This is a genomic window from Gordonia sihwensis NBRC 108236 (assembly GCF_000333035.1).
GTDB lineage: Bacteria > Actinomycetota > Actinomycetes > Mycobacteriales > Mycobacteriaceae > Gordonia > Gordonia sihwensis.
In genome coordinates this window covers 57672-113125 of record NZ_BANU01000019.1, presented here as the reverse complement: position 1 = coordinate 113125, position 55454 = coordinate 57672, and the positions used below count along the sequence as shown (strand labels likewise).

Below are 55454 nucleotides of genomic sequence, written 5' to 3'. Positions count from 1 at the left end.
CACCGAGGGTGCGAGCGACGTCGACTTCGAGCTGACGGCGGTGGCCCTCGTCGGCGCAGGCGAGGCCGTCGCCGACCGGATCGCCGAAGGCGACATCGACCTCGAAACGGCCACCGACCTGCTGCTCGGCATCACTTGGCGCGGTCTGCGCGGTGTCGGAGTGTCGGAGGACGCCGTCGGCGACGAGACATAGTCGGATCCCTCACGCCGGCCGGGCCCGGTTTGAGTGAGCCTTCCAGGCCAGTTGAGCGAACTCTTCCCAAGCTTGTTGAGCGAGTTCTTCCTGAGGCCTGTTGCGTGGGTTCTTCCTTAGGCCAGTTGAGCGGGTTCTTCCTTAGGCCAGTTGAGCGAGCGCAGCGAGTCGAAACAGACATGCACACGTTTCGACTCGCTGCGCTCGCTCAACAAGCCTGGGGGAGGACTCGGCGAGCCTGCGGGAGGACTCGGCGAGTTGCCCTTGCGGCGTGTCGTGCGGGTTCTACCTTCGGCCAGTTGAGTGGGTTCTTCATTAGGCCAGTTGAGCGAGCGGAGCGAGTCGAAACAGACGCGCACATGTTTCGACTCGCTGCGCTCGCTCAACAAGCCTGGGAGAGGACTCAGCGAGCCTGGGAGAGGACTCAACAAGCCTGGGAGAGGACTCAGCGAGCCTGGGGAGGACTCGGTGAGTTGCCCTTGCGGCGTGTCGTGCGGGTTCTACCTTCGGCCAGTTGCGTGGGTTCTTCCTTAGGCCAGTTGAGCGAGCGGAGCGAGTCGAAACAGACATGCACACGTTTCGACTCGCTGCGCTCGCTCAACAAGCCTTGAGGAGGACTCAACGAGCCTGAGGGAGACTCACCGAGTCCGGGCAAGCGGTCAGACGCGCGGGCGCGTCGTGGCGGTCAGATGCGGATAGCCCTTGCGGCGGTTCAGGATCGACAGGTCGTATCCGTCGGCCACCCGGTCGGTGTACATGTTCACCTTCGCGGGCAACAGGATCGGCTTCCCGAAGCGGACCGAGTACACGACCGATTCGGGGAGCTGAGCCTCGACGTTCGCGAGCACGGCGGCCGCACTCCACATGCCGTGGGCGATGGCGCGGCTGAAGCCGAAGGCCTTCGCCGTCAGGTCGGCCATGTGGATCGGATTCCGGTCGCCCGAGGCGTTCGCGTACTGGCGGATCAGACCGAGGTCGACGCTGACCACGCGATCGGGCGGCGGCGGTGCGACGTCCTTGGGCGCCGGGCCTCGTTCGGCGTCCGACAGGCTCGTGCGCTGCTGCTTGAGGAACGTGCCGGTCTGGACGGCGACCAGTTCGCGGCCGACGCGGAACTCCGATACCACGTCCACCAGCATGCCCTTGCGGTGCTCCCGGAGGTTCTCGGCGTGAGTCGAGACGGTCAGCGGCTCGTCGACGCCGATGGCCCGGATCCGCTCGATCCGGTTCTCCAGATGCACCGCGCCGACCGCGCCGAACGGGAAGTCCGGCGAGACCATCACGGTCATCGCGAGGGGGAACTGCAGAACGAACAGGTACGTCAACGGCACCTGCGCACCGAACTGCAGACCCGTGGTGCGGCAGTACTCCTTGAGCTGCGCCTCGTCGACGCGCAGGTTCTCGATCCGGTAGACGGTGTCGGGCAGTGACGCGTCCGCGCTGACGCGGGCCGGCTTGCCGATCACCGGGAGCATGGCGCTCACGGCTTTCGGGTAGATCTGGCCCGCGCCCGGCAGGGACGTCAGAGTGACGGTCTTGGTCATGGCAGGGTCCCGTCAGGCGCCGAGGAGGCTCTGACCGCACACGCGGACGACGTTGCCGGTGACCGCGTTGGACGCCGGGTTGGCGAAGTACGCCACGGTCTCGGCGACGTCGACGGTCTGTCCGCCCTGCTGCAGCGAATTCATGCGACGGCCCACCTCGCGCGTGGCGAGCGGGATGGCGGCGGTCATCGCGGTCTCGATGAAGCCCGGGGCGACGGCGTTGATGGTGATGCCCTTCTCAGCCAGGATCGGGGCGTAGGTGTCGACGAGGCCGATCACGCCGGCCTTCGACGCGCCGTAGTTGGTCTGGCCGCGGTTGCCCGCGATGCCCGCGATGGAGGAGACGTCGACCACGGCGCCGCCCGACCGGAGGGCCTTGCGCTCGACCAACTCGTTCACCAGCGTCTGCGGTGCGATCAGGTTCACGCTGATGACCGAGTTCCAGCGGCCGGCGTCCATGTTCGCGAGCAGCTTGTCGCGCGTGATGCCCGCATTGTTGACGATGATGTCCAGGCCGCCGTGACGCTCGAGAACGTGCTCGGCGACCTTGGCTCCCGCGTCCTCGGCGGTCACGTCGAGCGGCAGCGCGGTGCCGCCCACCTTGTTCGCCGTCTCGCTGAGGGCCTCGCCCGCGGCCGGGACGTCGGCGGCGATGACATGGGCGCCGTCGCGCGCCAGCACCTCGGCGATCGTGGCGCCGATGCCGCGTGCGGCACCGGTGACCAGGGCCACCTTGCCGGCGAGGGGCTTGTCCCAGCTCTCCACCGAAGCGGCGTCGGCGGCGCCGACCCGGATCACCTGGGCGTCGACGTAGGTCGACTTGGCCGACAGCAGGAAGCGGAGGGTCGACTCGAGACCGGACAGGCCGGTCTTGGCCTCGGGCGAGACGTAGACCAGCTGGGCGGTGGCGCCGTTGCGGAGCTCCTTGCCGAGCGAGCGGGTGAAGCCCTCGAGCGCGCGCTGCGCGACGTGCTCGTCGGGCTCAGCGGTCAGCTCGGGTGTGGTGCCCAGCACCACGAAGCGCGCCGAGTTGCCCACCGAACGCATGATCGGCGTGAAGAACTCGAAGAGCTGCTCGAGATCGGCGGGCTTGGAGATGCCGGTGGCGTCGAAGACCGCGGCGCCGAGCTTGTCGGCGCTGCGTCCGCCGGCGTTGTTCTCGACCAGCGTGTAGTCGTCGCCCGCGCTGAGGATCTCCCGCACCGGCTCCACCAGACGTCCGGCGCCGCCGAGCAGGACCGGACCGGCGAGAGCGGGCTGAGACGGCGAGTACCGACGCAGTGCCGGCGGCTGCGGAAGACCGACGCGCGAAGCGATGAAAGCGCCCGGGCCGCTGTTGACGATGGACGAATACAGGTCGGTGTTGCCTGCCACGACTATCTCCTTCGATGTCTGTGAAACGAATCCGTGTCCCGTGTCGGGTACCGGTCCTGCCGGAGACCCTAAGCGGATGCCGCAGACGAGCAGTAGCCCGCTCGTCTGTGACATGTACCGCAGGTTCAGGAGTCGACAATTAACTTACTCGGGAGTAAGAATACTCTCAAGGTCGATCTGTCGACATCCGAGACTCTCCAGGAGAAGTTGTGGCCTCGTACACGCCCCGCCAGCCGGAAACCCGTCAGCAGCGCCCGGTCGCCATCCTCGGCGGCAATCGCATTCCCTTCGCGCGTCAAGACCGCGCGTACGCGACCGCGAGCAATCAGGACATGTTCACCGCCGCACTCCAGGGGCTGGTCAGCCGTTTCAGCCTGCAGGGCGAGCAACTCGGCATGGTCGCCGGCGGCGCGGTGCTCAAGCATTCGCGTGACTTCAACCTCATCCGCGAGTCGGTGCTCGGTTCGTCGTTGTCGCCCTACACCCCGGCGGTGGACGTCCAGCAGGCGTGCGGCACCGGTCTCCAGGCCATTCAGATCGTGGCCGACGGCATCGCCGCAGGCCGCTACGACGTCGCGATCGGCGGCGGCGTCGACACCACCTCCGACGCCCCGATCGGCGTCTCCGAGGACATGCGCAGGCAGATGCTCGAGGTGAACCGGGCCAAGAGCACCGTGGACCGGATCAAGGCCGCACTCGGTCTGGCGACCAAGCTGGGCATCGAGATCCCGCGCAACGGCGAGCCGCGCACCGGCCTGTCGATGGGCGAGCACGCCGCCATCACCGCCAAGGAGTTCGGCATCAGCCGCGCCGAGCAGGACGAGCTGGCCGCCGCCAGCCACCAGAAGATGGGCGCCGCCTACGACCGCGGCTTCTTCGACGACCTCATCACCCCGTTCATGGGCCTCACCCGCGACGAGAACCTCCGTCCGAACTCGTCGGTGGAGAAGCTGGCCACCCTCAAGCCGGTCTTCGGCGTGAGCCTGGGCGACGCCACCATGACCGCGGGCAACTCCACCCCGCTCACCGACGGCGCGTCGGCCGTCCTGCTCGCCACCGACGAGTGGGCCGCCGAGAAGAACCTCCCGGTGCTGGCCTACCTGCGCGACACCGAGACCGCCGCGGTGGACTACGTGAACGGCCCCGACGGGCTGCTCATGGCACCGACTTACGCGGTCCCCCGCCTGCTGCAGCGCAACGGCCTCACCCTGGCCGACTTCGACTTCTTCGAGATCCACGAGGCTTTCGCCTCCGTGGTCCTGGCGACCCTGCAGGCGTGGGAGTCGGAGGAGTACTGCACCGAGCGTCTCGGCCTGGACGGGGCGCTGGGCTCGATCGACCGCAGCAAGCTCAACGTCAACGGCTCCTCGCTGGCCGCCGGGCACCCGTTCGCCGCCACCGGCGGCCGGATCATCGCGCAGGCCGCCAAGCAGATCAAGGAGAACGGCGGCGGTCGTGCGCTGGTGTCGATCTGCGCCGCGGGCGGCCAGGGCGTCACGGCCATCGTCGAAGGCTGATCCCCGCATCGGATCGCAGGCCCCGGTCGGCCGCCGCACGGCGCTGACCGGGGCCTTCGCGATCATCGATGAGAACTCCGAAGTTTTTCCCGCAGATGTGTAACGCCCCCGCACCCGCCACCTATAAACCGGATAGCTCCGGCTGAACCGCCAGACCCCCGACCCGGCGGTTCAGCCGGAGCTCTTGTTCCCGGCTAGGATTCGACAGTTGTGACCTCTTCCGACGATCGCTCCGATCACCGCCGGTGGGTCGCCCGCGCGCTCATCGGCGCGCTGCTGCTCGTCGGCGCGATCTTCGGGATCGACGCGATCCTCACCCACGGCCACACGGCCCGCGGCGCACACATCGCCGAGTTCGATCTGGGCGACCTCACCGAAGATCAGGCGCGCGCGAAGCTCACCGGACTGACGGTGGCCGCACACAGCCCGGTCTCGGTGCGTACTGATTCCGGCTCGGCGCAGATCGATCCGGCCGCGCTCGGTGCCGACTTCGACGTCGAAGCAACGCTCGCGCGCCTCATGGACCAGCCGCGCAATCCCTGGGATCGATTCCTCGGCATGATCGGCCTCTCTCGCGATGTGGCCCCGGTCGTCTCGCTCGACGACGCCGACTTCAACGCGGCGCTCGACGAGCATCGGGAGTCGCTCGAGAAGGCGGCCGTCGAGGGCGGTGTCCATTTCGACGGTCTGCAACCGGTCGGCGACTTCCCGTCCAAGGGACTGCGTATCAAGCGCGAGGCCGCGAAGCAGGCCATCGCCGACAACTGGCTCAGCGGTCACCCGATCGACCTCGAGATGGAGCCCTTCTCGCCGACCGTCTCGGCTGAGACGGTTCAGGCCACCCTCGACGGGCCGGCCCAGAACGTGACGGCGTCGGCGGTCCCGCTCGCCGGACGCGGAGCGCGAGTGATCGTCTCACCGCGGGAGGCGGGCGCGCTCGTGTCGTTCGTGCCCGACGGCCGCGGCGGTCTGACCCCGCACGTGGATCCCAAGAAGGCGCTGGAAGTCCTCGGCGACCGCGCGGCCAAGACCGAGTCGACCCCGGTCGATGCGAGTTTCCGGCTGACCGGCGGCGCGCCCGTCGTGGTGCCGTCGTCCGACGGCGCCGCGGTCGACTGGACCCGGACAGCCGCCGAGATCGAGAAGCTGGCTGTCTCCGCCGACTCCCGGTCGGGCCGGGTGGCCTACAAGATCACCCGACCCAAGGTCGACACGAAGCGGGCGAAGAAGCTGGGGGTGAAGGAAGTTGTGTCCGAGTTCACCACCGGCGGGTTCAGCGGACCGTCGGGGGAGAACATCCGGCTCGTCGCCGAAGAGGTGGACGGCGCGCTGGTGCTGCCCGGCCAGACCTTCTCGCTCAACGGTTACACCGGACCGCGCGGGACGGCCCAGGGCTACGTCGAGTCGGGGATCATCGATCACGGCCGTCCGTCCGAGGCGGTCGGCGGCGGCATCTCGCAGTTCGCCACGACGCTGTACAACGCCTCGTACTTCGCCGGGCTGGAGGACGTCGCCCACACCGAGCACAGCTACTACATCTCGCGCTATCCCGAGGCGCGCGAGGCCACGGTGTTCGAGGGCGCCATCGATCTGCAGTTCAAGAACAACACGCCGTACGGGATCGTCATCGACACGTCGTGGACGCCGTCGAGCATCACCGTCCGGATGTGGAGCACCAAGACGGTCGAGGTCCAATCGGTGACGGGCGACCGCACCGATCCGACCTCACCGACGACCGTGGAGGTCCCGGCGGGGCAGAGCTGTGTGCCCAGCAGCGGTCAGCCCGGCTTCACCGCGTCCAACACCAGGATCATCCGCAGTCTCAAGACCGGCCAGGAGACCTACCGGCACACCCGGACCGTCAAATACGACCCGGAACCGGTGGTCCGCTGCCGCTGATCGGGCCCTGCGGAAGCCGCGGACTGAAACGTGTTTCAGCCCCGGCGCTGTGCTGCCGGTCACCGGCAGATATGCTCCCCGACATGGATATCAATGGAGCAAGTGCAATCGTGACCGGAGGTGCCTCGGGCATCGGCGCCGCGACGGCTCGCCGGCTCGCCGCGCGGGGCGCCAAGGTCGTCATCGCCGACCTGAAGGCCGAGGACGGCGAGGCCCTGGCCAAGGAGATCGACGGCGTCTTCGTCGCTGTCGACGTCACCGACACCGCACAGATCGAGGCGGCGGTCAACAAGGCTGTCGAGCTCGGACCGCTGAAGGCCGTGGTCAACTCGGCCGGTATCGGCTGGGCCCAGCGCACCATCGGCCGCGACGGCGAGTTCGCCTCGGCGCACAACCTGGACCTCTACAAGAAGGTCATCGCGATCAACCTGATCGGTACCTTCGACACGGTCCGCCTCGCCGCCACCGCGATGAGCCGCAACGAGCCGAATGCGAACGGAGAGCGCGGCGCCATCGTCAACCTCGCATCCGTCGCGGCCTTCGACGGCCAGATCGGCCAGGCCGCGTACTCGTCGTCGAAGGGCGGCGTGGTCGGCATGACGCTGCCGGTCGCCCGCGACCTGTCGGCGGCGGGCATCCGCGTGAACTGCATCGCCCCCGGCCTGATCGACACCCCCATCTACGGCTCGGGTCCGGAGTCGGAGGCGTTCAAGGCCAAGCTCGGCGAGAGCGTGCTGTTCCCGAAGCGTCTGGGCGTGCCCGACGAGCTCGCGTCGATGGTCGAGGAGCTCATCACGAACTCGTACATGAACGCCGAGGTGGTCCGCGTGGACGGCGGCATCCGGATGCCACCGAAGTAGAGTCTCCGCACCGGATCGACGCCTGCGACGGCCCCGCACGAATGCGGGGCCGTCGCTCGTCTTTCAGCGGTGCTCGGCCGGCGGTCGCAGCCGCAGTGCGCGGGCGGTCTCGGCCGTCGCGCGGCGCACGTCGTCGTGGGTCCACTCCTCGACGCGCAGATCGGGCACTGCCGCGTGCAGGTCCTCTGCCCACCGCTGCGACCATTCGGCGGGGAAGGCGCGTCGGAGCAGATCGATCATGATCGGCACGGCCGTCGATGCACCCGGCGATGCGCCGAGCAGTCCGGAGACCTGCCGGTCGGCGCTCACGATCAACTCGGTGCCCTGCTGCAGCACTCCGGCGACTCCCGGGCCGGGCGTGACGAGCTGCGCGCGCTGGCCGGCGTGCACCAGGGTCCAGTCCGCGTCGCGGGCCTCGGGGAGGTACCGCTGGAGTTGCGCGAACCGTTTCGCGCGCCCCGCGAGCAGTTCGGAGACGAGGTACCGGACGAGATCCAGGTTCGTCGCCGCGGCCGACATCACGGTCCACAGATTCCGCGGATGCAGTGTGGCGAAGAAGTCCCACAGGTGCCCGCCCTTGAGCAGCCGGGTGCTGAACGTTGCGTACGGGCCGAACATCAGATGGTCGCGGCCGCGAACAGTCCGGCGATCCAGATGCGGCACAGACATCGGCGGGGCGCCGATCGGGGCCTGCCCGTAGACCTTGCCGTCGTGCCGTGCGACCACCTCCGGCGCGTCGCACCGGAGGAAGGCCGCTCCGACCGGCAGCACCCCGTAGCGGCTCACCTCGTCGAGCTTCGCTTTCTGCAGCTGCCGCAGGGCCTGTCCGCCCGCGCCGACGAAGACATGCCGAGCGCGGATGCGGAAGCGGCCCGCCCGACCGCGGCCGGTGACGGTGGACCGGCCGTGAGCGTCGCGGGCGATCCGGCGCACCCGATGGCCGAACAGGACCTCGGCACCGGAGGTCTCGAGCAGACCCGTCGACAGCGCCCCGAAGTCGACGTCCGTCCCGTCCGGATGCCGCGTGGCGGCGATCGGTCCGGGCGCGCGACCGTCGGTCACCAGTGGGGCCCATGCGCCGACGGTGGCGGGATCGTCGGTGAATTCGAGGCGGTCGAAGAGCGGCGACCGGCGCAGTGTGGCGTGACGGCGCCGCAGGTAGTCGGTGTCCCCGTCGAAGACGACGCTCAGGTGCCCGGTGGTGTGGATGAACGACGCGGGGTCGAGCCCGCCGGCCGCTGCCAGATGTGCCCACCATTCGCGGGTCAGGAGGAACTGCGCCGCGATCGACTCGGCCTTCGCGGAGTCCTCCGGGTCGGGCATGTAGTTGAGTTCGCAGAAGCCTGAGTGGCCGGTGCCCGCGTTGTTCCACGGATCGCTGCTCTCGGTTGCGGCGCGATCGGCGGCTTCCAGCACCACCACCGACCACTCGGGTTCCAGGTGACCGAGCATCGAGGCCAGGGTGGCGGACATGATGCCCGCGCCCACCAGGACGACGTCGGCGTCGGGAAGGTCGACGGCTGCGGTACGGATTCTCATCGGGCTCTCCTTCGCGTCGAGGTGACGTATTCGATGCTCGTCCGCCGCTAATGATCCGTCTAATGTGATTCGGCTGGAATATGATCCGATTGTGCATGAATGGACCGGGGAGCTGTCCCCTCGGCTGCGCGCGCTGACCGCACTCGAATCCCACGGCGGTTCGATGACCGCCGCGGCGGCTGCGCTCGGCGTCTCGCAGAGTTCGATGAGCAGGCGCCTGCACGCGCTCGAAGCGCAGATGGGCGTTCCGTTGTTGATCAAAGACGGACGCAAGGTGCGGTTGACTCCGGCCGCGCTGTCGTTGGTCGCCGACATCCGCGCACCGCTCGCCGCGCTCGAACACGCTGTGGAGCGCGCGGTCGACGCAGGAGACGGGAGCACCGGATCGGTTCGTTTCGGCTTTCCGCTGACGATGGGTTCCGGCGAGGTGCCCGAACTGCTGGCGGCCTTCCACCACCGCAATCCGGGGATCCGCCTGGAGCTCAAACAGGCTCACGGCGCACAGTTGGTGGCCGATCTGCAGTCCGGGGAGCTCGATCTCGCGATCACCATTCCGCTCGCGCACGAGGTGGAGCACGCGATGGTCGGCTCACAGGAGATCGTCGTGGCGGTACCCGAGAATCACTGGAGTGCGCGGCGTTCCTCGGTGGCGCTCGCGGAGCTGTCGGGCGAAGACTTCATCGCGAACCCGGAGACGTATCATCTGCGGCGCGCGACGCAGGAGTGGTGCGCCGCGGCGGGATACACGCCGAGGGTCGCGATCGAGATCACCGAGTTCGCGACCGCCCGCGAGTTCGTCGAACGAGGTCTGGGCATCGCGTTGCTGCCGCGGGCCGGGCGCCCGATCGCCGGCGTGGCCGAGGTCCCGGTGGCGCCGGAGACGCTGCGCCGCGACATCGGGCTGGCCTGGGCCTCGACGATCCGTACGCCGGCTGTGGAGAGATTGAGCCGATTCCTCCGGGAGAACCTGCCGGTGCGACCGCCCGCGTGAGCATTCCCCGATACGCTTCGACCATGCGGAATCTGGTGCTGTCGGTGATCGGGGACGACCGTCCGGGGCTGGTGTCGGCGCTCGCCGATGCGGTCGCCGCGCAGGGCGGCAATTGGGAGCGCAGTCAGCTGGCACAACTCGCGGGCAAGTTCGCGGGCATCGTCGTCGTGGCGGTTCCCGACGAGCGCGCCGACGCACTGATCGCCGCGGTCACCGGACTGGACGGGCTGCTGGAGGTGGCGGTCCACTCGGCGGACGGCGCCGAACCGAGCACCGCCGATTGGCCGGCGCTCACGATCGGACTGCTCGGGAACGATCGTCCCGGCATCGTTCACGAACTCTCGGCGGCGCTGAGCGCCGGCGGGGTCTCGATCGAGAAGATGACGACCGGCACCCGGGAGGCCCCGATGGCCGGTGGGATGCTGTTCGAGGCGGAGTTGGAGGTCCGGCTGCCGCCGAATGTCGACCCCGCGCGCATCCGTGCCGATCTGGAGCGGATCGCGGAGGAACTGCTCGTCGATCTCGGCATCGAGGGCTGACGGTTCCTTCCGCCCTAGGCACCGGCCGCGGGCACCCGATCCGGCCGACCGCCCCGGAGGCCGAGCACCGCTGCCGTGAAGCACGCCAGGGCCACGGCACCGGCGAACCACGGGAACACCTCGGCGGTTCCGTACGACGACGACAGTGCCCCGGCGATGACGGTCGGAACGCCCATCGCCAAGTAGCCGAGCAGGTAGTACGCGCTCATCACCCGGCCGCGCGCATCCGGGGGCGTGACGTCGTTCAGATGCCGCAGAGACCCTCCGAAGGCCAGACCGAAGGCCGCGCCGAGCACGATGGAATCGACGATCACGAATGCCGTCGACCCGGTGTGCAGCGCCCAGATCGCCGACAGCAGTGCGACGATCATCCCCAGGTCGCCGGTGATGGCGGCGGTGCGGGGATCGAGCCGGCCGCCCACCCACTGGGACGCCGCGGAGGCCGCGGCCATCACGGCCACGACGACTCCGACGAAGATCACCGACGTGTGGCCGGTGGCGTGCTGGGTCAGCGCGGGGTAGAGGCTCAGGAAGACGCCGAGGACCGACCACGCCGTCATGATGCCGATTCCGGAGAACCAGAAGTCGGAGGTGATCTCCTTCGGGATCGACGGACGCTGCAGGCGGATGCGGCCGCCGGTGCGTTCGGTGTGCGGTTCCACGAGTGCGATCACGGCGACGAGCATCACCACGACCACGGCGCCGACGATCGCGAAGGGCACCCGCAGCGGGTTCGACGCCCACTGCGCCGCGGCGGCGGCACCGAAGACGGTGATCGTGATCCCCACGTTGAGGGCGATACCGCTGGCCATGCCGTTGCGGGCGCCGTCGTGCGGTCGGACGTCGAGCAGTGCCGCGCCCGCCACCACGGTGATGGCACCGATCGCGCCTCCGTGCAGGAAGCGGGCGATCATCAGCTCCCACGCATTGGTAGCGATGAGGAACAGGCCGAGTCCGGCGAGGATGGAGATCAGTGCGGCGATGAGCACGGGTTTGCGGCCCACGGCGTCGGAGACCGGGCCCACGGTCAGCGCCGATCCGAGCGCGCCGATCGCGTACACCGCGAAGACGATGGTGATCGTCAGCGGGCTCATATGCCATTCCGACTGGTAGATCGGATAGAGCGGCGACGGCAGTCCGGAGCAGCCCAGTGCCAGCGCGAGAAGCGCGAGCAGGAGCAGGTACGACCACGCCTGCGGATGCGTGGTCCGCTCCACCGGTCGGTGGGTGACGGTGCTGCTGGTCATGGCGTCCTCGAGTATGTTTGATAGAGATCGAACAGTGACGACAGTACCGCAACTGTTCGACGACCATCAAACTGTTTTCGAGGAGGTGGACCCGTGACGGGGACGACTGCGCGGTTGGACGTCGCCGACCTGCACGCGGTGCTGAGCGCGTTGGCCGATCCGGTCCGTCTGGAGATGGTGCGGCGGTTGAGCCGCGCGGGCGCGCCCGTCTCGTGCGCCGGGTTGTACGACACCGTCACGAAGGCCACCGCGAGCCATCACTTCAAGATCTTGCGCGAGGCGGGCGTGATCGAGCGCCGACCCGCCGGCCAGGGAGCCGAGTACGTGCTGCGCGACGCCGAGATGGAAGCCGCCTACCCGGGACTGCTGACCGCGGTGATCGCGGCTGCGAACGCGCGGTAGCGGATCGTCGCTACGCGGTGAGCACCACCTTCAGCGCCTTGGTCTCCGCGGCGCGTTCGAAGACGTCATAGGCGTCCATCATGTCGTGCAGTGCGAACCGGTGGCTGATGAACACGTCCGGGTCGATCTTCCGCTGCGCCACCATCTTGAGCAGGGTGCCGAGGGTGTCGGTGTTCACCAGTCCCATCGTCATCGTCACGTTGGTGATCCAGAGATCCTGCAGCGGCAGGTCGACGCCGGTGCCGTGCACTCCGACGTTCGCGACGTGTCCCGCTGGGCGCACGATGTCCAGGCACATGTTCCAGGTCTGCGGCACTCCGACCGCTTCGATGGCGACGTCGACGCCGAGGCCGTCGGTCATCGCGAGGATCTGCTCGCGCCAGTCGTCGTCGGACGACACGACGCCGTCCGTGGCGCCGAACCTGCGGGCCTGCTCGACGCGGCCTGCATCCACATCGACGGCGATGACGCGGCTCGGGCCGTAGAGTCCCGCCGTGGCGATCGCGGCCAGGCCGACGGGGCCGGCACCGATGACCGCGACCACGTCCCCGGGCTTGACCGCGCCGTAGCGGACGCCGATCTCGTGACCGGTCGGAAGGATGTCCGAGAGGACGACGCCCTGTTCCGGACGCATGGTGTCGGGCAGCCGGTACACGGAGGTCTCCGCGTAGGGCACACGGACGTACTCGGCCTGCGTCCCGTCGATGAGGTGGCCGAAGATCCAGCCGATCCCCGAGGTGCCCTCGTCGCCGAGGCAGTGCGAGAACACGCCCTGCTTGCAATAGGCGCACTTACCGCACGCGCTGATGCAGGAGATGATCACCTGATCGCCGACAGACAGCGTGGTCACCGCCGCGCCGACCTCGGTGATCGTCCCGACGCCCTCGTGGCCGAGGATGCGTCCCGGCGTGACAGCGGGGACGTCGCCCTTCAGAATGTGCAGGTCGGTGCCGCAGATCGTCGTCGCGTCGATCTTCACGATGACATCGGTGGGCGCCTGGATCCGGGGTTCGGGCACGTCGTCCCACGACTTGTTCCCGGGCCCGTGATAGACGAGTGCTTTCATTGCCTCGCGCTCCAATCGGACGAAGTTCCGCCGATCCGACCGTAGACCGGATCCGGTGACGAGAGAACCCCGCCGGGAAAACTGGCTGCTCCCGGCGGGGTCCCTGCGCTTGCGCCGGTCGGAGTGGACCGGATCTGAACCGCCCGATCAGAACGCGGCTTCGTCGAGCTCCATCAGGTCGTTGTCGACGTTGTTCTCGACGATCTGGCGAACGGAGGTCAGCAGCGGCAGCATGTTCTTCGCGAAGAACACACCCGAGGCCACCTTGCCCTCGTAGAACGCCTTGTCGTCACCGGAGGCACCGGCGTCGAGCGCGGCCTGCGCGACGACGGCCTGACGCAGCAGCAGCCAGCCGATCAGCAGATCGCCGACGGCCATCAGGAAGCGGACCGACGCGGTGCCGATCAGGTACAGCTGCTTCGGATCCTCCTGCGCGCTCATCAGCCAGCCGGTGAGCTTGGCGGCCATGGCCTGGACGTCCTCGTTGGCGGTCTTGAGCAGTGCGCGCTCGGCCGCAAACTGTTCGCCACCGTTGCCCTGGCCGTTGTCGATGAAGTCCTGGATCTGGCCTGCGACGTGGGCCAGTGCCTGGCCCTTGTCGCGGATGATCTTGCGGAAGAAGAAGTCCTGCGCCTGGATGGCGGTGGTGCCCTCGTACAGCGAGTCGATCTTCGAGTCCCGGATGTACTGCTCGATCGGGTAGTCCTGCAGGAAGCCCGAACCGCCCAGCGTCTGCAGGGACTCGGTCAGCTTCTCGTAGGCACGCTCGGAGCCGACGCCCTTGACGATCGGGAGGAGCAGGTCGTTCACCTTGTGCGCCATCTCGGCGTCCGCGCCGGAGACGATCTTCGCGGCGACGGCGTCCTGGTGCGACGCGGTGTACAGGTACACGGCGCGCAGACCCTCGGCGTAGGCCTTCTGGGTCATCAGCGCGCGGCGCACGTCCGGGTGGTGCGTGATCGTGACGCGCGGAGCGGCCTTGTCGGTCATCTGCGTCAGATCGGCGCCCTGCACGCGCTGCTTGGCGTAATCGAGAGCGTTGAGGTAGCCGGTCGACAGCGTCGAGATGGCCTTGGTGCCGACCATCATGCGGGCGTGCTCGATGACGTCGAACATCTGGGCGATACCCTTGTGGACCTCGCCGACGAGCCAGCCCTTGGCCGGGGTGCCGTGCAGGCCGAAGCTGACCTCACAGGTGGCCGAGGCCTTGATGCCCATCTTGTGCTCGACGTTGGTGACGAAGGCGCCGTTGCGCTCGCCCAGCTCGCCGGTCTCATGGTCGAAGTGGAACTTCGGAACGAAGAACAGCGACAGACCCTTGGTGCCCGGTCCGGCGCCCTCGGGGCGGGCCAGGACCAGGTGGAAGATGTTCTCGGTCATGTCCTGGTCGGCCGAGGTGATGAAGCGCTTGACGCCCTCGATGTGCCAGGTGCCGTCTTCCTGAAGGGTGGCCTTGGTGATGCCCGCGCCGACGTCCGAGCCGGCGTCCGGCTCGGTCAGGACCATGGTGGCGCCCCAACCGCGCTCGGAGCAGATGGCGGCCCACTTCTTCTGCTCGTCGGTGCCGTTGTCGTAGAAGATGTTCGAGAAGCCCGAACCGGCGGCGTACATGAACACCGGCGGGTTGGCGCCCAGGATCATCTCGCCGATCGCCCAGTACAGCGAGCGGGGTGCGGGCAGGCCGCCGAGTTCCTCGTCGACGCCGACCTTGTCCCAGCCGGCCTCGATCAGGGCGTTGTACGACTTCTTGAAGCTGTCGGGAATGGTGACGCTGTGGTCCTCCGGGTTGAAGACCGGGGGATTGCGGTCGGCGTCCGCGAACGAGTCGGCGATGACGCCCTCGGCGAGGTGCTTGACTTCGCGGAGCATGTCGACCGCGGTGTCGTGGTCGAGGTCGCCGAACTCGCCGGAGGCGAGGACCTCGTCGAGCTTGTACATCTCGAAGAGGTTGAAGTGCAGATCGCGCAGGTTGGACTTGTAATGGCCCATGGTTTTCCTTACTCGCTGTTCTAGAAGTTCGTTTCCCGGGGGCGTGGCTCCGGTGGCTGACTCGGTGCCGACTATGTTACTTGCCGGTAACTATTGACAGCGTACCGCTAGCCGTTCAGACGGACAATATGAGTGCGGTGTGGCCCCGCTAACAAATGCAAGCGGACGGCGCCCGGTGCCCGTCAGAGCGATCGCAGATACGCCAGATCGTCGGGAATGCCGTCGGCGGGCGTCTCCAGCACACCGGGTGCACCGGCGGTCTTCATCAACTCGGCGAGCACCTCCGCATCGATCTGGCCGGACTCGAGGTTGGCGTGCCGGTCGCGGCCCGAGTCGAACTCGTCACGCGAGTTGTTCAGATGGATCAGATCGATCCGGCCGGTGATCGACTTGATCCGTTCCACGAGGCCGACGAGGTCTTCACCGCCGGCCCAGGCATGGCAGGTGTCGAGGCAGAACCCGGCCTCGGGGAAGTCTCCGACGGCGTCCCACAGGCGCTCGATCGACTCCAGTGTCCGGGCCATCGCGTGATCGCCGCCCGCGGTGTTCTCGATCAGGATCGGCACCCCGAAGCCGCCCTTGTCCGCCTGTCGTTCGAACAGCTTGCGCCAGTTGGCGAATCCGTCGGCCGCGTCCTCCCCGTCCTTCAGATGGCCCCCGTGCACCACGAGGCCGATCGCGCCGAGGTCGGCGGCCGCCGCGGCCTGCTGCTCCACAGCCTTGCGTGACGGCATCCGCAGGCGGTTGTTCAGGCTCGCCACGTTGATCTGATAGCTCGAGTGCACGACCACGTCGATCGGCGACTCGCGGATCTGCTCGGCGTGCGGATGCGGCTCGGGCTTCTTCCAGCTCTGCGGATCGGTGACGAACATCTGGAAGATGTCGATCCCGAGTTCCTCGGCGGTGGCGACGGGGTTCTCGTCCTGGCGAAGATGGGCTCCGACTCGCATGAACCCAGCCTATCGTCTGGCCGACCGCCTCCGGGGTGGCCGCAAGGAAGACATCCGGTGCACTGACAGCCAATTCCCGGAGAACTTCTATAGAGTTCGCCATGGACGGTGGCACCGTCCTCGACTGGGGCAGGAGGCTCGGGCGTGAGCGTGGACACGGCGTCGCCGGGTACGGCGGGTGGATCCGACCCCGACCCAGACGATCCTCCCGCCGGTGCGGACTCGATCCCGGATCTCCCCCCGGACGACGCGCCCATCGAAGTCGTCGAGGAGAAGGTGCGCGACTTCCGGTTGCTGCGCCGGATCCTGCTGACGATCTGGGCGGTGAGCCTGGCCGTCTACTTCTGGCGGTACGGCATCGCCGCAGACCGGACGAGTCTCATCTTCTTTCTCGCGTTCGGGATGGCGGCCGCCACCATCGGGCGCCGTCGCGTCAGCACCGTGCTGATCGACTGGCTGCCCTTCGTCCTGATCCTGATGCTCTACGACTGGACCCGGAACATCGCGGTGTGGCTCGACATGCCGACGCACTGGCAACTCGCGCCGGACGTCGACCACTGGATCTTCGGGACCAACCCGACCGTCTGGCTTCAGTCGCATCTGAAGGAGTCCTCGCCGCCGTGGTGGGAGGTCATCACCAGCGCGGTCTACATGTCGTACTTCATCGTTCCGTACGCGACCGCCGCGGTGCTGTGGGTGCGCGATCGGGCGCTGTGGCGCCGGTTCGCCGCGTGCTTCATCGCGGTGAGCTTCCTCGGCCTGGTCGGTTACACGCTGGTCCCGGCGGCGCCGCCGTGGGCGGCGGCCCGCTGCACCGTCGCGCAGGTCGCCGACAGTCCGCACGATCCGCCGTGCATGTACCGGGCCGACGTCGAGGTGCCCGGCAACCTGCTCGGTGAGGTGCATCCGGAGAATCCCGGCGCCGAACCGTACGTGGAGCGGATCTCCGACCGCGGCTGGAGTGTGATCGGCTTGGACATGGTGCTGCGAGCGGTCCGGTTCGGTCAGACGAAGTCGAATCTCGTCGCCGCGATCCCGTCCCTGCATGCGGGACTGACGATGCTGCTCGCGCTGTTCATGTGGCCGCGAACGCGCTGGTTCGGCAAGACGATGTTCATGGGGTACGCGCTCACCATGGCGTTCGCGCTGGTCTACAGCGGCGAGCACTACGTCTTCGACATCCTGCTCGGCTGGGGCCTCGCCGGAGCGGTCTTCGCGGCCTATTGGCTCATCGACACCCGGTACATCCTCCCGCGCAATGCGCGCCGGCGGGCGGAGAGAGCAGACGCGGCTAAGCAGGAGCGTCGAGATACGGCTCCGTCTCAATCGTGATCGGCACCCCCGCGGCGATCAGCAGCCGGCACTCGGCCTCGCTGTCGGGGTAGAGGTTGAGCCACTCGTGGCCCGCGCTCCCGTCGGCGTAGACCTTGTCGAGCGCGCGGTGAAGGCGGGCTTCCGTCTCGCGATTGATGATGAAACGACGATCACCGTACCTGAGATACCTGTTCGTCACGACAGCCTCCGGAAATAGCTCGCTGTGACTTAGAACACTACTCGCCCAGGTGTGGTCGCCGCCGGTTCTCCCGGGTCAGCTCAGTTCGGGGGCCCGGTTGGTGTACGGCTTCACGGTCGTGAAATCGATCATCGCGCGGGTGTTGTCGACGGCGGTCACCATTCCCACCCCGAACTGTCCGTGCTCGTCGTACAGGTTGGCGGTGCCGACGGAGACGCCCGCGTGCTCGATGTGCGAGTCGGCCTCCACGCCGACGCGGACGCCCTCCGGCAATCGGGCGACCGCGACGGTCAGATCGCAGTTGATGAACCCGATACCGCCGTCGCCGATGTTCGTGACCAGGCTCGTCGACTCGGCGGCGATCACCGCGCGCTGGAAGGGCGTCAACTCCTCATCGGGGACGGCGTTGAACGGCCTGCTCCAGATCGTGAGCCGCTCGGAGTTCTGGTACTCGCCCATGTCGTTGGACCACGTCCCGCCCTCGGTCCGGAACCACGGCCGGTAGCCGTCACCGGCGTCGGCGGGCGGGGTGAAGGTCCGCTCCCGCGCGGGGCGCTCCCATCGCTCGCCCGGCGGATTCGAACCCGTCTTCAGGAACACGACGTTGCCGCGCGCGACGAGGATCTCGGCGTCGCCGTCGTACTGCCGTACCGACACCTCGATGACCCGGATGCGGTGACCGTCGCGCAGGACGGTCGTGGTGGGCACGGTGGGCAGCCGTCGTGCGCTCTTGAACAACTCGAGGGTGAACCGTGCGGGAGTGAAATCGGCACTGCCGCCCGCGTTCTCGGCGGCGCGGGCGGCGATCGCGCAGACCGACGGTCCGTTCAGCGCGTCCGGGCCCCACAGTCCCACCGCATACCCGGTGGGGTCGTACCGACCGGCGCCGTCGACGGTGAAGAAGGCCTTATCAGTCATAGGTCTGCACGCTACGCTGCGTGCATGACCACTCAAGCATCGCCGTCGGTTCTCCCGAACGACGCGGTCGGCGCCGTGCGGACCTTCGTCATCTTCTCCTCGCTCGTCGGAATCGCGCTGGGCATCGTCGCGCTCGTCTGGCCCGCCGCGACACTGGCCGTGATCGGTGTGCTGTTCGGCATCTCGCTCATCGTCGCCGGGCTCTTCCGGCTCTTCGTCGCCTTCGCGCTGACCCGGGCGACCGCGGGGACCCGGCTGCTCCTCGGCGTGTTCGGCGGAATCGTGCTCGCCGTCGGCGTACTCGCCACCATCAACCCGTCCAAGTCGCTGGTGCTCCTGGGCGTCTTCATCGGCATCGGATGGATCATCGGCGGTCTGCAGGATCTGCTCGGGTCGCGCTTCACGGTCACCATGGCGCCCCGCTGGTTGGTGATGCTCTCGGGTGTGGTGTCGGTGCTCGCGGGTATCGCGATGATCGTGCTGCCCGCCGTCTGGACCCTCTCGACCATCCTGTGGATCCTCGCGGTGCTGCTCATCGTCGTCAGCGTCGTCACGCTGTTGACCGTGCCGGGCAAGGTCAGCGCGCTGGCCGCCAGGATCGAGCGTGAGGAACCGGTGATCTGACCGAGCTCAGCCGGTGAGCGCCAAACCGTCCAGGGTGAGGGTCGGCTCGGCGTCTGCGTGTTCCGCGAGTTGTTCGGCGACGGCGCCCAGCACCGCCAGCAGTTCGTCGGTGTGCGCGATCGGGACACCGTCCACCCGGCCCCGCCACACCATCTCGGCCGGCCGGGCGTCGGGGACGACGGCCGCCGCGCCGATGAGACGGCGCGCGCCCGGCGCGTCCGCATCCCACATGGCGTCGGCGGTGGTCAGATACAGTGCCGTGGCCGGTCGCAGGTCGTGGCGGTGCACCATCGCCCACGCCCAGTGTTTGGCGACGTCGACCGTCACCTCCTGACCGCGACCGAGCGTGCGCACGTACTTGCTGTGCAACTCGCTGCACAGGAGGTCGGCGTCATCCCACATCTCCAGCATCGACATGCAGCGGACGCTGTTGTGGAGTGCCTCGAGATACTTCACCGAATACGGGCCCTCGCGGCGTGAACGGATCTCGCGGAGCACCGAGAAGCCGGCGAGTGCCGTGCTGAACTCGCCGGAGTCGTAGTCGGCGCGGGCCTGGTCGTTCAACTCGTCGAGCATGCTTCAATGCTCCCCCTGTGCGGAAGAATCCGCAGCGTAATGCCGACTTTCCGTGGCGTCGGATGGTGCGCGACCCGCCGGCGTGCGGGATGATTCCGGTGTGGTGGAACAGACACGGGACCTGACCAGGTGGGCACTGCTGAGCATCGTGACGGCAATCGTGGTGATCGCGCTGAAGATGGTCGCGTGGTGGATGACCGGATCGGTGGGTCTGCTCTCCGACGCCGCCGAGTCGGTGGTGAACCTCGTGGCCGCCGTGGTGGCGTTCATCGCCCTGCGCATCGCGGCGAAGCCGGCCGACGACGAGCACAACTTCGGTCACGTCAAGAGCGAGTACTTCTCCGCGGTGGTCGAAGGAGTGATGATCGTGGTGGCCGCGATCGTCATCATCGTGACGGCCGTCGACCGGCTGCTCAATCCGCGTGACCTCGAATCGGTGGGCGTCGGTCTGGCGGTCTCGGTGCTGGCGTCGGTGATCAACGCCGCGGTGGCGTGGCAGCTGATCCGCGCGGGCCGACAGCACCGGTCGCTGACGCTCGAGGCCGACGGCAAGCATCTGATGACCGACGTCTGGACCACCGCGGGCGTGATCGCCGGAGTCGCGGTGGTGGCACTCACCGGCTGGACGATCCTCGATCCGCTCATCGCGATCGCCGTCGCGGTCAACATCGTCTTCGTCGGCTACCGCTTGGTGCGCCAGTCGACGCGCGGGCTGATGGACTCGGCGGTGCCCGATGCCGAACGCGCGGCGATCGACCGGGTCCTCGACCGATTCCGGGGCGACGGCGTCGACTTCCACGACGTACGCACGCGCGAGGCCGGCCATCTGCGATTCGTCCAGCTGCACATGCTGGTGCCGGGCCAATGGACCGTGCAGCGCGGACACGACCTGCTCGAGGAGGTCGAGGCCGCGCTGCACGATGAGGTCGAGGACCTCGTACCCACGATTCACCTGGAACCGATCGAGGATCCGCGCAGCTACGAGCCGTGGCGAAGGTAGCGGAGAACACGTCCACGCGCGGACGCCGAAGCACTAGCCTGGAAGTATGAGCGCTCGTGATTCGTACGAAGGTGGCGAGTACGACCAGGACGACACCGATCAGTTGCAGCCGGCGGACACTCTCGCCGACAGCGAACTGTCGGACGTCCTCGACCGCGGTTACTCGCCGCCCGACTACGCGCCTGCATCCCACGAGCACGACTGTCTCGACGAGAGACTCGCCGAAGAGGTGCCCGACGTCGGCTATGCAGACGAGGACGGCGACCCGGACTTCCCAGAGCGCGACGAGGTCGGCGGCCGGCGGGCGGGGCGATTGATCGCGCCGGACGAGGGCGTCGGTCCGGATGTGGACAACCAGTTGCTCGCGACCGACGCCGGCGTCGACGGCGCGGGCGCTTCGGCCGAAGAGGCGGCCATGCACTACATCGACGAGGAGTGAGTGATTCTCGTCCATCGAGACGAGACATCCGCCCGGAACGGTAGTGGGATTCGATACCGTTCAACCCATGGATCGTGACCGGTTGGTGGAAGTGGGCGTCGCACTGGTGTCGCGCTTCGGGGCCAAAGCCCTCAGCCTGACCTCGGTGGCGCGGCAGGCCGGCGTCGCACGCGCCACGGCCTACCGCATGTTCGGCGGGCGCGATGCGCTCGTCGCCGCGATCATGGCGCGCGAACTCGAGCAGCTCCGGACGCAGCTGCGGGTGTGGGGTGCCGATCAGCCCGACCCCGGCGAGCGGATCCGTGAACGCGTCCGCGGCAGCCTCGCCTACATCCGCGAGCACGAGGCGCTGCAGTACGTCCTCCGGAACGAACCCGAGGAAGTGGTGCGGGCCCTGATCACCACGCACGATTCCGAGCGGCCGTCGCTGATCGAGATGATCGTCGACGCCACGGCGCCCGATGTGCAGGACGACGAGGCAGCGGTGCTGTACCCCGACCCCCGCGCGGGCAGCGAGTTCATGGTCCGCGTGGTGTACTCCTGCATGCTCGTCCCCGACAGCGTGATGTCCGACGACGAGATCGCCGAAATGGTGGTGCGTGCCGTCGTCCGGTGACGGGCCGGAGGCGGCCGGTCCGAGCAATGCGTCCCGACCGACTACGCTCGGATGCATGACTGGCACGGGCGCCCGCAGCATCTACGTCGCGTCGGCGGAAGGCGATACCGGCAAATCCACGATCGCGCTGGGGGTGCTCGCCGTCCTCACGGCGGCGGGCGGACGGGTCGGCGTCTTCCGGCCGATCTCTCGGGCCGCCGCCGGCGAACACGACTACATCCTCGACCTCCTGCACCAGTTCGCGTCGGTCGACATTCCGTACGAGCAGTGCATCGGCGTCACCTACGACGACGTGCACGCCGACCCCGACGCCGCCGTCGCCGAGATCGTCGACCGGTACCACACCGTCGCCGAGCAATGCGACAACGTCCTGGTGATCGGATCCGACTACACCGACGTCGCCTCGCCGTCCGAACTGAGTTTCAACGCGCGGATCGCGGCCAATCTGTCAGCGCCGATCATTCTGGTGGTCAAGGCCTTCGAGCGCCAGCCGCAGGAGGTGAAGGCGGTCGCCGAGATGCTGATGGCCGACATCAAGGCCGCGCACGCCACCACTGTCGGCGTGGTCGCCAACCGTTGCGATCCCGACCGGTTGCTCGAGGTGGCGGCCGCGCTCGGATCGGTGGACGTGCGGACGTGGGCGCTGCCCGACGAGCCGCTCCTGGTGGCGCCGACGATGGCCGAACTCTGCGAAGCGCTCGACGGAGTTCTGTACTCCGGCGAGGCGGACCTGCTCGAACGCGAGGCGCTGGAGGTGATGGTCGGCGGCATGACCGTCGAGCACATCCTCGAGCGGCTCAGCGAGTCGATGGTGGTGATCGCACCGGCGGACCGGTCGGACGTTCTGCTCGCACTGGTGAACGCCAATGCGGCGGAAGGCTTTCCGCGGCTGTCCGGGATCATCATCAACGGCGGTCTGCGACCGCACCCGATGATCGACGCCCTGGTCAAAGGGCTCCGTCCGACGCTGCCGATCATCGCGTGCGATCACGGAACCTATGAGACGGCGCGGATCGCCGCGCATACCCGAGGCGCGATGGTCAGCGGGTCGGTCCGCAAGATCGACGCGGCGATGAGTCTGATGGAACGGTACGTCTCCCCGCAGGACTTGCTCGCCGAACTCGATCTGCACGCACCGGAGGTGGTCACCCCGCAGATGTTCGAGTACCAGCTGCTGGCGCAGGCCAAGTCGGACCGTCAGCGGATCGTCCTGCCCGAAGGCGGCGACGATCGGATCCTGCGGGCCACCGACCGGCTCGTGCGTCGCGGTGTGGCGGAGTTGACGCTGCTCGGCGACCCGGACTCGGTGCGGCGCCGCGCCAACGAGCTCGGCGTCGACCTGTCCGAGGTGGACATCATCGACCCGGCGACCTCGGAGCTCGCCGAGGAGTTCGCGCCGATCTACGCCGAACTGCGCAAGCACAAGGGAATGACGCTGGAACGGGCCTCGGAGGTGGTGCGCGACGAGTCGTACTTCGGCACCATGCTGCTGCACACCGGCCGCGTCGACGGCATGGTGTCCGGTGCCGTGCACACCACCGCCCAGACCATCCGGCCGGCATTCGAGATCATCAAGACGGTGCCCGGGGTGTCGACGGTGTCGAGCGTCTTCTTCATGTGCCTGGCCGATCGGGTCCTGACCTACGGCGACTGCGCGGTGGTTCCCGACCCGACGGCCGAGGAACTGGCCGACATCGCGGTGTCGTCGGCGCAGACGGCCGCGGCCTTCGGGATCGAGCAGCGGGTCGCGATGCTCTCGTACTCGACGGGCGGGTCGGGCTCCGGCAAGGACGTCGACAAGGTCCGCACCGCCACCGAGCTGGTTCGCGAGCGAGCACCGGAACTGCTGGTGGAGGGGCCGATTCAATACGACGCGGCGATCGAACCCTCGGTCGCGGCGGCGAAGATGCCCGATTCGCCGGTCGCCGGGCGCGCGACGGTGCTGATCTTCCCGGACCTCAACACCGGCAACAACACGTACAAGGCGGTGCAGCGCAGCGCCGGTGCGATCGCCATCGGCCCGGTGCTGCAGGGACTCAACAAGCCGATGAACGATCTGTCTCGCGGCGCACTCGTCTCCGACATCGTCAACACCGTCGCCATCACCGCGATTCAGGCGCAGAACATCAAGAAGGCCCTCGCCGCCACGGAGCGGGGACCGCGAACCGAGACCCCGGGCGGGGAAGAGAACGGGAGCGACGCATGAGCCGGACACCGATCGACGGGACGGTGCTCGTGGTCAACGCCGGGTCGTCGTCGCTGAAATACCAGGTCCTCGATCCGGTGACCGAAGAGGTGATCGCCGACGGGCTCGCCGAGCGGATCGGGGAGTCGGCGTCGCGGATCAAGCACTGGTACCGCGGTCACGACGTGGAGGTCGAGGAGACGCTCGCCGACCACGAGGCGGCGATCGCGCGGGTCCTCGCACTCTTCGCCGCCGACGGTGTGGACGTCGCCGACTCGGGGTTGGCGGCGGTCGGCCATCGCGTGGTGCACGGCGGGCGCTCGTTCTTCGAGCCGACTCTGATCGACGACGTGGTGCGCTCGGAGATCGAGCGGATCTGCCCGCTGGCCCCGCTGCACAATCCGGCCAATCTCGTCGGCATCGACGCGGTGTCGGCACTGTTGCCGGACGTGCCGGCTGTTGCGGTCTTCGACACCGCGTTCTTCCACGACCTGCCCGATGCGGCGGCCACCTATGCGCTCGACGCCGCCGTGGCCGAGGAGTACGCGGTGCGGCGTTACGGTTTCCACGGCACCAGCCACGAGTACGTCTCGCGCCGGGCCGCAGAGTTCCTGGGGCGCGACTACGCCGACGTCGACCAGATCGTGCTGCATCTGGGCAACGGCGCCTCCATGTCGGCGGTGGCGGGCGGGCGCCCGGTCGACACCACGATGGGGATGACGCCGCTCGAGGGGCTGGTGATGGGCACCCGTACCGGAGACATCGACGCCGGGATCGTCTTCCAACTCGCGCGGGTGGGCGGGATGTCGGTCGATGAGATCGACACGCTCGTCAACAAGCGATCCGGGCTCAAGGGGCTGTGCGGGGAGAACGACTTCCGCGCGATTCTCGAGCGGGTCGAGGCGGGCGACGCAGCGGCGCGCCTGGCCTACGACGTGTACCTGCACCGACTGCGCCGGTACATCGGCGCGTATCTGATCGAATTGGGCGGCGCCGACGCCATCGTGTTCACCGCCGGAGTCGGGGAGAACGCGGCGGCGGTGCGCGCCGATTCGCTGGCCGGGCTGGAGAAGTTCGGCATCGAGATCGACGCCGAACGCAACGCGGTCCGCAGCAGTGAGTCGCGTGTCATCTCCACCGAATCCTCCGAGGTGACGGTCCTCGTGGTGCCGACCAACGAAGAACTCGCCATCGCCCGCCAGGCCGTCGCTGTCGCCGGCTCTACCTCACAGGCCGGTTGACCGATTTCCCCCGCAGGCTGGTTGAGCGACTCCCACCCCCAGGCTGGTTGACCGACTCTCCCCTCAGGCCTGTTGAGCGAGCGGAGCGAGTCGAAACTCCCGCACCCCGGCAGAGTCACACGACCAGGTCCTCGTACCGGAACTCGGTGACGATCTCCTCTCCCGCCGCATGCGACGCGGCTTCGCGCTGCTGCAGTTCCACACGTCGAATCTTCCCGGAGATGGTCTTCGGGAGTTCGAAGAACTCGACGCGGCGCACTTTCAGATACGGCGCCAGATGGTCCCGGGCGTACTCCATGATCGTCTTCGCGGTCTCGGCGGTGGGCTCCCATCCCTCCGCGAGTGCGACGTAGGCCTTCGGCACCGCGAGACGGGTGTCGTCCGGTTGCGGAACCACCGCGGCCTCCACCACGGCGGGATGCTCGATCAGCACGCTCTCCAACTCGAACGGCGAGACCTTGTAATCGGACGACTTGAAGACGTCGTCGGTGCGGCCGATGTACGTGATGTAGCCGTCCTCGTCGCGGTGCGCCACATCGCCGGTGTGGTAGTAGCCGCCGGCCATCACCTGCTCGTTGCGTTCCGGATCCCCGAGATAACCGGTCATCAGGTTCATCGGGTGCCGGGCGAGGTCCAGACAGATCTCGCCGTCGTCGGAGACCTCACCGGTCAGCGGATCGACGAGCGTGACCGGAACGCCTGGCATCGGACGGCCCATCGAACCCGCCTTCACCGGCTGGCCGGGTGTGTTGCCGACCTGGAGCGTGGTCTCGGTCTGCCCGAAGCCGTCGCGGATCGTGAGACCCCACGACTGTTCGACCTGGCGGATCACGTCGGGGTTCAGCGGTTCGCCCGCGCCGAGCAGTTCGCGCAGCCCCTCCGGCCGTTCTCCCAGATCCGCTTGAATCAGCATGCGCCACACCGTCGGCGGGGCGCAGAAGGTGTTGACGCGGGCCCGTCGCAGCTGCCCCATGAGGGCGGCGGCGTCGAACCGTGAGTAGTTGTAGACGAAGATCGTCGCCTCCGCGATCCACGGCGCGAAGAACAGGCTCCACGCGTGCTTGGCCCAGCCGGGCGAGCTGATGGTCAGGTGGACATCGCCCGGCTTCACGCCGATCCACGCCATCGTCGTGAAATGGCCGACGGCGTAGCTGATCTGCGAGTGCTCCACCAGCTTCGGCCGGCTGGTGGTGCCCGAGGTGAAGTAGATGAGCATCGGGTCGCCCACCAGGGTGGTCGACTCGAACGGTCCGGCCGACTCGGCATCGGCGCTGTGGGCGTACGACGTCCAGCCGGCGACGTCGTCGCCGACCACGATGCGCCGATAGTCGCCCTCGACGGTGTCGAACTTGGCGGTGTCCGCGGCGTTCGCGATCACACAGCTCGCGCCGCCCCGCTTGATCCGGTCGGTGAGATCGGCCGGGCCCAGAGCCGCGGTCGTCGGCATCACGATCGCGCCGAGCTTCATGATCGCGAGCATCAGCTCCCACAGTTCCACCTGATTGCCGAGCATCAGGACGATGCGGTCGCCCTTCGTGATGCCGAGACCCCGCAGCCACGTCGCCACGCGATCGGAGTTCGTGGCCATCTCGTCGAACGTGACTCTGACCTCCGACCCGTCCTCTTCGGTGATCCACAGAGCGAGACGGTCGTTGCCGCGGGCGAAGCTGTCGAACCAGTCGATGGCCCAGTTGAACGTGCCGGTGATCTCCGGCCAGCGGAACTCGCGGACGGCGCGGTCGTAATCGTGGATCAGCTCGATCATCTGGTCGCGGCTGCTGCGGTAGAGCTCAGTGTTCGTGGTCATGGTCACATGATCCACATCACAGTCCGGTGCGGCCACCCTCCGAAGAGGGGTGTGGGTGTGGTGGGCGGGTGCGGTGGGTGGGTGCGGTGCCGGTGGTTTCGACTCGCTGCGCTCGCTCAACCAGCCTGGGGGAGGACGAGCTCAACGAGCCTGCAGGAAGTGCTCAACCAGCGTGGGGGTGGGGGCGGTGGTTTCGACTCGCTTCGCTCGCTCAACCAGCCTGGGAGGAAGTGCTCAGCCAGCCTGGGGGCGCTCAACGAGCCTGGGGAGTTGCGGCGGTCAGAACAGGGTGGCGGGCCGGATCAGGTTCGCGAGGTCGACCAGCAGGAAACGGTGGGCGCGATTGTCGCGGGTCGCCTTCGCCAGCTCGCGGAGAGAGCGTTCGGTTCCGGCCCGCAGACCGTGCTCGTTGAACGGGAAACCGAGGAAGTCGTCGGCCGGATAGTCCTCGTCGAGGTGAGCGTCGATCCACCCGAGAGCCGTGCCGAGGATGATGAGCTGGAGGCGGCCGCGCCGGGGATCGTCCCAGCTGATCTCTTCGAAGCGCTCGGCCGCCTCGAACAGCTCCGACCTCGTCACCTCGCGCGGCGGGCGACCGTGGACGAGGGTGATGATCGCCGAGATCTGCGCGGTGCCGTAGTGCCGGCTCGTGGTGGGTACCTCATCGAGGGGCTCGATGGCGGCGTCGTACCGTCCCTCCGCCAGGATCATCCTGGCCAGCCCGAAAGCTGCGGACACGATGCTGTGATCGGTCAGCCACAGATCGTGATAGTTCTGCCGCGCGATCTCGTACCAGCGTTCCACCTGCGCCATCTGGTCGTTGGAGGTGTACTCCTCGGCGGAGAGCCAGTAACCGATCAGCTCGGCGGTGCCCGCCACCGCCAGTTTCGGCGCCACCTCACCGGGCATCGCCTCCAGCACTTCGTGAAAGCGGTCGAAGGCGAGTTCCGGCTCGGCGTTGAGCAGCGAGCAGATGCCCAGATACCAGTGCAGCCGCCACGAGTCCCCGTGATGGACCGCGACCTCCCGAAGCAACTGCAGCGCCGTGTCGAGATTGCCGAGCTCCAGATGGGCGCGCGCTTCGGCGAGGTCGAGTTCCATCGACGGGTGCTGCGGTCCGTCGCCGTCGTCGGCGTCGTCCGTCGCGATGAGCGCCTTGTACCCGTCGGCGCGCGCGGCGCGGATGGTGTCGAGCGTTTGCCGCGGGTACGAGAGAGCGGCCGAGGTCAGGACGCTCGCGGCGGGATCGGTCGGGTCCACGAGCGGCACCGGCAGCGCTCGCGCGATGTCGGCGGGGTCGTGGATCGCCGCGTCCTTCGGGTCGAAGAAGCCGTCCACGGGCGCCAGCAGGAGTTCGGTGCCGAACGTCGAGCGCTGCGGGGTGAAGACCGTCGACATGGAGGGCCGGGGGACGCCGGTGTGCAGCGCCACGGTCTCCCGCAGCACGTTGAGCACCTGCGTGGTCATCTCCTCCGCGGACGAGAAGCGTTCGGCGGGGTCGGGGGATGTGGCCCGGTGCAGCAGGAAGTAGAACGACGGATTCTCCACGAACAGCGGAGTGGTTCGCGGGTCGGGCAGTCCGTCGAGGTATCGGCCGTCGGCCATCGGCATGTCGACGGTGAGGACGGCCAGTGTGCGGCCGATGCTGTAGATGTCTGTGACGATCTGCGGGCCCGTCTGCACGATCTCCGGAGCCTGGAACCCGGGCGTGCCGTAGAGATGCCCGGTCCCGTTGATCGCGGACACCGCACCCAGGTCGATGAGCTTGACCTCATCGCTGGTGATCATGATGTTGTCGGGTTTCACGTCGTTGTAGACCAGGCCCACCGAATGCAGGTATCCGACGGCCGAGAGCACTTCGAGGATGTAGGCCATCGCCTGCTCGATCGGGAGCAGCGACGAGGTGCCGTCCTCGTTGGTGGTCAGCTGTTTGAGAGTGTGACCGCCGACGTACTCCATCACGATGTAGCCGACGGACCGCCCGTCCTCCGTGACGCCCTCCACGAAGTTGAAGATCTTCACGATGCCCGGATCGTTCACCGAGGCGAGGAACTGCCGCTCGGCGATGGCTACCGCCTGAGCCTGTGAGTCCGACGAGTTCAGCAGGCCCTTCAGGACGACGGGGCGGTCGGAGACGTTGTGGTCCACAGCCAGGTAGATCCATCCGATGCCGCCGTGCGCGATCGCGCCGGCGATCTCGTACTGATCGGCGACCATCGTGCCCCGTTTGAGACCGGGGACGAACGAGTACCGCGACCCGCAGTTCCAGCAGGTGCCGCTGAGCGGTCCCTTGCCGCGGCCCGACTTCCGGCCCACCGGCTCGCCGCAGTTCCAGCACTTGCGCTTGCTCGGCGCGATCACGGGGTCGGCCAGGACGGCGTCCGCGGGGTCGATGTCGGTGATCTCGGGAAGCTGGACCAGTTCACTGCCGAGGCGGCGGTCGTGGACGTGGGCGCTCTTGCGGCTCTTCCTGCGTGAGGCGGCGATGTCGTCGAGGATCCGCCGCACCTGCGTCGACTGGGTGACGGTCGCCGTAGGCGCGGTGTCCCCGACAGCGCCCATCGGCGCGGGGACGGTGCCCGCCTGTGTCTGGACCGACTCGGAGGCCTCGGTCTGTGCGGGTTCGACTGCCGAGGCCTGCGTCTCGGCCGGGAGCGCGGTCGCCTCGGTGGCGACCGGCTCGGCGTCGCCGTTCTTGTTGCGCTTCTTCTTGATATCGCTCATCACGTCAATCCCGGTACATCGTCGGCGGCGGGGATCCGGGCCCGAGGATCGACAGCCACTCGTCGTAGGACCGCTGCCAGCTGCCGTCGGCCTCGCGGGCCGCGATCACGCCGTTGATGAATCGCGCGAAGTCATCCTGCCCCTTGGGTATCCCCACTCCGTAGTACTCCGTTCCGAGGCTGTCGCCGACCACGTGGACCCACGGGTCCTGCGCGGCGATCCCGGCGAGTATGGAGTCGTCCGAGGTGATCGCGTCCACCTGCCCCTGCTGCATCATCACCAGGCAGTCGGCCCAACTTGCGGTGGTGAGATATTTCGCGCTCGGAACAGCACGTTCCACACGCGCGATGGAAGTGGACGAGCGAGTGGCGCAGACGTTCTTCCCGGCGAGATCGGATGCCTGTGAGATACCCGAATTGCGGTACGCGAGGATCTGCTGGGCGGCGGCGTAGTAGGGCACCGAGAAGTCGATCGACTTGAGCCGATCGCACGTGATCGACATCGTCTTGACGACGACGTCGACCGCGCCGTTCTCCAGCGCCTGGATTCGGTTCTCGTTGGTGATCATCCGGTACTCGATCAGATTCGGATCCCCGAAGATCGCCTCGGCGATCCAGTGCGCGACGTCGATGTCGAATCCTTTGACGTCGCCGGTGATCGGATCGCGGAAACTCAGCGGATTGCTGCCGAGGTCGGTGCCGACGATCAGCCGTCCGCGCTTGGCGATCCGGTCCATCGTCGATCCGGGCGGCATCTGCCGCGGTTCGGGCAGCGGTCCCGGCCGGAGTCCGGCGATCGTGGCGCAGTCGGAGTCGGGCGCCGGCGCGTCGGGCTGCGCGCCGAAACCGACGTCGGGCGGGAACGGCGCGCGCGCGGTGGTGGACGGCGGCTCGCTGGGGGTGCTGGTCACGGTGGCGCATGAGGTGAGGCCGGACGCGATGAGACACAGCAGTACGATCAGGCGGCGGGCGGACGCGGAGGCTGTCATCGGTACTCCCGGATCCGGGGGAACAGGCCGATCGCGACCGCCACGGCGGCCACCCCGCACAGCACGCCGATACCAGTGCCGGTGAAGCCGAGCAGACGCTGGGCGGTGCTGATGTTGTCGCGGAACGTGGTGCGGGCCTGGCCTATAGCCTTGACCAGCGCGTCGTTGACCTCGTTGTATCCGGTTGCGGTGCTGATCTTGCCGTTGCCGATGGTCAGGGCCCGCGCGGCCGTGTAGTCACCGCTCGCCAGCCGACGGCCCACCTCCTCGTGGGCACTGCGCCAACGTTCGAGCGCCGACTGGACGTCGGTGAGCGGCTGCGTCAGGCCGTGGTCGTCGGCGTGGTCGGGGTCGTTCGCGAGTTGGTCGGCGTGATCGTGGATCTCCTCGAGATCCTTGCTGAAGCCGACGTCGAGTTCTCCCGGATCGGACCGGCGGACCAGCGACAGCGTCTCGGCCGACCGCGCCTGCTGTGTGAGGATCCGCATGGTGGTCAGCGTGTGCAGCGGATCGGCACCGGCGGTCTTCGCCGTGTTGGCCGCGGCCACCGACAGCAGTCCCGAGATGAGCAGCCAGACCGTGCCGAGGATCATCGCGGTGAGCGCGCCGATGAGACCGATGTTGAAGTGGCGCCGCGTGCGCCGGGCCAGATAGCGTCCGGTGACGATCAGCATCGCGATGATGATCAGCAGCGCCACGTAGACGCCCCACGGTGGGACGGTGAGGGTGCGCTGGGGGTCGGAGATCGCCGACGACCGGTCCTCGTAGAGGCGTTGCGCCGCGGGCAGGATGGTCTCGATCATCAATGACGAGGCCTCGCTGAGGTAGGCCGATCCGACGGGGTTCGCGAGCCGGTTGTTGGTGCGTGCGGTCTCGATGAGGCCCGTGTACACCGGGATGTTGGTGGCGATGGTGTCGAGATCGTCACGCGAGGGCTTGTCGCGCTCGGACACCTCCGCCGCCGTGGACAGTCCGTCCGCGGCGGCGATGAGCGCGGAGGACGCCGTCGCGATGGAGTCGGTGTACTCCGCGCGGAGGTCGGGGGACTCGCGGCCGCCGGAGATGAACGCGGAGTTGGCCGCGGCGTCGGCCACCGACAGCGAACTGTAGAGGACCTCGGCGGCCTCGGCCTGCGGCTCGGCGCGGTCGACGAGTGCTTCGAGGGTCTGGCTTCGCTCGGTGAGCGAGACGGACGAGTACCAGCCGGTGAGACCGCATGCGAGGACCATCGCGAGCAGGATGATGACGAGTTTGCCGGGCGTGGTGGTCGCGTAGAAGCGCATCGTCAGCAACGGCGACGAGACCCGCTCGCGGGTCATGGCGGCGATCTCGCGCCGGTCGGCGATCACCTGGCGCAGAGTGGGGCTCGGCGCGCCACGGTCGGGCAGCACACTGCGGCCCGCATGCGTGAGTGCCGAGCGCACTCGGTAAACCTGGCCGGCCACGAGTTGTCCCTTTCGGATGTGCTGCGCTCAACCCTAGTCGGCGCGGCTGCGAGTAGACGGACAGCCCGGTACGGTGATTCGTCAGAGAAGCCGATCTGAAGTCGGTGGGTCGGTGCAGGAGGTCGCAGGGTGCGCGGTGACGGTGACGGCTGGGTATTCGGTGCGGACGGTGCGCGCTACTGGGGACGCTTCGGGGCGGCGGGTCTGCTGCTGTGCGCGCCGGCCGACTCAGGCGTCGTGGTGCTGCTCCAGCATCGCGCCGTGTGGTCGCATCAGGGCGGCACGTGGGGGCTGCCGGGCGGTGCCCGCGACTCGCACGAGAGCGTGGAACAGGCCGCGGTGCGTGAAGCGCACGAGGAAGCCGGGATCGCTGAGTCGGACGTCGCGGTGATCGAGTCGATCGTCACGCACTCGGCGCCGGAGTGGAGTTACACGACGGTCATCGCCAAGGCCGATTCGCCGGTCGCGACGGTCGGCAACGGGGAGTCCGCCGAACTGCGCTGGGTGCCCGCCGAGTCGGTGGCCGAGCTGCCGCTGCATCCCGGTCTGGCGAAGGCGTGGCCGGGGCTGCTGGCCCGGCTCACCTGAGTCCGGCCCGCCCGAAACCCGGACCACCTGAGCGAGCTCACGCCAGCTGATTGGCTCCCGCGATCAGCGCGTTGATGGTGGCCTCGTCGCCGGTGCGGCCCCGGCCGTACGACCAACTCCGGTGCAGATCGCGTTCGCAGAGCAGGTAGGTGACGGTCTCGCCGTCCTCCTGATGCTGGTACAGCGAGACGATCTCGACGCCCGCGCCCAGTGCGTACAGCACCTCGGTCATCGCGCCGATGGCGCCGACCGCGGTGGCGCTGACGTCGTGGCATCGTCGGCCGAGATTGATCCGTGCGCGGCAGGTGACGGTGTCGCCGCGACCCGGCTCGATCGTGATCGCCTCCAACGCGATGTCGCCGGCGGGTGCGTAGGTCTGGTCGAAACTCGAAGTGGTCATGTCGGCCGCCTCCCGTGGAAACCAGTTCGGCAGTCGCCGAGAGGAGCGGGACTGCTGCGGACGGTCGTATCCGTTACGGGTACAGGATGTCGGCAGGATCTGAATGGAACGCATCGGGAGCCTTCATTTCGGTCGAAGATTCGATGACCGACGAGCTCAGATATGTGGAGAGACGACAACCCCGCAGCGGGGGGTCGGTCGAATCAGACCCCGCTGCGGCGGGCTACAAGAAGCTTCCACGTCATGATGGCAAGCAGCTTACTCCGCCGTGCCGGAAAGGCAAGCCGTCCGGAGGTCGCGCGCGGCGGTCGCGGGATCGTCGGCACCGGTGATCGCCCGGACCACCACGATGCGCTCGCCGCCCGCGTCGGTGACCTCTCGAACGCGGGGCAGGTCGATGCCGCCGATCGCGAACCACGCCTTGCTGGGCCGCGCCGCGGCGACCGCGCTGACGAACTCCAGTCCGGTGGCCGCCCGGCCCGGTTTGGTCGGCGTCGTCCAGCACGGGCCGGTGCAGAAGTAGTCCACGTCGGGATCGGCATCGGCGGTGAGCGCCTGCTCCACGGTGTGCGTGGAGCGGCCGATCACCACGTCGGGGCCGACGATGCGCCGGGCGGTGGCGGGCGGCAGATCGTCCTGGCCGACGTGGAGGACGTCGGCGCGGGACGCGACCGCGACGTCGGCCCGGTCGTTGACCGCCAGCAGCGCACCCGCGGCGTGCGTCAGTTCGCGCAGCCGCCGCAGCAGTTCCAGCTCCTGCACGGCGGTGAGCTCGCCGAACTCGCGTTCCCCGGGCGAATTCTTGTCGCGCAGCTGGACGATGTCGACGCCGCCCGCGAGAGCGCTCCGGACGAAGTCGATCAGGTCGCCGCGCTCGCGCCGCGCGTCGGTGCACAGGTACAGGCGGGAGGTGGCGAGACGAGTGCGGGCATCCATGACCGACACCGTAGTCGCCGATGCCGGGCGGTAGACTGTGAGGCGTTATCGACACGGGAGTCCGGAGGTCCGCCGGGCTGAGAGTGCGCTGCGCCGGCGCTGACCGTCACACCTGATCCGGGTCATGCCGGCGAAGGAAGGCTGACGTCATGTCTGGTGAAAGCGCATCCGGCGAAGAGTTCGCCTCCCCGAGGGGACATAGCACCGAGCGGCTCGGTGAACTGTCGGTGATCGGGGGCGGCGTCGTCGGCCTCACGTGCGCCCTGTCCGCCGCCGACCGCGGATGGCGGGTGCGCGTCTTCGACGCCGGACCGCAGGAGCGGGCCGCGCACGTCGCGGGCGGCATGCTCGGCTGCTTCGCAGAAGGACATCCCGGCGAGGACCGGCTGCTGGCGATCTCGCGGGACTCGGTGGCGCGATGGCCCGCCCTGCTCGAACGACTCGGCGATCCGACCGTGCGGACGGCCGCCGACAGCTTGCTGATCGGTGCCGCGCCGGCCGATCTGGAGCACCTGCGGACACAGGTGCGGTTCGGGCTGTCCACGTCGCCCGGCGACGCCGACCGGCTGCCCGCGATGACACCGGCCGAGCTGCGTGCAGCCGAACCCGCGCTGGTGCGCGGCGTGGCCGGAGGGTTTCACGCGGTCGGTGAGGGGTCGCTCGACAACCGGCGGCTGATCGCCGCGCTGCAACGCGCGCTCAAGAGCCGCGGAGTGATCTGGGAGCGCGGGCGGGTGACCGATCTGTCGACGATCCCCGGGGATCAGGTGCTGGTCGCGGCCGGCCTCGGTTCCCGCAGGCTGCTGCCGAGCGTGGAACTCCGCGGTGAGAAGGGCGAGATCCTCCGACTGCGCCGCACACGTTGGTCGGTGCCGCCGCCGACGCATGTGATCCGGGCCCGCTGGCATGGGCGCGCCCTGTACCTGGTGCCGAGGGATGACGGGGTGGTCGTGGGCGCCACCCAGTACGAGGCCTACGACGACGGTGATCGGATGCCGCTGGCGGGCGGGGTGGGCGATCTGCTCGCCGACGCCGCCGAGCTGATGCCGGGACTGCGCACCTACGAACTCGCCGAGGCGGGCGCGGGGATCCGCCCGTCGTCGCCGGACGGTGTGCCCGTGGTGCGGCGGGTGGACGAGCGGATTCTCGTCGCCGCCGGGCACGGCCGCAACGGCATCGCGCTCGCCCCGTGGACCGCGGCGCGCGTGGCCGCCCTCCTCCGACCGCCGGATCGGCGCGGACCGGACTCGCGGGTGGATCCGATCGCAACTGACAACACCGACAACAGGGAGCCGACATGGAACTGACCGTCAACGGCGACACCGTCACCTTCGATGACGCGCCGACCGTCACCGGGCTGCTGGCCCACCTCGACCTGCCCGACTGCGGAGTCGCGGTGGCCGTGGACGGGGTGGTGCGTTCCAAAGCCGAGTGGGACCGACCGCTCGGTGCGTACGCCGAGATCGACATCCTGACGGCGGTGCAGGGTGGCTGACACAGCACAGGGACCGGTCGGGGAGGTGCCGCCGCTGTCCGTGGCCGGCCGCGAGTTCGGTTCGCGGCTCATCACGGGGACCGGCGGCGCGCCGAATCTCGCTGTGCTCGAACGTGCATTGATCGCCTCCGGAACCGAGCTGACGACGGTGGCGATGCGCCGCATCAGTCCGGAGTCCGGGACCGGTGTGCTCGACCTGCTGCGTCGCCTCGGAATCGCGGTCCTGCCGAACACGGCGGGCTGTCACACCACGGCCGAGGCGGTACTGACCGCGCAGCTCGCCCGTGAGGCGTGCGAGACGGATCTGGTCAAGCTGGAAGTGGTGGCCGACGACCGCACGTTGCTGCCCGATCCGCTCGAGTTGGTGGACGCCGCATCGGCGCTGGTCGCCGACGGCTTTCAGGTTCTCGCGTACACCAACGACGACCCGGTCCTCGCTCTGCGTCTGCAAGACGCGGGGGTGGCCGCGGTGATGCCGCTGGGCTCGCCGATCGGGACCGGGCTCGGCATCTCCAATCCACACAACATCGAGATGATCGTCGCGCGGGCCGAGGTGCCGGTGGTGCTCGACGCCGGCATCGGGACGGCGAGCGACGCGGCACTGGCCATGGAACTCGGCTGCGACGCCGTCCTGCTGGCCTCGGCGGTCACGCGCGCGGACGACCCGGCGGCGATGGCCGCGGCCATGCGCCACGCCGTCGTCGCCGGATACCTGGCCGCGCACGCCGGCCGGATCCCGAAGCGGTTCTGGGCGCAGGCATCCTCGCCGAGCCGTTCCGCGATCTGCTGAGGACGCGTCAGCGGTCCGCGTCGTCGACCTGCTCGCGGCCGCGGCGCCATCCGCCCTTCTCCGGCGGGGCCTCCCCGAAGTGGTCGGGGTCGCCGGTGCCGTACCAGGCGACGAGGACCGCGCCGACCACGGCGCCGATGAAGCCGACCACCGCGAGCCAGCCGAGACCGGGGTGTGCGCTGTCGCCCAGGAAGGCCACGCCGATGATGCTGGGGCCCGCGGTCTCACCGACCACCAGCATCGCGGTCACGCCGCTGACGGCACCGACCTGCAGCGCCACCGTCTGCACGTAGAAACCGATCGCTCCGGCGATCGCGATCGACCACGCCGCGGGGTCACCCAGGATGGTCAGGATGTCGAACTTCTCCAGGCCGTCGAGCACCCGGACCGAACACGCGATCACGCCGAACAGCAGCCCCGCGCCGGCACCGCCGATCGGCGCGGCGAACTTACCGCCCCGGTACACGCCGACCAGGGAGACGGTGCACAGCAGGATGGTCGCGATCATCAGACCCCAGTGGAAGGTCATCGACGCGCTGTCCTTGACGCCCGGGGACGACGACACGCCGAGCAGGAACAGGGAGAGCACCACGAGCCAGATCGCGACCCAGTCACGGGTGTGCAGAACGATATTGAGCAGGAGTGTTCCGAGCAGTGCCGTGACGACGAGGTTGGCGGACACGATCGACTGAGCCAGGAACAGCGGCAGGAAACGCGCGGCGACGGCGCCGCCCGCGAAGCCGACGATGACCATGACAGTCCCGAGGATGAACGCGGGATCGACGAGCGTGGAGAAGGTCGACTCGACCGACGGCGAGTTGTCGCCGCCGACCCCGGCCTTGCCCTCTTCCCGCTGCTCCACCGCGACCCGGCGGGCGCCGAGTGCTCGGAGCACGGTCGAGACTCCGTAGGCCACCGCGGCCATCGACGCCGCAATGATCCCGATTACGTACAACGAAGAATCCCCTGAGTCGTGAATGAGTACTCGGTAAGAACACGCTACACGTGAGGCTTGTTCACTTGTCTACTCTGTATCTGTGGTCTCCGGTACGCGCAAACATGTCCTCATCACCTTCGGCAGGTCGTTTCTGACGCTCAACCTGGCGCGACAGTTCGCCGCTGCCGGGCACACGGTGTCGACGTGCGACAGCCTCCCGATCACGGTGAGCCGCTTCTCGAACGCCGTCTCGTCGTTCCATCGGGTCAGTCCGCCCAAGTTCAAGCCGCAGGAGTACTGCCGCGAGATCGCCGAACTGGTCAAGTCCGAGGGCATCGACATGGTGATCCCCATCCACGAGGAGACCGACATCCTCTCGATGATGGCCGGTCTGTTCCCGCCGGCATGCGAGCTGTTCCTGTCGCCATTCGAGGTGGAGGACATGCTCCACAACAAGTTCTCCTTCCAGGAGGCGCTGGTGGAGCGGGGCTTTCCCACGCTCAAGTTCAAGAAGCTGGCCTCGGCGCAGGACACGGTCGGGCTCGACTTCGACACGCCCTTCGCCATCAAGCAGACGTACTCCCGCGGCTCGCAGAAGGTCTACAAGGCGCAGCCGGGCGAATCCCTCGACTTCCTCACCTACGACGAGACCAACCCGTGGATCGCCCAGGAGTGGATGGAGGGCGACCGGTACTGCACCTACTCGGTGTGCCGTGACGGCGAGGTCTTCGCCCACGCCACCTATCCCGTCGACTACGCCATCGACGGCAGCTCGTGCCTGACCTTCACGCAGGTCGATCACCAGCCGATCCTCGACTGGGTGCAGCGCTTCGCGAAGTCGGTGAACTTCACCGGCCACATGGGACTCGACTTCATCGACCACCCCGAGAAGGGGCTGTACACGATCGAATGCAATCCGCGGGGCACCAGCGGAATCATGATGTACACCAGGCAGAATCGCCTCGACCGCGCGTTCTTCGGCGAGAACACCGAGATCATCAGCCCGCCCGAGAACCGCACTCGGATGATCGGCGTCGGCATGACCCTCTACGGCTGGCGCAAGTCCAGCCGAGGTGGGCGCAGCCTGCGGCAGTTCGTGCGCGACTTCCGTGCGGCGAGCGACGTGATCTGGGATTCCGAGGACCGGCTGCCCGCGCTGATGCTGATTCCGGCCTACATGGCGATCCTGAGTCACGGATTCCGATACAAGGTGGGCCTCGCGGAGGCTTTCATGCACGACCACGAGTGGGACGGGCACAAGGTCTGAGAGCCGCACTCCCCGAACGGAGCCGCGCGGCTACGACGCCGTGACCTTGCGGCAGAACTCGACCAGCAGGGCCGTCGCGCGGCGATCGGGGTCGAGCATGAGCCCGCCGTGCGCGAGTCCGTCGAGTTCGTGGAAGTCGGCGATCGGCATGTGCGACGCGGCTTCGCGACTGCCCGACGGCGGAAAGAAGACGTCGTGCTGGTAGGCGACGACGAGCGCCGGAACGTCGATCGCGGCGAGGCGTTCGGGCGTCGGCTCCTTGGCCAGCATCCATCCGTGAGACGCCGAGAGCTGGCCCTTGAGGCCGTCCGGTGACGCCCACACCGGCTCGCCCGCCGTCAGCACCTCGCGCCAGGCGCGGACGGTCAGGTCGTCGCCGAGCATGCCCGGTCCGAGAGTGGTCATCAGTTGTTCGAAGACGGTGACCGCTTCGGGGATCTCACCGAGCCGCTCGATGAGCCCGAGTTCCATCTCGTTCACCATCTCCCCGATGGCGGACGACCGAAGCCCGGCGATCATTGCGAGACCGCGGATCCGTCCCGGCCACGACGACGCGAGGACCTGGGAGATGTAGCAGCCCATCGAGTAGCCGGCGATGACGGCGTCGTCCACCCCGAAGTGGCCGAGCACGGCGGCGGCGTCATCGGCCATCTCCGGGACCGAGTAGGGCGCGGGCGGCGCGGACGACGGCACGAGTCCGCGCGCCGAGTAGGTGATGACGGAGAACCCCGCCTCCACCAGTGCGGCGGGCACGCCGGTGAACTGCCAGACACCCGCCGGCATGCCGAGCCCGCCGTTGAGAAGAACGGTGGGGCCCTCACCGACGCGTGTGGCGGCGATACGAACGTCGGCGGCTGTCTGGATCAGTTCTGGCTTCGACTCTGGCTTCGACGCGGTCACGACTGCCGACGTTACTCGCGGCCGCGCAGACCCTCGACGATTCGCTGGAGACTCTCCGGCGTTCTCGCCATGACGGTCCCGGCGTCAGTGACGACCAGCGGCCGCTGGATGAGCGACGGGTGCGCGACCATCGCGTCGAGCAGCGCATCGTCGTCGGCTCCGTCGAGACCGAGGTCGGCATACAGCGGCTCCCCGCTCCGGACCGCGTCGCGCACCGATAGGCCCGCGGCCGCGATCAGTTCGGCGAGTGCGTCTCTGTCGGGGGTGTCGGTCAGATACTCCACGACGGTGACGTCGGCGCCGGCGTCGCGCAAGGCGTCGAGGGCGGTGCGGGACTTGCTGCAGCTCGCGTTGTAGTAGATGGTCGCGTCCACCGCGTCGTCCTTTCGGTATGTGTCTGCGGACGAGCGCAGAACGGGTGTCAGATCAGGCTCGACAAGGGTACTTCGGGGTCGGCCAGCGCGGCGGCGTCCACCGGGCGCCGTGCCTGCACCAGGGCTGCGATGTCGTCGCCGGCGTCCCAGATGTTCACGTTCATCCCGGCCAGAACGGTTCCGGCCTCGTCGAGCCAGAAGGCCAGGAACTCCAGCCCGGAGACGTCGCCGCGCGTCACCACGCGCCGGTAGCCCTCGGCGAGGCCCCGGTACTCCATTCCGAGGTCGTACTGATCGGTGAAGAAGTAGGGCATGCGGGTGTACTCGGTGTCGCGCCCGACGATGTTCTCCGCGACCACGGCTGGCTGGTTGAGAGCGTTGGCCCAATGCTCGGTGCGGACCCGCGTCCGCAGGATCGGGTGCATGGCGGCGGCGATGTCGCCGGCCGCGTACACGTCCGCTGCGCTGGTCCGCAGCCGGCTGTCGGTGGCCACCCCGCCGTCGGCGAGCGTGAGCCCGGCGGCTTCGGCGAGCCCGGTCTCGGCCCGGGCTCCGACGGCGATGAGGACCGCGTCGGCCGTGACGGTCGTTCCGTCGTCGAGTTCGAGGCCGGTGGCCCTGCCGTCGGCGACGGTGATCGACGAGACCTTGCGCCCGGTGCGCAGGTCGACACCGTGCGCGCGATGCAGATCGGCGAAGGCAGCGCCGATCTCGGGTCCGAGCGCGGCCCGCAACGGCTGATCGGCGGCCTCCACCACGGTCACCTCCGTGTCGCGACGCCGGGCCGCGGCCGCCACCTCCAGGCCGATCCAGCCTCCGCCGATCACCGCGAGCCGCTTGCCCTCGCCGAAGGTCTCCAGAAGCGCGGACGCCTCGTCCACGGTGCGGAGATAGTGAACGCCCGCCGCGTCGGCGCCGTCGATCGGCGGATGCACGGACGTCGACCCGGTGGCCAGCACCAGTGCGGAGTAGGCGACGGCACCGCCGTCGCTGAGACGCACGGTCCGCGATGCGGTGTCGACGGACTCGGCGCGCACGCCCAACCTCAGGTCGACGTCGTTATCTGCGTACCAGGCCTCGTCGTGGACGGTGAACTCCGGCAGCGACTTGCTTCCGGCGAGGAACTCCTTCGACAGCGGTGGGCGCTCATAGGGTGCGACGCGCTCGGCGGCGATCAGCACCACGCCGCCGGAGTATCCGTTCTCCCGCAATTGCTCGGCGGTCTTCGCTCCGGCGAGCCCGCCGCCGATGATCACGACGGGGTCGGAGGGTCGGTTCGGTCCGGTCATCTCACTTCTCCTCACTTCGCCTGTACAGCCGAGTCTAGAGACGTCCGGTGCGCGGGGAGAGGTGTACAGCGACGTCGTCTGGCGCGCTGCGTGCGACTCAGGCTCCGGCGATCAGCATCACGCCGAGAGCGGCCATCACGGCGGCGATCGCGGTGTCGAGGACGCGCCACGCGCGCGCAGAGGCGAACACCGGCGCCATCCGCCGGGCGCCGAGGCCCAGCATCAGAAACCAGATCAGGGATGCCGTGCATGCGCCGATCGTGAACGACCACTTGGCGCCGCCGTGACTGTTGGCGATCGATCCGAGGGTGAGAACCGTGTCGAGGTAAGTGTGGGGGTTGAGCCAGGTCAGAGCGAGTGCGGTGCCCAGTGCAGCCCACAGCCCCACGGTCCGTCCGGAGCCGGAGTGCGCGGGTCCGGAGCCAGGGCGAAGAGCGCGCCGCGCGGCGAGGGCGGCCAAGACGAGCAAGTAGCCGCCGCCGACGAACTCAGCGATCGCGACGGCGCTCGGATGAGCGGAGACCAAGGCGCCGAGCCCCGCCGTTCCCGCGCTGATCAGGACGATGTCGGAGACCACGCAGACCGCGATCACCGGGAGTACGTAGGCACCACTCACGCCTTGCCGGATGACATAGATGTTCTGCGGTCCGATCGCGATGATGAGGCCGGCGCCGGTCACGAGGCCGGCGAGCGCGGCGAGAAGGTACGTGCTGATCACGTGAGTCCACGCTAGGAACGTCGACCTCATTAGTCCAACAAATGATTCTTAGTAAAGATTAGAATGACTTAATATGGAGTTTCCGGTTGAAGGACTCGTGACGCTGGCCACCGTCCTCCGTGAGGGCACATTCGAGGCGGCGGCGGCATCGCTGCACGTCACGCCGTCCGCGGTGAGCCAGCGGATCAAGGCGCTGGAGCAGTCGGTGGGGAGAGTGCTGGTGCGCCGCACCAAGCCCGCGACGCCGACCGTCGACGGCGAGGTGCTCGCCCGGCTCGGCGAACAGTGGGAGGTCCTGGTGGCCGAGGCCCGGGGCGCGCTGATCGGGACCGCGCCGGAGTTCGACGGCGACCCAAGGCATCTGCCGCGGGTGGAGCTGTCGATCGCCTGCAACGCCGACTCGTTGGCGACGTGGTTCCTTCCGGTGCTCGCCGAACTCCACCGCGAGCACGCCGTCTCGATCGACGTCAACCGTGACGACGAGTCGATCACCACCGCGCTGCTTCGGTCGGGCGACGTGATCGGGGCCGTCACCTCCGACCCGGTCGGTGTGCGGGGCTGCGAGACCATCGAACTCGGTTCCCTGCGGTACTTCGCGGTCGCTTCGCCGGAGTTCATCGAGTACTGGCTGCCCCACGGCGTACGGGCCCGAGACATGCGCTACGCGCCGATGGTGATGTTCGACAGCAACGACCATTTGCAGATCAAAACGCTGAAACAGCTCGTCGCCGAACCGATCTCACCGCCCGTCCACTACATTCCGGCGGCCGCGGAGTACCGGCGGGCCATCGCCGCCGGCATCGGTTGGGGAGCGGTTCCCGAAGTGGATCTCGACGACGAGCACACCGGGCGAGACCTGGTGAAACTGTCGCAGACGCCGGTCGACGTACCGCTGTTCTGGCAGTACTGGAAGCTGCGGTCGCCGGCCGTGACCGCGCTCACCGAGATCATCGTCGCGCACGCGCGGGCCGGCCTGGTGCCACGCCGTCGCGCGACCGCCGTGCAGGCCCGCCCGTCGGGCAGCCGCTGAGCGCGTCCGCCGACCGCGGTCGGTCAGCCGGCCGATTCCAGAATCATGGTGACGGCCATGCCGCTGCCCGCGCAGATCGAGACCAGCGCGCGCGAGCCCGGTTGGGAGGCGAGGAGTTTGGCGACCGTTGCGACGATGCGGCCGCCGGTGGCGCCGAAGGGATGACCGGTGGCCAGCGAGCCGCCGCACACATTGAGGCGGCTGCGGTCGATCTCGCCGAGTGCCCGGTCGCGGCCCAGAGCCGTCCGGCAGAACTCATCGTCGTTCCAGGCGGCCAGCGTCGAGAGCACCTGAGAGGCGAATGCCTCGTGGATCTCGTAGAAGTCGAAGTCCTGCAGGGCGAGGCCGTTGCGGCGCAGCAGTTCGTCGACCGCGTACACCGGCGCCATCAGCACGCCCTGCGTCTTCGGGTCGCCGTCCACGTAGTCGACCGCCCAGCTCTGTGCGTCCACCAGCCGGGCGAGCGGGGTCAGATCGCGGCTCTGCGCCCACGCGGCCGTGCCCATCAGGACCGACGACGCCCCGTCGGTCAGCGTGGTCGAGTTCGCCGGCGTCATCGTGCCGTCGGGCCCGCCGAAACACGGTGCGAGCGCCGCGACCCGTTCGGCGGTCAGACCGCGTCGCAGGTTGTCGTCCTCGGCGAGCCCGGCGAACGGGGTCAGCAGGTCGTCGAAGAATCCGTCGTCGTAGGCCCGCGCCAGATTGTGGTGGGAGTCGAGCGCGATGCGGTCCTGGTCGGCGCGAGTGACGTTCCACGCCGCGCCGGTCACCGCCTGGGCGGCACCGGGAACGAGGTTGGTTCGGCGCTCGGCGGGGCTGGGGACGTCGAAGTCCAATGACAGCGGGATCTGCACGGCCTCGCGCAGGCGGTCGGGGAGGCTGCGGGCAGCGTTGACCCGGACGAGCCGGTTGCGCAGCCGAGGACCGAATCCGATCGGCGGATCGGAGGTGGTGTCGGCACCGCATGCGACGCCGGACTCGATCTGGCTGCACGCGATCTTGTTCGCGATGTGAACCACGGCCTGGCCTCCGGTGGCGCACTGCTGCTGCACGTCCACGGTGGGAGTAGCCCGCGACAGCGGGGTGTCGAGAAGGCTTTCGCGGGTGAGGCTGTGGTCGCGGGCGAGCTTGACGACAGCGCCGCCGGCCACCCCGCCCAGGCGTACGTCGTGGAGACCGAAGCGGTCGACGAGGCCGTTCAACGCGGCGGTGAGCATCGTCTGGTTCGTCTCGCCCAGGTAGGCGCCGTTGGAACGAGCGAAGGGGATCCGGTTACCGCCCAGGACATAGACGTTCTGGAGTTCGCGAGGTGACATGGTCCAGAAAGCTACCATCAGCCGATGTAAACGTTCGAGGGGCCGTCGACGGGACTCGGCGCGAACCGGTCGGGCGCCGACCTCGGTAGACTCCGACGTCGTGCACGGATTACGAGCCAGATCCGCCTTCGTCGGCGCGATGCTGGTGTTGGCGGGGGTCTGCTACTCGTCGTGGGTGCTCGACCTGTTCCTGCATTCCGGACTCGATCCGATGCGCTCGTTCCTGTCCGAGCTCGACAGCGGCCACATGCCGCACCGCGATGTCTACGTGACTGGCGACGTGCTGACCGGGGTCTTCTCGCTGCTCGCCGCGTTCGGCCTCCGTTGGCCGCCGTCGCTGGTGCGCAACAGGTTCTCGATCACCGCCGCGGTGGCGATCGGCGCGTTCGGTGCGTCGACCATCGCCGACGCGCTGATGCCGATCGAGTGTCTGGCCGGTCGCGACCCGGGGTGCCCATCCGAGTCACGCGGCCTGCTGCCGCAGTTGCAGCACGTTCACGCCCTCACGAGCTCGCTCGCGGTGTTCGCGATCTTCGTGGCGATGGTCGCGGCGTCATTGGCGGCCTGGCGGCGGGGCGACTGGGCGTGGCTGCGTTACGGGGGCGGTCTGGTCTTCGCCGTCGTCGTGCTCGCGACCGTCTGGATGCTGGCCGCCGACCGGCTCGGCGGCGACTACCGGCTGGGACTGGCCCAGCGGATCCAGGTCGGCGGGATGAGCCTGTGGCTGGCGTTCTGGGGCGTCGCGATCGCCCGGTGGGGACGCGGCGCGCGTGCCGCCTCCGCGAACTCGGCGGACGACGGCACCGCAGGCTAACGGCCCTTGGGTCGCGTCTCGCCGCGCAGCCAGGCCGGGATGTCGGTCTCCAGTCGCGGCCGGGCGGGATCCATCACGACGCGGACCACATCGCTGTTCAGGCGCGGCACCATCCGCGCACCGAGGAGATCGTGCACCGCGTCCGGAACGTCGACCACCGAGCCGACCACACCGACGAGGTCGCCGAGTGATTCGCCGAAGGGATTCACCAGGCTCACGTCGAGCGGGTTCTTGACCGAGAGAGCGATCGGGCCGTCGTCGTGCTGCGTCCGCTGGAACAGGAATCCCACGCTGGTGCAGGAGTCGGTCACCGAGTTTCCGGAGCGGACCTCGGCGGTGCCGAAGGCCGCCGTACAGATCGCGCCGTTGCCGGGCCCCTTGCCACTGCTCGCCGAGGTGACCCCGCCGAACGCCGTGGTCGTCGTGGTGCGTCCGCGGGCGTCGGCGGTGCTGAAGGCGAGTGCCGCGGGGAGGGCGGTGGCCTCGGCGCGCGCGCCCGTCACCGTTGCCACCGCCACGGAGGCTCCGAGCACCGTCGCATTGGCCGAGGCCTTTCCGCCGAGGAGACCGGCGGCGACACCGAGGCTCAGCACATTGGCGAGCGAATGCGCCTCACCGCCGGTGACCGCGATCGCGGCGGTGATCCCGCCGCCCGCGATGGAGGCCTTGGTCGGCAGTGCCGGACCGACGGCGATCGCCTGGTTGAGGTCCCGCAGGATCGGTTCCTGACCGAACAGGCGGAGCAACCCGTCACCCAGTGCCGCCGTGACCGGTGCCGCCCGTTTGCAGTCGGCGGTGATCGGGATCAGGACGTTGCCGTTGATCGGATTGCGGATGCTCGCATCGGCCGATTCACCGGGTGCGCATGTCGCCGATACCCCCGGAGTCGACGCCGCGTGCGCCGGTGCCGCTGACGCGCCTGCGGCGACGATGGCCACGGCGGAGGCGGCCAGGATCCGTCGAGTCGTGAGCTTGGACATCTGAAGCCTCCCCTGGTCGGCGACCCGCGACGAGATGCGACGAACGACTGAGATGGATTGCTTGAAACTAGCGCCGTCAGTCGGTCGGGGGAGGGGTTTTCAGCGAAAAGTCCGATGGATCGGGACTGTGCGGTGTAGGTACTTCGACGTCAGCGTCGGTACGTCGTGGTGAAGGCCTCCGTCGGCCCGGACGCGTTCGCGGCCACTTCGTGGGCCGTCAGAACCACCGATGTGGAATCGATCGCGAGCGTCATGAATCCGCGGTCGCGGTAGTTCTCGTACTTGGCCCGGAAGCGGCCGGCGGAGCGGCCGTTCACCGACTTCGCCGCGGCCCCGGACACGATCTGGCGCGTGCCCTTGAGTCCGGAGACGTTCTCGAGGACCTGCTGGCTGTGATCGTGTCCGGAGAACAGGAAGTGCGCGCGGCCCGCGACGTGCTTCTCGATGAACCGCTTCATCTCCACGCCGTTCAGCGGGGCCGGGAGGCCGTCGAAGTCGCCTGCCGGCCCGTGTGGTCCGTTGTTCGCGTACGGGTGATGGGTGCAGACGATCTTCCAAGGTGCAGTCGAAGTCCGCAGCGCGCGGTCGAGCCATGCCGCCTGGCGCGTCATGTAGTGGCCGCCGGGCTCCCACTCGGGGGACAGGAAGGGCGGAATGTAGGCGGCGAGGGGGTTCATGTCGAGGACGAAGACGTCGGCGACGCCGAGCGGGACGCTGTAATAGCGCGCGGGCATGTACCAGCGGCGGGAGCGCCGGTGGTAGGCCACCTCGGCGTCGCCGCGCAGCAGCCAGCCGCCGTCGCCGGGGAACACGGCGGTGTTGTCGTGATTGCCGAGCGTCATCAGCCACGGGAAGTCGAGACCGGCGTTCGGCTTCTCGAACTTGGTGGTGAATTGATGGTCGTCCGGGCCCTTCGGGCCGGTCTCGTAGATGTTGTCGCCGAGACCGAGGGCGAGGTCGAACGGAGTGGTCGCGTGGATCCTCCGAGCGGCGGCGGTTACCGCGTACTGGGGCTTCTCGCCGGTGCCCGCGTCGCCGGTCACCAGGACGTGGAGGCTCGACGCCTTCGACGGGAGGGGGAAGCGGGACGCCGCGGAGGCGGTTCCGGCTCCCCGGGCGGTGGATCCCAGTGCTCCGAGGCCGGCGGCCGCGCCGGTGGCGGCGGCGCCCGCGAGGAAGGTGCGTCGATTGAGGCCGCGGCGGTGCGGCTGGGGGCTGTTGTCGGTCATGGGCGTGATGGTTCCACGTCTACGTGAACGAAAGGTGTTCGATTCCAGCACTATTCGCCATGTCGGCGCCGACTTGCGTTTACTGACGAGTAACCTGTCTCTGCCAGCCTTCTCGCGATGTCTGAGAAACGAACCTCCCTCCCAGTCTCCCGGCGTGCCTTCATGGGCGCCGCCGGGGCCGGCGCGCTGGCCCTCGGTGTTCCCTCTGTCGTCGCGGCGGGTGACGCCCGGGGCGCGCCCGGCCCGCGGGCGGCGTTCCAGCACGGAGTGGCCTCCGGCGATCCGCTGCCGAACGGTGTCATCCTCTGGACGCGCGTCACTCCGACCGCGGAGGCGACGCCCGGCTCCGGACGCGGGCCGTCGTCGAATCTGGTCTGGGAGATGTCGGCGGACGAGCACTTCGGATCGACGGTCGCCTCGGGCTCGGTCACCACCGACGCCTCACGCGATCACACGGTGAAGGTCGACGTCGGCGGACTCGCGCCGGCCCGCGTCTACTGGTACCGGTTCCGGGTCACCGGAGGGCCGGCTGCGGGCGCCGTGTCGCCGGTCGGCCGCACCAAGACCGCGCCCGCCACCGACGCCGATGTCGCGAAGGCTCGCTTCGGAGTCGTGAGCTGCTCCAACTGGGAGGCGGGCTATTTCGCTGCCTATCGGCACCTGGCCCAGCGGACGGAGCTCGACGCCGTCATTCATCTCGGTGATTACATCTACGAGTACGGCGCAGGCGAATACGGCGGGAAGAACGGCCCGGTGCGGATCCACCGCCCGGCGCACGACATCGTCTCGCTGGCGGACTACCGCATCCGACACGGCCAGTACAAGACCGACCCCGACCTGCAGCAACTGCATCGCGCGCTCCCGTTCATCGCGACCTGGGACGATCACGAGACCGCCGACAACTCGTATCGCTCGGGGGCGGAGAATCACGATCCCGCCAGGCAGGGGTCGTGGGCGGCACGAAAGGCCAACGCGGACAAGGCGTATTACGAGTGGATGCCGGTTCGGCCGGTCGTCTCGGCGAACAACCGGCACATCTACCGGCGATTGCGTTACGGCAGGCTGCTCGAGTTGTCGATGCTCGATCTGCGGACCTATCGGGACCGCGAGGCGTCGAGGTTCAGCAAGCAGTCCGACGCCGGCGCCACCACGATCACCGGTCGTGCGCAGATGGAGTGGGTCACCGGCGGCATCGTCACCTCCACCACCCGATGGCAGCTCATCGGCAACTCCGTGATGATCTCGCCGGTGCTGTTGCCGCCGCTGAACCCGGACACGACCAAGGCGATCACCGATCTGATCGGTGTTCCGGAGAACGGCGTGCCCTTCAACACCGACCAGTGGGACGGTTATACGAAGGATCGGGCGCGACTGCTCGACGCCGCCGACCGCGCGGGCAAGAAGAATCTGGTCTTCCTCACCGGCGACATCCACATGTCGTGGGCCAATGAGATTCCGCGCAAGCCCGCCGACTATCCGGGCGCGGGCACACTCGGCACGGAGTTCGTGGTGACCTCGGTGACGTCGAACAATCTCGACGACATGGTGAAGGCGCCCGAGCACACGGTCGGGAACGCCGCCGCGGCCGCCATCACGGCGACGAATCGGCACGCCCGCTGGGTCGACACGGACGCCCACGGGTACGGGGTGCTGACCGTCGATCCCGCAGCGGCCCAGATGGACTGGTACTCGCTCAACGACCGCGCCGACCGGCACACCGGCGAGTATCACGCGCAGTCGTGGAAGGTGCGCTCCGGAACCCGCCGCATGACCAAGGTCTCCGGCCCGGCGAGCTGACTCATGCGATCAGCCGTGCCGCTGATAGCTCAGTGATATCATCCTGCTAGTGGTGGACGACCGGTCCGCCGTCGACGGGAGGGTGTCGCTGTGGACTTTCGGAATGCATGGCGGACCAACGGGTTCATCGGTCTGCTCGGATCGCTGGTGGTGGTGATCGCCTGCGTGGTGGCGGTGATCGCGACCATCGCAGCGGTGTCGGACGGGGCGTCGCCCGCGCTCATCGTCGTCACCGTGCTCGCGGTGATCGTGGGCTTCGCGGCCCTGCTGACGATGACCGGTCTGACGACGGTCAGCCCCAACGAGGCCAAGGTGCTGCAGTTCTTCGGCCGCTACATCGGTTCGGTGAGCGACGCGGGCTTCTTCCTCGTGACGCCGCTGACCGATCGCCGGACCATCTCGCTGCGTATCCGCAACTTCGAGACTCAGAAGCTCAAGGTCAACGATGCGGACGGCAATCCGGTCGAGATCGCGGCGGTGGTGGTCTATCGCGTCGTCGACAGTTTCAAGGCGGCGTTCGCGGTCGACGACTACGAGGAGTACGTCGCCATCCAGTCGGAGGCGGCGGTACGTCATCTGGCTACGAGCTATCCGTACGACTCGCATCAGACCGACACCATCAGCCTGCGCGACGGTGCCACCATCGCGGAGGAGATGACCGTCGAACTGCGTGAGCGCACCCAGATGGCGGGCATCGAGATCATCGAGGCTCGGATCACGCACCTGGCCTACGCGCCCGAGATCGCGCAGGCGATGCTCGTCCGACAGCAGGCCGCGCAGGTGGTGGCGGCGCGTCAGCAGATCGTCGAGGGTGCGGTGGGGATGGTCGGTCTCGCGCTCGACCGGCTCGCCGAACAGGGCGTCGTCGAGCTGGACGAGGAGCGTCGCGCGGCGATGGTCTCGAATCTGCTGGTGGTGCTGTGCGGTGACCGTGCCACGCAGCCGGTGGTCAACGCGGGAACCCTGTACGCCTGATGACCGAGCAGTCGGGCGCTTCCCGTCCGGCGAAGCGCGAGCAGAAGAAGGTGCTGCTGCGGCTGGACCCGGACGTGCATGCGGCGATCGCCAAATGGGCGGCGGACGACCTGCGCAGCGTCAACGGTCAGCTCGAGTACGCGCTTCGGTTGGCACTGAAGCAGGCCGGGCGGTGGCCGGATTGAGTGCCGGTCATCGTGCGGGCATCAGGCAGCTGGCCGGCGCTGCCACCAGTGAGCACACGGTCGCGGGACGGGTCGGCCGGTAGCGCGTCCCGACGCCGCCCTCGGCGGTGATGCCACGGAAGGCGGTCACGGCGTCGGTGGGGATCCGCCGGAGCGTGGGATCGGTCTTGACGTTCACGGTGTAGAGACCGAATCTCGGTGTGTAGCTGCCCCATTCGTAGTTGTCGGTGAGACTCCAGTAGTTCATGCCGATCACCGGGAGTCCGTCGCGGCGGGCGCGCTGGATCCAGTAGACGAGGTCGCGGAGATGGTCGGCGCGCCGGTACCCGTCCGGCCGGGGCTTGCCGTTCTCGGTGGCCATGCCCGCCTCCACGACGTAGAGCGGCTTGCCCGGGAAGCGGTGCGCCATGTCGCGGAGCGCGTAGTACACGCCGTCGGTCGCCGCCGCCGCCTTCCAGAACTCGCTCGTCGCGGCGTACACGGCCGTGGGGTCGGTCGGGGAGATGGAGTAGTAATAATCGAGTCCGACGTAGTCGAGCTGGTTGCGGATGCGGTTGAGGAAGGCCTGGTCGAGGCCGGGCTCGATGGTCGGAATGTAGGCGACATTGGAGCTGACCTGGGCGCCAGGGTCTTTGGCGTGAATGTATCGGTAGATGGTCTGGTGGGCCTTGACGAGTCTGTCGACCATCAGCGTCACCGATTTCTTCGGTATGCCACCGTATTGGACCTCTTTCAGGACGTACGCGGCCGGTTCGTTGATCGTGATCCAGAGCGGGTGGTACTTGGCGTACCGGTCGACGACGATCCGGTTGTGCCGCAGCCAGGCGTCGAGTGTGGCGGGGTCGGACCATCCGCCGCGGTCGGCGATCCAACCCGGGTACACCCAGTGGTCGAGGGTGATCATCGGCCGCATTCCCGCGGCGACGATGGTGCGCACGACGTCGTCGTAGTAGTCGAGTTCTCGTGCAGCCAGGTGGCCGGGGCGCGGTTCGATGCGGGCCCATTCGATGCCGATGCGGTAGACCTTGGCGCCGAGGCTCTTCGCCAGCGCTATGTCTGATGCGTAGCGATGCCGGAAATCGACGGACGTCCCGATCGGATCGTCGGTCGCACCCTTCGCGATGTAGCGAGTCCAGTTGCTGTCGGGGGAGTCGCCTTCGGACTGGAAACCGGAGGAGGCGACACCCCAGAGGAACGTGGACGGCAGTGAGCCGGCCGGCTTGGCCTCGGCGGAGGCGGTGAGACTGGACGGGATCGCCGGGGTCAGTGCGGCACTCAACGCGAGCGCGAGGGCGAGAGCCGCAGCCAGGAGCAGAGCAGGATTGACTCGGACCGACATGGCGCGACGGCGCGACGGATGAGCCCCTCCCATGAGTGTGACGATAGTCTCATTTCGGGGGAAGTGGCCGCATTCGCGGTCCCGCGCGCCCGATCAGGCCGCGTGGTACGGACGGGATCCGGCTCTCGGCTGTGCGGGTTGCGTCTGCGGAGGTGGCTGGGGGAGTTCTCGTGGGTACAGGTGCCGTGCTTGTCCGGCGTGGTGGATGGGGTTCAGGCGCCAGGGGTGATTGGTGGTGGCTGGTCGCCAGGCCATGCGTCCGGCATCGGGTCCGTCGGTGAGGGTGGTGGTCTCCCATTGGCCGCGGTTGGTGCCGACGGCGCGGTTGTGGCGCCCGCACGCGGCGCCGAGAGCGTCGATGTCGGTGCGCCCTCCCGGGGTGATCCAGTCCGGTGCGTGATGGGCCTGAGTCTGCGCGAACGGGCGGTCGCAGCCAGGGGCGGTGCAGCCGCGGTCGCGGGCGAACAACGCCAACCGCTGCGCCTTGCTCGCACACCGCGCACCGCGGCCCTGGTAGAGGACCTCGCTGGTGTGATTCCGGAAGACCGCCAAATGCGGCACAGCCTCGGCGGCGAGCCGCACGAGTTCGCCGATCGGAACGCGGGTGCCGGTGGCGGTCAACGCGATTCCGGCGTGGGCGGCGAGTTCCTGGTCGGTGACGGTGATGACCAACTCGGCTGGTATCCGGTTCGGTGCACCGAGTCCACCGTGGGCGAGAACGTAATCACACAACGCCAGCAACGCATCGTGTGTGCGCTGAGCGGCACTGCGCAGATCCCGACCCCGCGCCGCCGCCAAAGCCTCGGCGTCGATGCCGTCGGCGTCAATGGTTCCAGTCGGCGAATCCGGGTCGGCGGGATTGTTCATCCCGGGTGCGGCCCAGGCGGTCAAGATCACCTCGAACTTCGCCCGCAACTCCGGAGTCATCGCGCCGCGCACTTTGCTCATGAGTTGTCGGTCTTGCGGGAGGATGGTGATTCCGCGTTGGCGTTGCCGGTCGACGTGATCGCTTTCCTGACCGTCGGGGTCCAGGTGAGCGAGCAGGCGGTCACCGACCTTGCCCAGATCATCCGGATTCAGTCCGGCCGCAGCGTGAGCGAGTTCGGCTTCGGCGCGGGCTTTGACCTCCGGCGAGATGCAGGCCGGTACTTTCGCCAGCACCGCGGAGATCACCAACGCGTGTTCGGCGCCGACGGTCCCGGCCGCGACCGCGGCGGCGGTGGCGGGCTTGCGTGGAGGCAGGGTTTCACCTTGGAAGTTGGAGAACTCGCCGATGGTCTCGGTCATCCGGAGCCGTCGACCCGCTTCGCGGATTCCCAGCCGCAGCCCTTGTGAGAGGTATTGGTGCGGATTCAGATAGCCGGCGGTGCGGTGCGCGTTGCGGTCGGAGACCTCCACCAGGAGTGCTGCGGAGATGCCGTCCCAGCGTCGCCGGATGCGTTCGGCGGTCTGTGTGTGGGCCAGCAGTTCCGGTTCGGTCTCCGGTGACAGGGAGGTCTCGGCGAGTTTGACCGCCGCGGCATCGATCAGGGCGAGTAGTTCGGCGGGCCGCCCCGGCAGCGCGCCGGTGGCGACGACAGTCGCGATCGAATCGGTGATCGGATCGGTCATCGCTGCCACCTCCCCCGAGTGTTTCAGCTGTTCAAACCATGTTTTCTTGAATACCTGAACGCTATCACTCAGGTCCGACAAAACTGGTCCGTGAGCGGTCGGTGGAGATGTCGGAAATCTTCAAGACCTCGGGAGTGTGTGGTCGTACCGTCGAATCATGGAAACGTCCACTGCCCTGAACCAGACCCTGAAGAGCCTCGCCGACGTTCTCGACGGTGCCTCAGACACTCCGCTCGACGCTCCGACTCCATGCAGCGAGTTCGACTTTCAGACGTTGCGGGCCCACGTCGTGGGGTGGTTGACCGCGTTCACCGACGGATTCACTTCAGACGACCATCTCTGCAGTGATCCGGGCGCGGTGTCTGTGGCCGGCACCGGCGGCGACCAGGTACGGGAGCTCGCCGAACGACTCGACGTCGTGCTGCCGGAGGCCGCCGCCGAACCGCTCCGAATCGGAGAGTCCGCGATGCCCGGAGACATGGCTCTGTCGATGATGTTGTGGGAGTACCAGGTTCACGGTTGGGACCTGGCTCGCGCGGCCGGGAGACCCTGGGCGCCCGCCGACAGCGCGCTGGAGGCTTCGCTGGAGTTCGCGCCCGGGATGCTCACCCCGGACTTCCAGGGCGAGGGCAAGGCCTTCGCGGCTAGCGTGCCGGTTCCTGAGACCGCCCCGCCGCTCGACAGGCTCGTCGGGTTGTCGGGCCGTGATCCGCACTGGACGGCCTGACGGAAGCCGTCACACCTGACGGCTTCCGGAGCGTCGGTCACTGCGAGTCGACGGCGGTTTGCTAGTCTTGGAGCCGCGAGATCGCCTCGCAGTGCCGATGTAGTTTAGTGGTAGAACATCAGCTTCCCAAGCTGAGAGTGCGGGTTCGATTCCCGTCATCGGCTCCACGAAATCCCCTGGTCAGAGAGTTTCTGGCCGGGGGATTCCGCGTTCTGCGGGACGCCCACCCCGGCACCACCCCGGCGTGCCGTGTGCCCTATGTGCCGGAATTCGCGGAAGTGTCGGAGCTGTGTGCGATCATCGCTCCATGACAGAGGGGCCGATCGGATCTGAACGACTGTGCGAGATTGCGTCCGAACTCGTCGAGGGCTGGCATGCTTATCTTGACCGGGAGCCTGTCTCGAAATCCATCGACTTGGTGCGCGTCGGTTGCCTGTACGGGCTCGCGATGAACAATACGAACTTGCTCGAGTACATCGCGCGGTCGCATCAGGAAGGAGTAAGCCCTCTCCTTCTCATGCCGCTCGTCAGGACGGCCTACGAGACTGGGATTACTGCCCAGTGGATAGCGCAAGTGGATGATGCTCCTAATGCATGGATAAATGAGAGCCGACGACAGAGTGGAATTCTCGTCCGCGCCTTGCGGGAGTCGACGAACGAAACATTCCGTTCCGCAGCTGACTCGGTCGAAAAGGCTCGAGTTGCCTACGACGATCTCCCGGATCCCGCTTCTGCGCAATCCGTCGCCAAAAACTTCAAGGATATCTGCGACGAGATAGGGGTCGGCGCAGATGGCTCGTATCAGTACTACAAGCTCCTTTGTGCGTTCACTCATCCATCAGTTGACCTTGCAGACGAGTATATCGCCCAAGGTCAGGAGGACCCGCCCACCAGCTTTATGGCACTGCGCGTACCCAAGTTCGACGCAACCGATGCATGGCTGTTCTTGGCAGTCGCCGCGACAGTGTGGGCGCAGATAGCGTTCCAATACAAGGCCAAGGATGACCGTCTTAAGAACCGACTGAGGGCTACCTCTCGCGAGCTTGGAATCGCTCTCGACCTAAAGCCAACGGGGAAGGCGTGGCTGCGGCAGAACCCTCCTAAATCCTGAGCGCCACCACGTTGTCGCCCGTCGCCGGAGCGCCCATCCCCGCCAGGGCGTCCATCGCGTCGGTGTGGTCGTCCTCGAAGAGGTGCGCGTAGACGCTGAGGGTGGTGGTGACCTTGGCGTGGCCCATGAACCGTGCGATCTCCAACGGCGGGATGCCTGCGGCGACGCAGAGGCTCGCATACGAGTGCCTGAGCGAGTGAAACTTCAGGCCCTCGGGCAGCGTGATCGGCTCGCCGGCGAATGGCGAATCGTTCGCGGCGCGCTGTTCTGCCGCGAGGCGGTTGGCGCGGAGTACTGCGGGCCGGAACACCGCCTTATAGAAGTTGCCGTGCCGGTGCGCCAGCTTCCAGTCCAGCTCGATGCGCTCCGCTGCTTCGGTGACGGAGAGCGCGGCCAGGGCGGAGGCTTGTCGCTGGTTCGGCGTTCCGGCTGCGGTGTTCTTGACGCCGGTCGGCTTGCC

The 55454-nt window shown here is 68.1% G+C and carries 53 protein-coding genes, 1 tRNA gene and 1 riboswitch (2 of these 55 cut by a window edge); of the genes, 27 read left to right on the top strand and 27 right to left on the bottom strand.

Features of this window, described 5'->3' with window-relative positions; translation table 11 throughout:
* On the top strand, positions 1–193 hold the 3' end of the coding sequence (locus tag GSI01S_RS13050; RefSeq protein ID WP_006897043.1) for a TetR/AcrR family transcriptional regulator. Its footprint begins 431 nt before the window's first position; only the last 193 of its 624 coding nucleotides appear in the window; the start codon falls outside the window, past its left edge; its stop codon occupies positions 191–193.
* A 659-nt stretch (positions 194–852) separates the two neighbouring features.
* On the opposite strand, the gene GSI01S_RS13045 is transcribed toward GSI01S_RS13050, so the two are convergent.
* Both GSI01S_RS13045 and GSI01S_RS13040 read right to left on the bottom strand, forming a co-directional pair.
* Entirely contained in the window at positions 853–1737 is an 885-nt protein-coding gene (locus tag GSI01S_RS13045; protein ID WP_006897042.1) for a MaoC/PaaZ C-terminal domain-containing protein, read from the bottom strand.
* A 12-nt stretch (positions 1738–1749) separates the two neighbouring features.
* Positions 1750–3117: a 3-oxoacyl-ACP reductase gene (locus tag GSI01S_RS13040; protein ID WP_174302296.1), complete on the bottom strand. Its 1368-nt coding sequence runs from the start codon at positions 3115–3117 to the stop codon at positions 1750–1752.
* Positions 3118–3320: 203 nt separating this feature from the next.
* Here GSI01S_RS13040 and GSI01S_RS13035 point away from each other — a divergent pair, with 203 nt between their 5' ends.
* The 3 genes from GSI01S_RS13035 (at position 3321) to GSI01S_RS13025 (ending at position 7387) form a co-directional block, all read left to right on the top strand.
* Complete coding sequence (locus GSI01S_RS13035; protein WP_006897040.1) at positions 3321–4628, top strand: acetyl-CoA C-acetyltransferase; 1308 nt, start codon at positions 3321–3323, stop codon at positions 4626–4628.
* Positions 4629–4838: 210 nt separating this feature from the next.
* Positions 4839–6527 carry a VanW family protein gene (locus tag GSI01S_RS13030; RefSeq protein WP_006897039.1) on the top strand — a complete coding sequence of 563 codons (1689 nt, stop codon included), beginning with the start codon at positions 4839–4841 and terminating at the stop codon, positions 6525–6527.
* 83 nt (positions 6528–6610) lie between these two features.
* Positions 6611–7387, top strand: coding sequence for an SDR family NAD(P)-dependent oxidoreductase (locus GSI01S_RS13025; protein WP_039867696.1), 777 nt, complete (start codon positions 6611–6613; stop codon positions 7385–7387).
* A gap of 63 nt (positions 7388–7450) precedes the next feature.
* On the opposite strand, the gene GSI01S_RS13020 is transcribed toward GSI01S_RS13025, so the two are convergent.
* Entirely contained in the window at positions 7451–8926 is a 1476-nt protein-coding gene (locus tag GSI01S_RS13020; RefSeq protein WP_006897037.1) for a malate:quinone oxidoreductase, read from the bottom strand.
* Between the two features lie 91 nt (positions 8927–9017).
* Here GSI01S_RS13020 and GSI01S_RS13015 point away from each other — a divergent pair, with 91 nt between their 5' ends.
* Positions 9018–9917, top strand: coding sequence for a LysR family transcriptional regulator (locus tag GSI01S_RS13015; protein WP_006897036.1), 900 nt, complete (start codon positions 9018–9020; stop codon positions 9915–9917).
* A gap of 23 nt (positions 9918–9940) precedes the next feature.
* On the top strand, positions 9941–10456 hold the full coding sequence (locus tag GSI01S_RS13010; protein WP_006897035.1) for a glycine cleavage system transcriptional repressor: 516 nt from the start codon (positions 9941–9943) through the stop codon (positions 10454–10456).
* A 14-nt stretch (positions 10457–10470) separates the two neighbouring features.
* Here the strand turns inward: GSI01S_RS13010 and GSI01S_RS13005 are convergent, their stop codons facing one another.
* Entirely contained in the window at positions 10471–11703 is a 1233-nt protein-coding gene (locus GSI01S_RS13005) for an MFS transporter (RefSeq protein WP_006897034.1), read from the bottom strand.
* Positions 11704–11796: 93 nt separating this feature from the next.
* Here GSI01S_RS13005 and GSI01S_RS13000 point away from each other — a divergent pair, with 93 nt between their 5' ends.
* Positions 11797–12105, top strand: a complete 309-nt coding sequence (locus GSI01S_RS13000) for an ArsR/SmtB family transcription factor (protein ID WP_006897033.1) — start codon at positions 11797–11799, stop codon at positions 12103–12105.
* A gap of 10 nt (positions 12106–12115) precedes the next feature.
* Here GSI01S_RS13000 and GSI01S_RS12995 read toward each other — a convergent pair whose 3' ends face one another.
* The 3 genes from GSI01S_RS12995 to GSI01S_RS12985 form a co-directional block, all read right to left on the bottom strand.
* Complete coding sequence (locus GSI01S_RS12995; protein WP_006897032.1) at positions 12116–13171, bottom strand: zinc-dependent alcohol dehydrogenase family protein; 1056 nt, start codon at positions 13169–13171, stop codon at positions 12116–12118.
* Positions 13172–13318: 147 nt separating this feature from the next.
* On the bottom strand, positions 13319–15160 hold the full coding sequence (locus GSI01S_RS12990) for an acyl-CoA dehydrogenase (protein ID WP_006897031.1): 1842 nt from the start codon (positions 15158–15160) through the stop codon (positions 13319–13321).
* A gap of 182 nt (positions 15161–15342) precedes the next feature.
* Positions 15343–16110 (bottom strand): deoxyribonuclease IV, encoded by a 768-nt coding sequence (locus GSI01S_RS12985; protein WP_006897030.1) that lies wholly within the window; start codon positions 16108–16110, stop codon positions 15343–15345.
* A gap of 144 nt (positions 16111–16254) precedes the next feature.
* Between GSI01S_RS12985 and GSI01S_RS12980 the strand changes: the two genes are divergently transcribed.
* Positions 16255–17442 (top strand): phosphatase PAP2 family protein, encoded by a 1188-nt coding sequence (locus GSI01S_RS12980; RefSeq protein WP_006897029.1) that lies wholly within the window; start codon positions 16255–16257, stop codon positions 17440–17442.
* Here GSI01S_RS12980 and GSI01S_RS12975 read toward each other — a convergent pair.
* Together GSI01S_RS12975 and GSI01S_RS12970 are read right to left on the bottom strand one after the other, a co-directional pair.
* Entirely contained in the window at positions 17402–17623 is a 222-nt protein-coding gene (locus tag GSI01S_RS12975; RefSeq protein ID WP_006897028.1) for a hypothetical protein, read from the bottom strand. The two genes, GSI01S_RS12980 and GSI01S_RS12975, sit on opposite strands and share 41 nt — an antisense overlap.
* 75 nt (positions 17624–17698) lie before the next feature.
* The gene (locus tag GSI01S_RS12970) at positions 17699–18541 is read right to left on the bottom strand and encodes an acyl-CoA thioesterase domain-containing protein (RefSeq protein ID WP_006897027.1); all 843 of its coding nucleotides are present in this window, start codon (positions 18539–18541) and stop codon (positions 17699–17701) included.
* A gap of 24 nt (positions 18542–18565) precedes the next feature.
* Between GSI01S_RS12970 and GSI01S_RS12965 the strand changes: the two genes are divergently transcribed.
* Positions 18566–19165: a DUF308 domain-containing protein gene (locus tag GSI01S_RS12965; RefSeq protein ID WP_006897026.1), complete on the top strand. Its 600-nt coding sequence runs from the start codon at positions 18566–18568 to the stop codon at positions 19163–19165.
* A gap of 6 nt (positions 19166–19171) precedes the next feature.
* On the opposite strand, the gene GSI01S_RS12960 is transcribed toward GSI01S_RS12965, so the two are convergent.
* Positions 19172–19741: a hypothetical protein gene (locus GSI01S_RS12960; protein ID WP_006897025.1), complete on the bottom strand. Its 570-nt coding sequence runs from the start codon at positions 19739–19741 to the stop codon at positions 19172–19174.
* A gap of 100 nt (positions 19742–19841) precedes the next feature.
* Here GSI01S_RS12960 and GSI01S_RS12955 point away from each other — a divergent pair, with 100 nt between their 5' ends.
* The 5 genes from GSI01S_RS12955 to GSI01S_RS12935 all read left to right on the top strand — a co-directional run bounded on the left by GSI01S_RS12955 (position 19842) and on the right by GSI01S_RS12935 (position 25222).
* Positions 19842–20741, top strand: coding sequence for a cation diffusion facilitator family transporter (locus tag GSI01S_RS12955; RefSeq protein ID WP_006897024.1), 900 nt, complete (start codon positions 19842–19844; stop codon positions 20739–20741).
* A 46-nt stretch (positions 20742–20787) separates the two neighbouring features.
* A complete protein-coding gene (locus GSI01S_RS12950) occupies positions 20788–21180 on the top strand; it encodes a DUF5709 domain-containing protein (protein WP_006897023.1) in 393 nt (130 codons plus the stop codon).
* Between the two features lie 67 nt (positions 21181–21247).
* A complete protein-coding gene (locus GSI01S_RS12945; RefSeq protein ID WP_006897022.1) occupies positions 21248–21796 on the top strand; it encodes a TetR/AcrR family transcriptional regulator in 549 nt (182 codons plus the stop codon).
* A 55-nt stretch (positions 21797–21851) separates the two neighbouring features.
* Positions 21852–24002 (top strand): phosphate acetyltransferase, encoded by a 2151-nt coding sequence (pta, locus tag GSI01S_RS12940; protein ID WP_051999662.1) that lies wholly within the window; start codon positions 21852–21854, stop codon positions 24000–24002.
* The gene (locus GSI01S_RS12935; protein WP_006897020.1) at positions 23999–25222 is read left to right on the top strand and encodes an acetate kinase; all 1224 of its coding nucleotides are present in this window, start codon (positions 23999–24001) and stop codon (positions 25220–25222) included. The genes pta and GSI01S_RS12935 overlap by 4 nt, the downstream gene beginning before the upstream one ends.
* A gap of 115 nt (positions 25223–25337) precedes the next feature.
* Here GSI01S_RS12935 and GSI01S_RS12930 read toward each other — a convergent pair whose 3' ends face one another.
* From GSI01S_RS12930 to GSI01S_RS12915, 4 genes are all read right to left on the bottom strand, one after another.
* The gene (locus GSI01S_RS12930) at positions 25338–27029 is read right to left on the bottom strand and encodes an AMP-binding protein (protein WP_006897019.1); all 1692 of its coding nucleotides are present in this window, start codon (positions 27027–27029) and stop codon (positions 25338–25340) included.
* A 279-nt stretch (positions 27030–27308) separates the two neighbouring features.
* Positions 27309–29753: a serine/threonine-protein kinase gene (locus tag GSI01S_RS12925; protein WP_039867669.1), complete on the bottom strand. Its 2445-nt coding sequence runs from the start codon at positions 29751–29753 to the stop codon at positions 27309–27311.
* 4 nt (positions 29754–29757) lie between these two features.
* Positions 29758–30741 carry a glutamate ABC transporter substrate-binding protein gene (locus tag GSI01S_RS12920; RefSeq protein WP_006897017.1) on the bottom strand — a complete coding sequence of 328 codons (984 nt, stop codon included), beginning with the start codon at positions 30739–30741 and terminating at the stop codon, positions 29758–29760.
* Positions 30738–32186 carry a GlnX family signal transduction membrane protein gene (locus GSI01S_RS12915; protein WP_006897016.1) on the bottom strand — a complete coding sequence of 483 codons (1449 nt, stop codon included), beginning with the start codon at positions 32184–32186 and terminating at the stop codon, positions 30738–30740. The genes GSI01S_RS12920 and GSI01S_RS12915 overlap by 4 nt, the downstream gene beginning before the upstream one ends.
* Positions 32187–32315: 129 nt before the next feature.
* Here GSI01S_RS12915 and GSI01S_RS12910 point away from each other — a divergent pair, with 129 nt between their 5' ends.
* On the top strand, positions 32316–32774 hold the full coding sequence (locus tag GSI01S_RS12910) for an NUDIX hydrolase (RefSeq protein WP_006897015.1): 459 nt from the start codon (positions 32316–32318) through the stop codon (positions 32772–32774).
* A 37-nt stretch (positions 32775–32811) separates the two neighbouring features.
* On the opposite strand, the gene GSI01S_RS12905 is transcribed toward GSI01S_RS12910, so the two are convergent.
* On the bottom strand, positions 32812–33174 hold the full coding sequence (locus GSI01S_RS12905) for a hypothetical protein (RefSeq protein WP_039867667.1): 363 nt from the start codon (positions 33172–33174) through the stop codon (positions 32812–32814).
* Positions 33175–33432: 258 nt separating this feature from the next.
* Positions 33433–34110, bottom strand: coding sequence for a thiamine phosphate synthase (thiE, locus tag GSI01S_RS12900; RefSeq protein WP_006897013.1), 678 nt, complete (start codon positions 34108–34110; stop codon positions 33433–33435).
* Between the two features lie 43 nt (positions 34111–34153).
* A riboswitch (TPP riboswitch) is annotated at positions 34154–34267 on the top strand.
* Here thiE and GSI01S_RS12895 point away from each other — a divergent pair.
* The 3 genes from GSI01S_RS12895 to GSI01S_RS12885 all read left to right on the top strand — a co-directional run bounded on the left by GSI01S_RS12895 (position 34260) and on the right by GSI01S_RS12885 (position 36395).
* Entirely contained in the window at positions 34260–35417 is a 1158-nt protein-coding gene (locus tag GSI01S_RS12895) for an FAD-dependent oxidoreductase (RefSeq protein ID WP_006897012.1), read from the top strand. (Overlaps the previous riboswitch by 8 nt.)
* Positions 35408–35605, top strand: a complete 198-nt coding sequence (thiS, locus tag GSI01S_RS12890; protein ID WP_006897011.1) for a sulfur carrier protein ThiS — start codon at positions 35408–35410, stop codon at positions 35603–35605. Before GSI01S_RS12895 ends, thiS begins: the two co-directional genes overlap by 10 nt.
* Entirely contained in the window at positions 35598–36395 is a 798-nt protein-coding gene (locus GSI01S_RS12885) for a thiazole synthase (protein ID WP_006897010.1), read from the top strand. The genes thiS and GSI01S_RS12885 overlap by 8 nt, the downstream gene beginning before the upstream one ends.
* 7 nt (positions 36396–36402) lie before the next feature.
* Here GSI01S_RS12885 and GSI01S_RS12880 read toward each other — a convergent pair whose 3' ends face one another.
* A complete protein-coding gene (locus GSI01S_RS12880; protein ID WP_006897009.1) occupies positions 36403–37350 on the bottom strand; it encodes a DMT family transporter in 948 nt (315 codons plus the stop codon).
* Between the two features lie 82 nt (positions 37351–37432).
* Between GSI01S_RS12880 and GSI01S_RS12875 the strand changes: the two genes are divergently transcribed.
* Positions 37433–38599, top strand: coding sequence for an ATP-grasp domain-containing protein (locus tag GSI01S_RS12875; protein WP_006897008.1), 1167 nt, complete (start codon positions 37433–37435; stop codon positions 38597–38599).
* Positions 38600–38629: 30 nt separating this feature from the next.
* Here the strand turns inward: GSI01S_RS12875 and GSI01S_RS12870 are convergent, their stop codons facing one another.
* The 4 genes from GSI01S_RS12870 to GSI01S_RS12855 form a co-directional block, all read right to left on the bottom strand.
* On the bottom strand, positions 38630–39499 hold the full coding sequence (locus GSI01S_RS12870) for an alpha/beta fold hydrolase (protein ID WP_006897007.1): 870 nt from the start codon (positions 39497–39499) through the stop codon (positions 38630–38632).
* Positions 39500–39510: 11 nt separating this feature from the next.
* Positions 39511–39873: an arsenate reductase (glutaredoxin) gene (gene arsC / locus GSI01S_RS12865; protein WP_006897006.1), complete on the bottom strand. Its 363-nt coding sequence runs from the start codon at positions 39871–39873 to the stop codon at positions 39511–39513.
* 47 nt (positions 39874–39920) lie between these two features.
* Complete coding sequence (locus tag GSI01S_RS12860; protein ID WP_006897005.1) at positions 39921–41162, bottom strand: NAD(P)/FAD-dependent oxidoreductase; 1242 nt, start codon at positions 41160–41162, stop codon at positions 39921–39923.
* A 97-nt stretch (positions 41163–41259) separates the two neighbouring features.
* Positions 41260–41910, bottom strand: coding sequence for a LysE/ArgO family amino acid transporter (locus tag GSI01S_RS12855; RefSeq protein ID WP_006897004.1), 651 nt, complete (start codon positions 41908–41910; stop codon positions 41260–41262).
* 43 nt (positions 41911–41953) lie between these two features.
* On the opposite strand from GSI01S_RS12855, the gene GSI01S_RS12850 reads away from it, so the two are divergent.
* Positions 41954–42910 carry a LysR family transcriptional regulator ArgP gene (locus tag GSI01S_RS12850; protein ID WP_006897003.1) on the top strand — a complete coding sequence of 319 codons (957 nt, stop codon included), beginning with the start codon at positions 41954–41956 and terminating at the stop codon, positions 42908–42910.
* Between the two features lie 23 nt (positions 42911–42933).
* Here GSI01S_RS12850 and GSI01S_RS12845 read toward each other — a convergent pair whose 3' ends face one another.
* Positions 42934–44226 (bottom strand): acetyl-CoA C-acetyltransferase, encoded by a 1293-nt coding sequence (locus GSI01S_RS12845; protein ID WP_006897002.1) that lies wholly within the window; start codon positions 44224–44226, stop codon positions 42934–42936.
* A 139-nt stretch (positions 44227–44365) separates the two neighbouring features.
* On the opposite strand from GSI01S_RS12845, the gene GSI01S_RS12840 reads away from it, so the two are divergent.
* Positions 44366–45040: a DUF998 domain-containing protein gene (locus tag GSI01S_RS12840; protein WP_006897001.1), complete on the top strand. Its 675-nt coding sequence runs from the start codon at positions 44366–44368 to the stop codon at positions 45038–45040.
* Here GSI01S_RS12840 and GSI01S_RS12835 read toward each other — a convergent pair.
* Positions 45037–46020 carry a hypothetical protein gene (locus tag GSI01S_RS12835; protein WP_006897000.1) on the bottom strand — a complete coding sequence of 328 codons (984 nt, stop codon included), beginning with the start codon at positions 46018–46020 and terminating at the stop codon, positions 45037–45039. The two genes, GSI01S_RS12840 and GSI01S_RS12835, sit on opposite strands and share 4 nt — an antisense overlap.
* 149 nt (positions 46021–46169) lie before the next feature.
* On the bottom strand, positions 46170–47249 hold the full coding sequence (locus GSI01S_RS12830) for a metallophosphoesterase (protein WP_006896999.1): 1080 nt from the start codon (positions 47247–47249) through the stop codon (positions 46170–46172).
* 162 nt (positions 47250–47411) lie between these two features.
* Here GSI01S_RS12830 and GSI01S_RS12825 point away from each other — a divergent pair, with 162 nt between their 5' ends.
* The 3 genes from GSI01S_RS12825 to GSI01S_RS12815 all read left to right on the top strand — a co-directional run bounded on the left by GSI01S_RS12825 (position 47412) and on the right by GSI01S_RS12815 (position 50206).
* The gene (locus tag GSI01S_RS12825) at positions 47412–49046 is read left to right on the top strand and encodes an alkaline phosphatase D family protein (RefSeq protein WP_006896998.1); all 1635 of its coding nucleotides are present in this window, start codon (positions 47412–47414) and stop codon (positions 49044–49046) included.
* 90 nt (positions 49047–49136) lie between these two features.
* A complete protein-coding gene (locus tag GSI01S_RS12820) occupies positions 49137–50021 on the top strand; it encodes an SPFH domain-containing protein (RefSeq protein ID WP_006896997.1) in 885 nt (294 codons plus the stop codon).
* Positions 50021–50206, top strand: a complete 186-nt coding sequence (locus GSI01S_RS12815) for a type II toxin-antitoxin system antitoxin (protein WP_006896996.1) — start codon at positions 50021–50023, stop codon at positions 50204–50206. The genes GSI01S_RS12820 and GSI01S_RS12815 overlap by 1 nt, the downstream gene beginning before the upstream one ends.
* A gap of 7 nt (positions 50207–50213) precedes the next feature.
* Here GSI01S_RS12815 and GSI01S_RS12810 read toward each other — a convergent pair whose 3' ends face one another.
* Positions 50214–51545 carry a family 1 glycosylhydrolase gene (locus GSI01S_RS12810; protein WP_006896995.1) on the bottom strand — a complete coding sequence of 444 codons (1332 nt, stop codon included), beginning with the start codon at positions 51543–51545 and terminating at the stop codon, positions 50214–50216.
* 93 nt (positions 51546–51638) lie between these two features.
* The gene (locus GSI01S_RS12805) at positions 51639–53156 is read right to left on the bottom strand and encodes an HNH endonuclease signature motif containing protein (RefSeq protein ID WP_006896994.1); all 1518 of its coding nucleotides are present in this window, start codon (positions 53154–53156) and stop codon (positions 51639–51641) included.
* A 157-nt stretch (positions 53157–53313) separates the two neighbouring features.
* On the opposite strand from GSI01S_RS12805, the gene GSI01S_RS12800 reads away from it, so the two are divergent.
* From GSI01S_RS12800 to GSI01S_RS12790, 3 genes are all read left to right on the top strand, one after another.
* Positions 53314–53883, top strand: a complete 570-nt coding sequence (locus tag GSI01S_RS12800) for a TIGR03086 family metal-binding protein (RefSeq protein WP_039867662.1) — start codon at positions 53314–53316, stop codon at positions 53881–53883.
* 93 nt (positions 53884–53976) lie between these two features.
* Positions 53977–54050, top strand: a tRNA-Gly gene (locus GSI01S_RS12795).
* 140 nt (positions 54051–54190) lie between these two features.
* Positions 54191–54994: a DUF5677 domain-containing protein gene (locus tag GSI01S_RS12790; protein WP_006896992.1), complete on the top strand. Its 804-nt coding sequence runs from the start codon at positions 54191–54193 to the stop codon at positions 54992–54994.
* On the opposite strand, the gene GSI01S_RS12785 is transcribed toward GSI01S_RS12790, so the two are convergent.
* A protein-coding gene (locus tag GSI01S_RS12785; RefSeq protein ID WP_006896991.1) for a tyrosine-type recombinase/integrase crosses the window boundary here: on the bottom strand, positions 54984–55454 show its end. The gene runs 1020 nt beyond the window's last position; 471 of the gene's 1491 nt are visible here — the last part of the coding sequence; its start codon lies off the right edge, out of view — the gene reads right to left on this strand; the stop codon is at positions 54984–54986. The two genes, GSI01S_RS12790 and GSI01S_RS12785, sit on opposite strands and share 11 nt — an antisense overlap.

Excerpts from the sequence above, each read along its gene's own strand:
- GSI01S_RS13045 (WP_006897042.1), bottom strand. The coding sequence starts at position 1,737 with ATGACCAAGACCGTCACTCTGACGTCCCTGCCGGGCGCGGGCCAGATC.
- GSI01S_RS13025 (WP_039867696.1), top strand. The coding sequence starts at position 6,611 with ATGGATATCAATGGAGCAAGTGCAATCGTGACCGGAGGTGCCTCGGGC.
- GSI01S_RS13020 (WP_006897037.1), bottom strand. The coding sequence starts at position 8,926 with ATGAGAATCCGTACCGCAGCCGTCGACCTTCCCGACGCCGACGTCGTC.
- GSI01S_RS13010 (WP_006897035.1), top strand. The coding sequence starts at position 9,941 with ATGCGGAATCTGGTGCTGTCGGTGATCGGGGACGACCGTCCGGGGCTG.
- GSI01S_RS13005 (WP_006897034.1), bottom strand. The coding sequence starts at position 11,703 with ATGACCAGCAGCACCGTCACCCACCGACCGGTGGAGCGGACCACGCAT.
- GSI01S_RS12995 (WP_006897032.1), bottom strand. The coding sequence starts at position 13,171 with ATGAAAGCACTCGTCTATCACGGGCCCGGGAACAAGTCGTGGGACGAC.
- GSI01S_RS12990 (WP_006897031.1), bottom strand. The coding sequence starts at position 15,160 with ATGGGCCATTACAAGTCCAACCTGCGCGATCTGCACTTCAACCTCTTC.
- GSI01S_RS12985 (WP_006897030.1), bottom strand. The coding sequence starts at position 16,110 with ATGCGAGTCGGAGCCCATCTTCGCCAGGACGAGAACCCCGTCGCCACC.
- GSI01S_RS12970 (WP_006897027.1), bottom strand. The coding sequence starts at position 18,541 with ATGACTGATAAGGCCTTCTTCACCGTCGACGGCGCCGGTCGGTACGAC.
- GSI01S_RS12965 (WP_006897026.1), top strand. The coding sequence starts at position 18,566 with ATGACCACTCAAGCATCGCCGTCGGTTCTCCCGAACGACGCGGTCGGC.
- GSI01S_RS12960 (WP_006897025.1), bottom strand. The coding sequence starts at position 19,741 with ATGCTCGACGAGTTGAACGACCAGGCCCGCGCCGACTACGACTCCGGC.
- GSI01S_RS12950 (WP_006897023.1), top strand. The coding sequence starts at position 20,788 with ATGAGCGCTCGTGATTCGTACGAAGGTGGCGAGTACGACCAGGACGAC.
- GSI01S_RS12945 (WP_006897022.1), top strand. The coding sequence starts at position 21,248 with ATGGATCGTGACCGGTTGGTGGAAGTGGGCGTCGCACTGGTGTCGCGC.
- pta (WP_051999662.1), top strand. The coding sequence starts at position 21,852 with ATGACTGGCACGGGCGCCCGCAGCATCTACGTCGCGTCGGCGGAAGGC.
- GSI01S_RS12935 (WP_006897020.1), top strand. The coding sequence starts at position 23,999 with ATGAGCCGGACACCGATCGACGGGACGGTGCTCGTGGTCAACGCCGGG.
- GSI01S_RS12930 (WP_006897019.1), bottom strand. The coding sequence starts at position 27,029 with ATGACCACGAACACTGAGCTCTACCGCAGCAGCCGCGACCAGATGATC.
- GSI01S_RS12925 (WP_039867669.1), bottom strand. The coding sequence starts at position 29,753 with ATGAGCGATATCAAGAAGAAGCGCAACAAGAACGGCGACGCCGAGCCG.
- GSI01S_RS12920 (WP_006897017.1), bottom strand. The coding sequence starts at position 30,741 with ATGACAGCCTCCGCGTCCGCCCGCCGCCTGATCGTACTGCTGTGTCTC.
- GSI01S_RS12905 (WP_039867667.1), bottom strand. The coding sequence starts at position 33,174 with ATGACCACTTCGAGTTTCGACCAGACCTACGCACCCGCCGGCGACATC.
- thiE (WP_006897013.1), bottom strand. The coding sequence starts at position 34,110 with ATGGATGCCCGCACTCGTCTCGCCACCTCCCGCCTGTACCTGTGCACC.
- GSI01S_RS12895 (WP_006897012.1), top strand. The coding sequence starts at position 34,260 with ATGTCTGGTGAAAGCGCATCCGGCGAAGAGTTCGCCTCCCCGAGGGGA.
- thiS (WP_006897011.1), top strand. The coding sequence starts at position 35,408 with ATGGAACTGACCGTCAACGGCGACACCGTCACCTTCGATGACGCGCCG.
- GSI01S_RS12860 (WP_006897005.1), bottom strand. The coding sequence starts at position 41,162 with ATGACCGGACCGAACCGACCCTCCGACCCCGTCGTGATCATCGGCGGC.
- GSI01S_RS12855 (WP_006897004.1), bottom strand. The coding sequence starts at position 41,910 with ATGAGGTCGACGTTCCTAGCGTGGACTCACGTGATCAGCACGTACCTT.
- GSI01S_RS12850 (WP_006897003.1), top strand. The coding sequence starts at position 41,954 with ATGGAGTTTCCGGTTGAAGGACTCGTGACGCTGGCCACCGTCCTCCGT.
- GSI01S_RS12845 (WP_006897002.1), bottom strand. The coding sequence starts at position 44,226 with ATGTCACCTCGCGAACTCCAGAACGTCTATGTCCTGGGCGGTAACCGG.
- GSI01S_RS12840 (WP_006897001.1), top strand. The coding sequence starts at position 44,366 with ATGCTGGTGTTGGCGGGGGTCTGCTACTCGTCGTGGGTGCTCGACCTG.
- GSI01S_RS12835 (WP_006897000.1), bottom strand. The coding sequence starts at position 46,020 with ATGTCCAAGCTCACGACTCGACGGATCCTGGCCGCCTCCGCCGTGGCC.
- GSI01S_RS12830 (WP_006896999.1), bottom strand. The coding sequence starts at position 47,249 with ATGACCGACAACAGCCCCCAGCCGCACCGCCGCGGCCTCAATCGACGC.
- GSI01S_RS12825 (WP_006896998.1), top strand. The coding sequence starts at position 47,412 with ATGGGCGCCGCCGGGGCCGGCGCGCTGGCCCTCGGTGTTCCCTCTGTC.
- GSI01S_RS12815 (WP_006896996.1), top strand. The coding sequence starts at position 50,021 with ATGACCGAGCAGTCGGGCGCTTCCCGTCCGGCGAAGCGCGAGCAGAAG.
- GSI01S_RS12810 (WP_006896995.1), bottom strand. The coding sequence starts at position 51,545 with ATGTCGGTCCGAGTCAATCCTGCTCTGCTCCTGGCTGCGGCTCTCGCC.
- GSI01S_RS12805 (WP_006896994.1), bottom strand. The coding sequence starts at position 53,156 with ATGACCGATCCGATCACCGATTCGATCGCGACTGTCGTCGCCACCGGC.
- GSI01S_RS12800 (WP_039867662.1), top strand. The coding sequence starts at position 53,314 with ATGGAAACGTCCACTGCCCTGAACCAGACCCTGAAGAGCCTCGCCGAC.
- GSI01S_RS12790 (WP_006896992.1), top strand. The coding sequence starts at position 54,191 with ATGACAGAGGGGCCGATCGGATCTGAACGACTGTGCGAGATTGCGTCC.